The following is a 57,671-nucleotide window of genomic DNA, read 5'->3' as shown; positions in this document are numbered from 1 at the left end:
ATTCCAAGAAGACCAGCAGCAGTTGGCATAATATCCACTTCGCCACCGACTTGCTCTAAGGTCTGTGGTGCTGTGCTGTCTCCTGTATGGATGAGCAGAGGAATGTTTAACATATCCGCATAGGAATATTCATGACCATAAATTTCAGTCATTAATTGCTTATCATCATGATCGAGAGAATAAATAGGCAGTCCCATATGGTCTCCATAAATCATGATTACGCTGTTATCCCATACGCCATTCGCTTTAAGCTCTTCTACGAAATGTCCGAAGGCATCATCCGCATAGTTCTGGGAACGGATATAGTCACCCACAAAAGTACCTTCGTAACGCTCTGGAAGCTTCATACGGTATTTTTCCTCAGGGATTGTGAATGGATGATGCGCTGACATCGAAATGACCTGAGCGTAGAAAGGTTGACCCTCGTTGCTCATTTCTTTCAGCTTGTCGGCTGTTTTACTATAAAGCGTATCATCAGAAGCACCGAAGAAGAAGACATCATCTTCCCCAAAAAATTTACGATCATAATAATGATCAAAGCCCAGCGATTCGTACAGCTCACCGCGGTTCCAAAACTCTACGACATTGGTGTGGAAGGTTGCGGTCTGATAACCATTGTCTTTTAGCAAGCGTGGCAGACTTGGAAGCACCTTATCCACATAGGACATGGTTGCTGCTCCGCGTGGAGGGATGTAGGCTGAAGTGTTCACTACGAACTCTGCATCCGACGTATTCCCTTGACCGACCATTTGATAGAAATTAGGGAAGTAGAGACTATCCTTCATTACCTTGTTCAGGTTCGGTGTAATCTCTTGCCCGTCTAGCTGAAGACCCATCAAAAAGCTCTGGAAGGATTCCAATTGAATGATAATAAGATTTTTGCCTTTAGCCGTGCCATGAAGCGGAGAACTAACTGCAGTATTAATTACCTTCACTTTGTTGATGGCATCTTGTGTAATGTCACTTGATTGCACAAGTTCTGGTTCTTCTTTAGCAAAGATCGTATAGGCTTCATAATTAAGAATACCCATCTCCTGAGCTTTTTTAATTTCGTTCATACTGGCCTTATTAGGCAAAATATTGAACAAGCATAAGCCAAGTGAGACTGCGAATATTACGCTATACTTTATTTTTCCGTTACGACGGTTGATATTTTCCTTTTTATAGATCCGGCCTTTCTTATTAAAGAAGAAATAGCCTCCTAGGACAATGATATCTGTAAAGATTAGCAGGTAGTAAGGGTCCATGAGTGAGAATACGCTGTTGCTGACGGCTGTGACTTGATTCACCTGCTCAGCGGCATGGTAAGTTACAATGACACCATAATATTTAAAATACATAATGGCTGCGAAAAAGATGGCTGTCACTAATAAGTTGACTGTCATGTAATATCCAAGCTTTCGTTTGGAGGCGAACCGCTCAATAATACAGAAGAGCGCCCAGGCAAAAGGGATTTCTGTCAATAATGATTTCCAAGGCAGCACATCATCAAAAATGACGCCCCAAGCCAGAAATGCTTTTAGGATAAAAAGTATTGTGAAAAACACAAAAGGTTTAATGATCCAACGTTTAATATTAAAGGATGACACAGCTTCCCCCTCTTTCTACATGATAAAACGCCATTTCTCAAGCAGGACGAAACAGCACCAAGACAAATTGATTCCATAGTAATAAAATTTATTATGCAGGGCTAGCAGAAGAAAGTCAAAAACCGAAAGCGTAAGTATAAGCTTTGTGGAGTGCGTAAAGTTAAACACGCATGGGTGAAAGATGATGTTTATGCTATCCTATGGGGATATACAGCGATTAAAGGACCGAAATAGACATTGGGAACAAAAAGGATATATGGCTAATTAAGGGAGGTGAGAATAGTTGGATCGTACTGTAACCCTATCCGTTAGAACGCTCGTCGAGTATGTTTTTCGCAGCGGTAGTATTGAGCCTGGATTTCATGGTACTTCCTCCATGGTTGAAGGAACACGAATACATCAGAAAATCCAAAAGCAATATAAGGAGGGCGACCGCAAAGAGGTCTATCTGAAAACTGAGATCCCTTATGGTAGCTTACTCTATATAGTAGATGGACGCTGTGATGGACTGCTTGCTTCGGAGGATGGGAGCCTAACGGTCGAAGAAATCAAATCAACCTCCGGACTGCTGGATATGCTGGAAGAGGGACATGAGGTTCATTGGGCTCAGGCGCTGATGTACGCATATATGGTATCGCTGGAGCAGGAGCTTTCTTCTATTCAAGTAAAGCTTACCTATGTCCACCGGGCTACTGATGAGCAAAAAAGCTTGTACCGAACGTTGTCTTTAGATGAACTGATCTCATTTGCTAATGATACTGTAGCCAGATATGCTCCGTACGCTGAGATGATGGTTCGTCATGAGGCTAAGAAGGAGCAGAGCCTTCGAGAGTTACAATTCCCGTTTCCTTCTTATCGAAAGGGACAACGCCATTTTGCCGGAGCGGTATACAAATCCATCGTAGAAAAGGTCAGTCTGTTCGCTCAGGCGCCCACAGGTATTGGGAAAACAATGTCAACGCTGTTCCCGGTCCTTAAAGCAATGGGCGAAGGACAAGCTAAAGGATTGTTCTATTTAACGGCTAAGACGGTTACCCGTTTTGCCGCGCAGGAAGCCATTTCTCTACTGCTGACACAGGGACTTCAGCTGCATGTCATCACACTTACTGCTAAAGAAAAGAGCTGTTTTCATGATGAAGGGATTTGCGGTAAAGATTCCTGTCCCTATGCGGATGGCTATTATGATCGGATTAATGATGCAGTAATGGATCTGTTAGAGCATGAGACGCTGATGAGCAGAGACACCCTAGCACTGTATGCTCACAAACATAAAGTGTGCCCGTTTGAGTTCTCGCTGGATGCAGCCTATGCCTGTGATGCGGTGATCTGCGATTACAATTATATATATGATCCTCGGATCAGCCTGAAACGGCTAACGGAGGAGAGAAAGAGAGAAACGGTGCTTCTAGTAGATGAAGCGCATAATCTGGTAGACCGGGGACGAGAGATGTTCTCTGCCTCTTTGCTGAAGGCCCCCTTTCTAGAAATCCAGCGTCAGTACAAGGAAGTAAACCGTAATTTGAGTGCTGCAGGTAAATCGGTGAATGCTTTTTTCATCTCCCTTCGCAAAATTTGTAATGAAGAGGGGCAAGGGCAGTGGGCCTCATTCCCGGAGGAGCTGCCAGCCTTGCTTGAGATATTTTCTTTGGAGGCGGAACAGGAACTTATTCACCCTAGCGCCAGCATTGTTCCTCAGAATGGAGAAGGAGAAAATGTTCTCCTGGATACCTATTTTGCAGTTCAAGGGATGCTTCGCACCTTTAAGACCTATGATGAACGCTACATAACCTATGCTGAGGTCCGGCGCGGTGATGTGTATTTGAAGTTATTTAATTTGGATCCATCGCATTTGCTGGGGCAAATGTCTAAGAGCTTTCGAAGTCAGATTCTGTTCTCTGCTACGCTTTCTCCATTATCGTATTATCGGGATATGATTGGTGCGGTGGAGGAAGATTACAGTTTAACGGTCTCATCTCCTTTTCAGAAGGAGCAATGGGAGGTGACCGTGCTGCCTGTCTCCACACGTTATCATGACCGGGAAGCTTCTCTCATCCCGTTAACTCAGGCATTGCATCAAATGGTTTCAAAGAAGGGCAATTATCTGGTCTTTTTTCCTTCATATCTCTATTTACAAAACGTATATCAGGCCTTTACGGAGAATTACCCCGAAGTACGGACTTTGATGCAGGATACAGGCATGAGTGAGCAGGCTAGAGAGATTTTTTTAGCATCCTTTCGTCCAGATAATGACGAGACGTTGTTAGGCTTTGCTGTACTCGGAGGGATTTTTTCGGAAGGTGTAGATTTGCCAGGAGACCGTCTCAACGGGGTGATGGTTGTTGGTGTTGGCCTGCCACAGCTTGGTCTTGAGCGTAATCTACTGCGTCAGTATTTTAATGCCAGAGGTAAAAACGGCTTTGATTATGCTTATGTCTACCCGGGAATGTGCAAGGTATTGCAAGCTGGAGGCAGGCTGATTCGAAGTGAGACAGATACAGGCATTATTGTGCTTGCGGATGATCGCTTTTTGCAGCGTCCTTATATGCATTTGCTTCCCGAAGAATGGAGAGATTATCTTATCCGCTCATAAGAGGGTATAATCTATGAAAAGGTATTCATAATCAATCGGCAGGAGGAAAAAGTATGACATTAAAAGTGGGTATTGTGGGTACGGGTTGGTTCTCTAAGGTACATGCTGATTTACTGGCAGAGATGGATGATGTCCGTTTGCAGGCGGTCTGCGGAAGCAGTAAGGCTAAAGGCGAAGATATGGCACGACCATACGATGCTGCTGGATATGGTGATATTACAGAGATGCTGGATGCGGAGAAGCTCGATGCTGTTTATATTTGTGTGCCTCCACAATCTCATGGTGCGATCGAACGATCATTAATCAAGAGGGATATTCCCTTTTTTATAGAAAAACCGCTTAGTATGACTACTGAAATTCCCGCAAGCCTACTTCAGGATATTAAAGAACATCATTTGTTAACCTCGGTAGGATATCATTTACGCTATCAGGAGAACATTAAGCGTCTGAAAGAAACTTTGCGTGGTGACAAGGTTGGTATGATTATGGGGCAATGGATGGGCGGCATGCCAGGCGTAGCTTGGTGGCGTGATCAGAAGCAATCCGGAGGACAATTCACAGAGCAAACTACACATATCGTCGATTTGGTGCGCTATCTAGCCGGAGAAGTAAAGGAAGTCTACGGCATGTTCGGAAACCGGATTATGCATGAGCAGCATGAAGGTGTGAGCGTGGCAGATGTAGGTACGGTATCCCTGAAGCTTGAAAATGGAATTATTGCTAATATTTCAAATACATGCGTTTTACCTGATGAGGTGGGCAGTGTAGGTCTAAGCTTCTATAATGATCGGGGACTATTGGACTGGAACCCGGATCGTCTCTTGGAAGTGCGAAGCGGCAATAGTACCGAATTTGAGAATACAGGAAACCCATATTTAGTAGAAAGTGAAGCCTTCATACATGCTGTACGGACGGGGGATCGCTCGCGCATTTTATGCGACTATGAGGATGGATACAAAACCCTCAAAGTCACCTGTGCGGCCTACGATTCAGCGCAAAGCGGGTTGCCTGTTAAGTTCTAAGGTTCGATTCATAGAAAAAGGACATGCTACTTTAGATGTACTAAAGTGACATGCCCTTGGCCCAAGCTGGGTTAGCCTAGTGGAGGAATATCGCGAGCAAAGCTGGCGCCACACCTATAGATAACAGCGCGGACAGAATCATCGCAATACTGGAGATGGTTCCGGTCAGTGAACTAAGCTCGAAGGCTTTGGATGTTCCTGTACCATGTGCAGCGGTTCCCAGCGATACACCGCGCGCAATTTCATTCTCAATGCGGAAGATACGAAGTACAGTAGGGCCCATCATTGTACCCAGTATCCCGGTAATAATGACGAAGACTGCTGTGATACTCGGTACACCGCCGATACTTTGCGAGATGCTCATAGCGATCGGTGTGGTTACCGAACGCGGGACCAGACTTGCTGCCAGATCGCCGCTAACATGCAGCCATTTGGCGAGCAGAATGGAAGAGATCACCGCAACTATCGTCCCTGATAGCACGCCTGCCGCAATTTCGGCGGCGTGCTTTTTGAGTACCTTGAAGTTCTTATGCAAAGGGATGGCAAAGGCCATGGTTGCTGGTTGCAGCAAATCCGTCAGCCATTTTCCTCCCGCATTGTATGAGTCATAAGTAATGCCTGTTATAAGCAGAAAGATGATCATAATCACTGGTGTGATGATTAATGGAGAGGTGTAGACTTTACCAGTAGAAGCATAGATACGTTTCGCGAGTAAATACACCGCGACCGTGAGACCAAAGAATAGCAGAGCGTTTAACATGATTCTTTCCGCTCCTTCGCTTTATAAATTCTACTGGTAAGTAATCCGGAACTAGCCATCACAACAAATGTGCCTAAGACGACAACGGCAAGAATACGTAATCCATCCGTTTCCAGAATATTAGCGTATTTCATTACACCTATAGCAGATGGAATGAAGAACAGTAGGAGCTCGGCGAGTAGCCAAGAAGCACCCACTTCTACCCAATTTAGACGAATGACACCGAACTCAAGCAGGAGAAACAATATAATCATTCCGAGTATGCTTCCGGGAATAGGGATATGCAATAATGGGGTCAAAGCGTTGATAAGTAAAGAGAATAACATAAGTCCCGCTACCTGCAGCAAGCCTATAACAATCTTTTTCATAAGGCTTCGCTCCTTTCATGATAATGAAAGTTTACATCAATTGTTTTCATAGGTAAAATGAATAGATCGAATAAATGACATTCCTTTTGTCTATGGATTAGGGGGGCACATAAATGGATATCCGACAATTAGAATATTTCGTTCAAGCGGCACGAATGAAAAGCTTTACCAGAGCTGCTGAATCATTATATATAACACAGCCCACGATCAGTAAAATGATTCGGAATATGGAGGTCGAACTGGAGGCAGACTTGTTCTACCGTGAAGGGAAGAGTGTAAGGCTTACAGACGCAGGGGAAATTTTGTTCACCAAAGCGCAAAATATCGTGGAGTCTTTCGCCAGCTTGTCTTCTGAACTGGATAACTTACGGAATCTGGAGCAGGGTCACATCCGTATCGGTTTGCCTCCTATGGTAGGCGCGAGTTTTTTTCCTTCAGTAATTGGTCAATTTCATAAGCGATATCCACAGGTTACGATTCGTCTGCATGAGGATGGGGCCAAAAAAGTGGAGGAAGATGTAGAAACCGGACTGCTGGACATTGGAATGGTCGTATTGCCTGTAGATACAGCCAAACTTCATTGTTTTACCTTTGTTGAAGAGACGCTGAATCTTATTTTGCCTATGGGACATCGGCTGGCCGAGGCAGAGCTTGTTCCGCTAAGTGAACTGGCAGAAGAGGAGTTCGTGCTATTTCGAGAGGATTTTACGCTGCATGATCGGATCATTACGGAATGTGTAAAAGCTGGATTTCAGCCAAAGGTTATATATGAGAGTTCACAATGGGACTTAATCAGCAAGATGGTCGCCGCGGGAATGGGAATCGCATTATTGCCGGAAACCATTTGCCGCGACATGGACCGCTCACGATTGGTAGTTATTCCTTTGACAGATCCAGTAATCCCTTGGCAGCTCGCTATGGCGTGGCGTAGAGATCGTTATTTATCCTTTGCAGCACGGGAATGGATTTCTTTTGCAAAGGGTCTATTGAGAGAACAATACCCAAATGACTTCCCTACGAGTCTATAGAACATCCGAAATAATAACTATTTTATTTTTTGTGGATGTTCTGCAAATTTTTCTTTTTTTTTGAAAATATGTTTTTTGGTATCATGGATTATGATAGGAGGAGATGTTGATAGAGAGAAGGAGAGAGTTGTGACACTATATCAAGGTTCTTCCGAGAAAGCTTATAGAAGAGACTACAGAGAAGATGAGCTGTTTGTGACTATAGAGAGCCTTAGATGCGAATTGCTGGAAGTCGCGGAGAAACGGAGTCTTAGTGACCATGCTGTCCTAGAGCTAAGCGAGCGATTGGACGGTTATATTTTGCTGGCACAACATAAGATGATGGAGAACTTGCGCAGTCGCAAGGCGAGTGCAACAGCTTACTGCTGAAGCTCAAAAGCCGCTAATACCATAAATTAAACTTCGATACATCCATAGAATTACACTATTACGAAGATCCAACCGATAAAGAGGAGAGAAATACGCTCCTCTTTTTGTCGTACAATCTATTGGTTGTACAATCCATAACTTTCACCTATAATGTCAATTAATAGAATCTTTTCAAGTCAAACTTTGGGGGTGCCGAGTGGAGGGAAAGTTAACAACTATACGCTCAGAAATTGAGAAAAATCTGTCCCGCTCCGGCCATAATCTCGCCTCATTTTCAAAAATTTGTGGTCTGAATCGAGGAAGTCTCAGTGCAATCCTGCACGGGAATCCACCGAAGCCTATGTCCCTGGGACAAATAGATGCAATTATTAAAGCCTTTGGTTTTCCTGATGGATGGCTGTATCCATTGTATATTGATGAATGCTTCAATGAGGAGAAGGTCTCACGCCGCAGGGTGGAGCCTTTTTTAATACGCTGTGCTGAACTGGGCAAGCAACAATGCATTGATGATACCTTAAGCAAGTTATTGGACTATCCTAAATCGCTAGATATCGTTTATTCGATAGCCGAAAAATTGTTTAATAAAGGTAAAATAGATGAATCCATGTTTTTCTATAAGGTTGTAGCAGAAAACGAATCTGATAGTTACTCTGAACGCCTTGCAATCAGTCATTTTCGTATTTTTATGTCAGTTAAGGCAATTGTCGATACTGATGAGAAGTTACGCGGAGTAATTACCTTCGGGCCTTTTAGAGGCCGTCTGCCAGAAAACATGCAATTAGATGGACTGTTAAGGCTGACACAATTATGTTTCGATCTACGCAGATGGAAGCAAATGGAAGGATTTGCGGATGAGCTGAGAGCTTTGGCAAATGCTGTTTATCGTGTGCAAATTCGAACAAAGGAAGACAGACGTCGTGAAGAACTTAGTACTGAACGTCCCCTCGTTGTGTATTATGGTCATGGATATCTACTCAAAGCGATTTCACTAACCAAGCAAGGTCAATATGAAGAAGCTAAGAAGTATACAGCAGGTTATGCAGAACTTGGCTGGTTCGAAATGCTGGATGAGAAAGGTCTAGAAGCTGTAGAGCATTTTCGGTTATTTGCAAAAGCGAACAGCTTTACACTGGAGATGTTGGTGGGTAATGTAACTGTTTTGCCTTCATATACTGCTTTTTTAGCAGATAATCCGGGTGAGATACTTGCAGGACTTATCACTATTATGGATTCTGCCAATCGTTATGGCTTCTCTGCTGAAAGTGTGCTCACACGGTTCTCGCGGGAGATGCAGAGGTTTGAGCAATACCAGGAACCGAATAATGTAGATCGCTTGTATCGTTTGTACTATCAAGTAGCCATGTATCGTATAAACCTTAAACAATATAATATAGGTGTGGATTATATTATTCAGTGTTTGGAATTAGCCATAAGACAGAATAACGGAAAAGACTTTATTAATTGTGTTACTTTATTTGAGACGAACAGAGATTATGCTACTGTTACTCAGCAGGATAGGTATAGAGAATTAGTAAAGGGGGTGAGAAAAAATGAAAAAATCACTATTGATGATGGTCAGCGTGTTAGCATTGTTTAGCTTCATTATTGTTGGACCAGTTGGCTCTGGAAACAGCGGAGGTATCACCACTTACGAGCACGGAGCACTGTACTAGGATTCAATCAATCTATTCAGTATTCTTATAATACAGAGTAATACATATATGAAATTGGACTCCCTTGCCATTGTGCTGGGGAGTTTTCTTTTTCGTAATAATTGATACCGTATTCAAAATTTGACAAAGCGTTGTGCCGAAAATATAATTAGGTAGCCTAAATAATACATTGTTTAATAATTAGCTGACCTAACTAAATTTGAGGTGATAGAAATTGGGATAAACGGAGGAAATACAGAAAATACTGAAAATTCAGTCGCACACGGGCTTTTCGCGGCGATGAAACGGCTGCATAAAGGCCAATGGCAAAAGGGTGTTGAAGGCCATAAGCCGAGTGAGATGACTTTAATGATATGCATTGAAAAATGGAATCATTCTGATGATGAGGGTCTAAAGATATCTGAAATCAGCCGACTCCTCGGATTCACACCTCCAACTATTACGCAGTTGATTAATAGTCTTGAGGCGAAACAGATGGTGGAAAGACACGCAGATCCTTCGGACCGAAGAGTCGTACGCGTGAAATTGACGGAGAGTGGAAAAAACCTCACACGAAGAGCAGAGCAATATAGAGATGCAATGCTGGATGAGCTCGTACAGTACTTAGGTGAAAAAGAGACTAAGCAGCTCACAGAACTATTGCTGAAGGTACATGCTTTTGTTGAGGATAATCCACCACCTAATTGGGATAGGCTACAAATGAACGGAGATGAGAAGCTTGATTAAATTATTTAAACAACTGAAGCCATTTCGAGTAGCTATTGGTGCTGTATTAATTCTTGTGTTCTTACAGTCCATGGGCGACTTATACCTCCCAACGCTGATGTCCGACATCGTCGACAAAGGAATTGTTCAGGGAGATCGTAGTTTTATTTGGAAAATAGGTAGCTTCATGCTTTTAGTTGCAGGGGGCGGGGCTATATGTTCAGTCATTGCCAGCTATTTATCGGCAAAAGTGGCAGCAGGATTCGGTAAACTTACCCGTGCTCGTGTGTTTAACCATGTAGAGAATTTCACGCTGCATGAATTTGATAAACTCGGTACCGCATCTTTAATTACCCGTACAACGAATGATATTACGCAGGTACAGACGGTACTTACTATGATGCTGCGTATGATGATCGGTGCACCGATGATGATGATTGGTGGTATCATCATGGCGGTATCTGAAGATGCGAAATTATCATTGATCTTTGTAGTAGTTATTCCGGTACTCGTTGGCGCAATTTTCTTTATCGGAATGAAGGGATTACCACTGTTTAAAGCGATACAGATCAAGCTGGATAAATTAAATCTGGTGTTACGTGAACATTTGACGGGTATCCGTGTTATCCGTTCATTTAACCGGATTGATCATGAGAATAAACGCTTCTCCGAGGCTAACCGTGATCTGACAGACACAGCGATCAAAGTAAATAAAATCATGGCCGGTTTGATGCCGCTTATGATGATTGTTATGAACTTTTCCATGATCGCAATTCTTTACTTTGGTGGGATTCGAATTGGCGATGGCGATTTACAAGTCGGCTCACTGATGGCATTTATTCAATATGCGATGCAAATCATGTTCTCCCTGATTATGGTGTCGATGATGTTCGTGCTGATTCCTCGTGCTTCAGCTTCAGCCTTACGTATCAATGAAGTGCTCGATATGCGGCCGGAGTTCACAGATCCATCAGAGAGTGAATTGCAAACAACGGCTCAAGCTACTAAAAAAGACGGCCGCGATCATATGCGTGGTTTTGTTGAATTCGATAATGTTTCCTTTTCTTATCCTGGGGCGGAACAACCTGCACTTTCGAAAATTAGCTTTAGTGCTCGTCCAGGTGAAGTTACGGCGATTATCGGTGGTACAGGTTCAGGTAAATCTACCCTGCTCAGCTTGATTCCAAGGTTCTATGATGTTAACGAAGGTGCTGTACGTGTGAACGGAGTAGATGTACGTGAGATGACACAAGAAGAGCTACGGAGCAAAATTGGTTACATCCCTCAAAAAGCAGTATTGTTCACAGGTACGATTAACGAAAACATTCGCTACGGTAAAGAGGATGCTACCGATGAAGAAATCATTCATGCAGCCAAGGTAGCTCAGGCCTACGATTTCGTCTCAGCCATGAAAGATGGGTTTGATTCGGAAATTGCTCAAGGCGGTAGTAATGTCTCCGGCGGTCAGAAACAACGGTTGTCCATTGCACGTGCGCTTGTGAGAAAACCTCAAGTTTATCTGTTTGACGACAGCTTCTCAGCGCTTGATTTCAAAACAGATGCTAAGCTCCGCGCGGCACTCAAAGATGAAACCACGGAATCCACTGTTCTAATCGTAGCTCAACGGGTTAGTACCGTTATGGATGCCGACCGGATTATTGTTATTGATGAGGGTGAAATCGCCGGAATGGGCACTCACCGTGAACTGCTCGCGAGCAGTGATGTGTACCGCGAGATCGTATCCTCGCAGCTGTCAGAGGAGGAAATAGCATGAGTGAACAAAACAATAAGCCTGCAGCTCCACGCGCCCATAAAGGTCCTGGACCTGGTGGCGGCCCTGGCATGCGGATGCCTGCAGAAAAGGCTAAAGACTTTAAGGGTACACTTCGTCGTCTGATTAAATATTTAAGACCCCGTATGGTTCAATTAATCATCGTTCTAGTTATGGCTATTGCCAGTACGGTGTTCAGTATTTTCAGTCCTAAGGTTATGGGTAAAGCAACAACTAAACTGTTTGAAGGTGCTTATGGTAAATTAATGGGTGTTGAGGGAGCTTCCATTGATTTTGGATACATTAATGATATCCTGATCATCCTTGCGGGTCTGTATTTGCTTAGTGCTCTGTTTAGCTATATCCAGCAGTATGTAATGGCTGGCGTAGCTCAGAAGGTCGTCTACGACATGCGTGAGCAAATCAACAGCAAGCTGGAACGTTTGCCTTTGAAATATTTTGATTCCCGTACCCATGGGGAAATTCTAAGCCGTGCTACGAATGATGTGGATAACATCAGTACTACGCTGCAGCAGAGCTTAACTCAATTGATTACTTCTATTGTCACCATTATCGGTGTCATCGTAATGATGCTTACCATCAGCCCATGGCTGACTTTGATTACAATTGTTACATTGCCACTCAGCTTCGTTGTGATTATGGCTATCTCCAAGCGCTCGCAGACTTATTTTGTGGGCCAGCAAAAATCACTTGGTCAGTTGAATGGTCATGTAGAGGAAATGTATACCGGTCACCGGATTATTAAAGCATTTGGTCGTGAACCGCAGTCCCTTAAGGATTTCGATGAAATTAACGATAAGCTTTACGACTCTGGCTGGCGTGCCCAATTCATGTCCGGTATGATTATGCCGCTCATGATGTTTATTGGTAACTTGGGTTATGTAATGATTTGTGTAGTCGGCGGTATCTTTGTTACTAAAAAAATGATCGATGTCGGGGATATTCAAGCCTTTATTCAGTATTCCCGTCAGTTCACCCAGCCGATTGCACAAACGGCTAATATTGCTAATATTATTCAATCCACGATTGCTTCTGCAGAACGGGTATTCGAACTTCTGGATGAAGAAGAGGAAGTTAAGGAAGTTACTACTACAGTTGCGAAGCTTGATGATGGTACTCCGGAAGGCTCCGTTGAGTTCCGTCATGTGAAATTCGGATATAAAGAAGATGCGATTCTGATTGAGGACATGAACATTGAGGTTAGTCCAGGTCAGACTATAGCGATTGTCGGTCCTACCGGTGCTGGTAAAACCACTTTGATTAACCTGTTGATGCGCTTCTACGAGCTGAACGATGGGGAAATTATCATTGATGGCGTCAATATTACCAATATGAAACGGAGTGACCTGCGCAGCAAATTTGGTATGGTGCTTCAGGATACCTGGCTGTTCAATGGTACGATCCGCGATAACATTGCTTACGGACGTGAAGGTGCTTCAGAGGCTGATGTGGTGCGTGCGGCCAAGGCTGCCCATGCCGATCACTTTATCCGCACACTTCCGCTTGGCTATAATACGGTGTTAAATGAAGAAGCTTCTAATATTTCACAAGGACAAAAGCAGCTGATCACGATTGCCCGTGCGATTCTGGCTGATCCATCGATCCTCATTCTTGATGAAGCAACAAGCAGTGTCGATACACGGACCGAATTGTTGATTCAAAAAGCAATGAAGGCATTGATGCAAAACAGAACCAGCTTTGTAATTGCCCACCGTCTTTCGACGATTCGAGATGCCGACCTTATCCTTGTTATGAATCAAGGTAGTGTAATCGAGAAGGGCAACCATGAGGAGCTGCTGGCACAAGGCGGATTCTATGCTGATCTCTATAACAGTCAGTTCTCTGAAGGAGATTTGGACGCAGGCTAAATCTAAATTGAAGTAAAGAAAAAAGCAGAACATAAACCCCTCTTTTCACATGTTGCTGATTTTCAATGTGAAGAGAGGGGTATTTTATATGTGGTGAGGTGTTTTGATTTTTCGGAAAAATAAAAAAAGTTTGATTAAAAATTAAAGCATATATATGATAGAATTAAAAATGACCCGCGGCTCATTTTTAAGGCTGCAGGGTAAAGGAGAGGATGAAGGGAATGTCAGGCTACGGAAAATGGGTGGCAGGAAAAAAGACGAAGTGGATTACTCTTCTCGTGTGGATAGTGCTTGTAGGTGCACTTACCCTGTTATGGCCTGCAGTGAATTCTCAGGTTGCTAATAATGCGCCTAACCTCCCAGATGATGCACAGTCGGTACAGGCAGCAGCTATTGCAGAGCAGGAATTCCCTAGTGGAAGCGGAGTGCCTGCGCTGCTCGTATGGCATAGAGAAGGTGGGCTTTCACAAGATGATTTAGTACATATCACTGCTGTGTACAAGAAGTTGGAGCAGCAACCATTGCCCCATCAGAATTTTGTCCCTCCATTAGGACAGCTGCCGCCACAAGCACTACAGGCCTCGTTATCCGAGGATCTTAGTACGCTGGTAACCCCGGTGCTTTTTGATAAAACGGCAGATAGTGATCAGCTCGGCGAAGCTGTGACAGAAATGAAAAAGATCATAAACACGGAGACCGGTGGAGATCCGTCCACTGCTAAGGCGGATGGAAAAGACCTGAGTTTACGTGTTACGGGTCCAGTGGGTATATCTATCGATGCTACTGGACTGTTCCAGAACGCAGACGTTTCCTTGCTGATTGCTACGGTTGTGCTTGTACTGGTGTTCTTATTGGTGATTTATCGTTCGCCTATCTTGGCGTTTATTCCGCTTATTGCTGTTGGATTTGCTTATGGTATAACTAGTCCGATCCTTGGAAAAATGGCGCAAGAAGGCTGGATCACCGTGGATTCGCAGGCAGTCTCCATCATGACGGTTCTGTTGTTCGGTGCGGGTACGGACTATTGTTTGTTCCTGATTTCGCGATTCCGTCAGCTTCTGAAGATAGAGCAAAGCAAAACTCGTGCCCTGCTTCGTTCCATTACCGATTCTTCAGGGGCTATTGCAATGAGTGGTTTCACCGTTGTGCTTGCACTGTTCGCGCTATTACTGGCTAAGTATGGAGCATATCATCGCTTTGCAATACCGTTCAGTGTTTCGATTTTCATTATGGGAATTGCTAGCTTAACGCTTGTACCTGCACTTTTGGCGATCTTCGGACGGACCTCGTTCTTCCCATTCATTCCGCGCACGCCGCAAATGGAGGTTGAACGGGCTAAGGCTAAAGGGAAACCAGTTCCAGAACTTAAAGTCTCCCATAAAAAAGGGATTGGCGGATTTGTAGTTTCCAGGCCTTGGGCTATCGTAGGAGTGACCGTTATCGGACTGGGGATTCTGGCTTCATTCTCCAGTGGAATCAAGTTTACGTATGATATTCTCTCTTCTTTTCCTAAAAATATGGAGTCCCGCGAAGGGTTCGACCTCATCGGTAAGCAGTTTTCACCGGGCGAACTAGCTCCCGCTAAACTGATTATTAATACTAAGGGGCAAGCGAGTGGAGAGGACCTTAAAGTCATTCTCGGAGGGCTCACGTATGTGGATACGGTTTCTGATCCGCAGCAGGGCGCTGTGAACAAGGATATTCTGGGTTTTGATATCGAATTTAAGAACAATCCTTATTCACTTGAAGCGATGGGGCATATTCCAGCCCTTTTAGAAACGGCAGAGCAAGCGCTGATTGATGTAGGGGTAGAGAGTCCTTCAGATCATGTGTGGGTAAGTGGTCAGACAGCGACTCAGTATGATACCAAAAAAATCGGAGATCGCGACACCGATCTGATTATCCCTGTTGTTATCGGGTTGATCACTTTGCTGTTGTTGATATATCTGCGTTCGATAGTGGCAACTATTTATCTGGTCGGAACAGTTATTCTCTCCTTCTTCTCTGCACTTGGCTTAGGCTGGATTATCATTCACTATGTGATGGGTGCAGATGCTATTCAAGGAGCGATCCCGCTCTATTCCTTTGTATTCCTGGTGGCACTTGGAGAAGATTATAATATCTTTATGATCTCGAATATTTGGAAAAAGCGTAAGACCATGCCGCTTAAGCAGGCGATCGCGGAAGGCGTGAATGAGACCAGCTCAGTAATTACCTCGGCAGGCCTCATTCTGGCAGGTACTTTTGCTGTATTAGCTAGCTTACCGATTCAGGTGCTTGTGCAATTTGGTATCATCACCGCGCTAGGTATCCTACTTGATACCTTCGTAGTTCGTCCGTTCCTTGTGCCCGCTATTACGACACTTTTTGGCCGGTGGGCATTCTGGCCGGGGAAACATCAAGAGGTGGAGCAAGCTTTGCCTCATGTTAGTGAGCAATAAGCGACACACTTTAAAAAACAACAGGGATGTCTCAAAGCCATATCGGCTTAGGGCATCCCTGTTGTTTTTGTCGCGGCAGTCGTACTTTTGTTAATTGTAGACGTAAGTTATACGAATAGCTATTGGGACTAGTCGTCCAATCTCTACACTTAATTGCTGGTGCCAGGTGTTCGGCTGATCATCAGCTTATATTTGTCGATCGAAGCACCAAGAATGGCTTCATTCCCACCAGCACCGCGGTGTGATTGACGGAAGGAGTCACTGGAGGTCCAGCCTTTAAATGCCTCCTCATTCTCCCACATGGTACAGATTTTTAATTCCTCAACACCTTCTTTGGCACTTCCTTGCCAAACCTCCATGCGGACGAATCCTGGCATATCCTGTACACCATTATTTCCTCCAAAACGTTGAGCAATGGCTTCACCATGACCTTCTTTAACTTTAATAGTATTTGTGACTACCAGCATGTTAGGAAAACCTCCGTTCAGTAGTGTGATATCCATACATAAACATTAGGCTGAATATATAATTGCACTTTATACACTTAAAAGCTCTGATTCGTTAGAAAAGAAGCAATAAGTGTATTCTCTGCAACTAAATTAGATGAATCTGGCCAATGGTCGAGAATTTCCTACTTTTAGTTGCACAGAGTGCAATTAAAGTGTGACGGAGCCTCTTTTTACGCTGAATAGATGTACAAAGTGCAACTATCGGTTATTCGAACGTTATTCGAACGTCATTCGAACGTCAAATAGTATCCAGAGTTCGAGGTATAGAGGCATTCTATCGCACAAAGTGTAATCAGAGGATGGAGAAGAGCAGTCTTGAGGTTTTCTTCTCCACAAAGTACGGCTGGCGTAGAACCAGCCAGCTCTGTTTTATTGCGGATTCGTGGTCCAGAGTCCTGCTGTTTTTAGGAAGACACGATCCGGGAGCTTCAAGGCTGTTAAGGCCAATTCAGCTACATCCTCAGGCTGCATCATGCGGTCTTCGTCACCGATCTTAAGTCCAGCGTTGGAAGCTAGTCCAGTGTTTACAGTGCTTGGAGTCAAGGCTACGACGCGGATGTTGTGCTTACGCACCTCTTGTGCGAGGGCTTCGGTCATGCCCATCAGTGCAAACTTGGATGCGCAATAAGCCGAGCCTGTCGCGAAGCCACGCTCTCCCGCGGTAGAAGAGATATTGATGATATTTCCACCATTTTTCTCAATCATAGCTGGCAGTGCAGCGCGAGTTACATAATAGGTTCCGTAAAGATTGACTTGGATATGGCTTTCCCAATCGGCGGGGTCCATTTCTACTAATGTGCCGAATTTTGCAATTCCGGCATTGTTAATCAATGCGTCAAATGGTCCTAGCTCATTTTGCAGGTAAGCAACCGCACGTTCAGCCTCTTCGCGTACAGCGATATCCGCTACGGCAATGCTGACTTTCACGTCGTATACTTCCGTTAAAGCTGATTTTAACGCTTCGAGATCGCCTGAAGTTCTGGAGATCAGGCCCAAATTAGCACCTTCCTTAGCTAGTGCCATGGCTAAGGATTTGCCGATCCCTTTGCCCGCACCCGTAATCACAACACTCTTTCCTCTCAAATCCATCTCTAACGTCACGCTCCTTTAAACATTTTTGAAGCTAATGCTTCATTCATGTCCTATTATACCTGAATGCTATACGGCATTCACAACCGCCCCTGCCGAAGGACCTCAATTTATTCGTAAAGCTTCGTCAGTGGCACCGATGCAGGTCCTTCCAATACTTCTCCATCATAGGAGAAACGGGAGCCGTGGCAAGGGCAATCCCAAGAACGATCGCCGTCGTTCCATTCGCATTCACAGCCCATATGCGTACAAGTTCTGTCCACCAGATGAAGTTTACCTTCTGGATCTTTGTAGGCGCCAACCCGTTTGCCGTCATGGAAGACAACGGCTCCTTCGTCTGCCTCCAGGTCACTTGTCTTTTTGTGGACGATCTCAACTTTTCCCGCTACAAGCTCTTTTGCCACATTGGCATTTTGAACGAAGAAGCTCTTTAGGCTGGCGCCAACTTTGAAGCGGGATGGATCGTATAGCTCTGTATATGGATTATCTTTGCGCTGAATCTGATCCGAGATGATTTGAGCGGACAAGGTACCGCTTGTCATGCCCCATTTTCCGAATCCCGTAGCGATATAAATCTCTTCGTTGTCTGAAATCTTGCCGATGTAGGGAACCCTGTCCAGGGTAATTAAATCCTGTGCCGACCAGCGGTAAGGGATCGATTTGATGCCCAGCAAGTGACCTGCGAACAGTTCCAGATTCTCATAATGACCTATCGTGCAGATGCCTTGGCCTGTCTTATGATTCTCCCCACCTACGATAACCAGAGGATGTCCTTCCCACTCCACAGCACGCAGAGAACGGGTTGGTTCGCTGGCGCTTAAATACATTCCACCCTCAAAATCCGTTTCGGGCTGGATCGCCATACAATAGGAACGTTCAGCATGAAGTCGCGAGAAATATAACGCACCTCCATCGTAGAAGGGGAAATGAGAAGCCGACACAGCGTAACGGCAGGTGATGCGGTGGTCATTCTTTTCTGTAAAAAGCGTAAGCTTATCGTTCTTCTCCACCTTGTCCGTCATCATCGTATGCTCATAGATCACGCCACCTTTTTCCACGATAACCTTCAACAAGGCCTTCAGATATTGCAGGGGGTGAAAACGAGCTTGTCCTGGTAATTTAATCGCACCGCTCGCCATCAGAGGGATAGATACGTTATCCAGCCATTCACCGGGCAGACCCAATTGTTCATAGGCTTTATACTCTTCTTCCAACTCTTTAAGCGTTTTATGATCTTCAGCATCCGCGTATAGATAGGCTGCTTCACGTTTCATGCCGCAAGACACTTCAAGTTCTTCAGCTGTATTTATGATCCAATTCATAGCCCTATGATTTGATTGATAATAGAGAAGGGCGTTCTCTTTTCCGAAATGCTTCATCAAATGATTGTAGATTAATCCGTGCTGGGCAGAGATTTTGGCGCTTGTAAACCCCGTAGTACCGCTGAGAATTTCCCCTGCCTCCAATAGCGTGACCTTGTATCCAGCTTTGCTTAAGAGATAGGCTGTAGTAATGCCTGTAATCCCGCCGCCGATCACTGCGACATCTGTAGTAATATTTTCAGTCAGCTTTGGAAAAGTCGGTAAATCCGTAGTGTCTCTCCATAATGATTCAGGATATTGCGGGAGACCTTGCGTTATTTTACGATGTGGATCCATCTTATTATCCCTCCATCTATACAATACTCATTTCATTTATTACCACAGACCCGTTAAAAGAAACTCTGTGTTCATATGTGTAGTGCATGAATTCAGAGAAATAGTGCCAAAATAAGGTGACATCCGGGAAGCGCAGGATAATTAGGAGGGATGATCCATGTCAGTTCAACAGGATAAGCACGATGTTTTTCTGGAATGGATCAAGGGTGAATTGGACGGATTCGCCGATTTAATCGAAAGGACGCTCGTAGCGCCTTTTGGGCAGATCAACTTAATTTATATTAAAAGCGTTACAGATTCGCAGACACTCAGTCGCCATGTGATTACACCATTTTATGAGATGGGCGATACTAACGCTTACCTTGATTACATTACGACGTATCCGGGCACGGAAGAAGAGACTACGAAGGAAACAGCGATCAATCTTTTGCTTAGCGGATATGTTCTTCTTAGCATAAATGATGTGATTTGTTTTTATGACGCAATGAGTACGGAAAGTAGTGGTGTCAGTGAAACGTCTGCAGAAAGCATTTCTCAGGGACCTTCAGATGCGCTAACGGAGGATCTTGCGGTGAATCTGAACATGATTCGTCGGCGCTATCAATCCACTAATCTCAAAATGGAAACCATGGTCATCGGCGATGTCTCCAAAACAAAGGTGGCAATCCTATATGATACTAAGCGTGTTGATCATAATGTGTTAGAGGAATTAAGGGAGAAGATGAGTACCCTAAAGGTTGATATTTTGCAGGCAATGGGAGAACTTGAGAAATTTATAAGTAGTGACAGTCTGAGAATATTGCCCAAGTCCATTGTGACCGAAAGGCCTGATAGAGTCGTATTTAATTTGTCTGAAGGAAAAGTAGCGATACTCCTGGATACAACGGGATATGCGATAGTGCTGCCTTCCATATTTAACGATTTCTTTACATCCATGGATGATAAAATCCAATTTCCTATTGTGGGTCGGTTCTTAAAGCTACTCCGGATTATCGGTGTGTGCATGACGTTGTGGCTGCCTGCGATCTATGTAACACTTACCTCTTATAACCCCGAGATTATTCGTGTACAGGTTGCACTGCTCATTTCAGGTAGTCGTGCGACTGTGCCCTATCCATCTTTTGTAGAAGTGCTCTTAATGCTTATGATGATGGAATTTCTGACCGAGGCGAGTTTACGGCTTCCCAAGGCGATTGGTCCTACGGCCACGACGGTCGGAGGTCTAATCTTGGGTCAAGCAGCTACGGCTGCAGGGCTTGTAGGTAACATTATGATTATATTGGTCTCGGCCGTTGCAATATCCAATTTTCTGATTCCATTGAATATGATGAGCTTGTCGATACGCGTGCTGAAGTACATTTTTCTTATAGCTGCCGCTGTTCTAGGAATGGTTGGTGTAGTGATCTGTGTGGTGGGGTTCGCGATGTATTTATGCAATCAACGGAGTTTTGGACAACCCTATTTCAGGTTGTTTTTTCTTGATAACTTTGGTAAGAAGAAGGGCGGGAAATATTGATGGCCAAAAGCCGTTATTTCTACTGTCTTTTTCTGATGAACAGCTTGATTAATATCATTAATTTTGTTCCTAGGGAACTAATAGACAGACGTTTTTCAGGTGCTTTGATATCCATACTAATTGGAACGATTTTTGGCACTTTGTTTGTTTATATATTTACTGTATTGATTGCTAAGTTCCCCGGAGAGGGTTTTCCAGAAATATTTTACTCTTTGCTTCCTAAGAAGTTAGCCAGAACCTTGCTACTCCTTTTTGCTGGCTTATGGTGTATGGCTGGTGGGGTTACGCTACTTTCTTTTGTAGATATCACGCTGCGGTTTATCAGTCCGGATTCGAGTCCTTATACTGTTGTGATCAGTTTTTTAGTCCTGGTCTGCATCTGCTGTCGTTTCGATTCTCTATCCATCTTGTATGGGCTTGAAATCATTCTCAGCGTAACCTTACCGTTAATTATTTATGGCCTCGTAAAAGCATTGACCAATCCGGACTTCAATTGGGATTCTGTTCTGCAGGTCTTAACATACTTCTGGCATAAGCCGGACCTAATGAGCCTTTCGGCAGCTACCTTTTCTTTTAGTGGTTACTTAAACCTTGCTATATTTAATCGGGTATTTCATGGGCTGAAGCTAAAGCATGTTTGGATTTTAGGGGTGGAGGGACTGCTCGTACTTCTCTTAACCTTTTTGGTCCCCATCGGTTACTTTGGAACCATTGCAATTGATAGACATGTGTATACATGGTTCTCGACGGCCGACAGTATTCGGATGGAATCCTTTATTATTGAACGGATGCTGTTTATTTTTTATTTCGCCTATTTGAGTTTATCTCTGGTGAGTGTAATTGTTCATTGGCATGGAGGTCTAGAGCTTTTTAAAGGTGCCGTTTCATCTGTAAAAAAACAGTCCCCAAAAGCAGAGCAATGGAAAGAGTGGAGCATCCTAGTCTTGTTTAGCGCAATGGTTCTGTCCTTAATGGGGCTGAATCAATATCAACTTAACATGTTTGGTGCCTGGTTTCTGCAAATTCGCTGGTTTGGTGAGATGTTCATCATCGCTCTGTTATTTTATTGTTATCGCAAAGTTAGGAGGGGGAACCTGTGAGAAGATTCCTTGCCGGAATTGGGATTACCTTATTCCTTCTTCTTGCTGGTTGTGACTTCAAGGAGATTGATTTGCGGATTTTTGTGCTGGCGATCGGCGTTGATCAAGGTGCAGAAGAAGGCAATTTTAAGATTAGCTTGAAGCTTGCCATCCCTCAAGGGGATGTTACCAAGATTGATGAGAAGATGCAAATATTGACTGAGGAGTCTCCGAGCATTTCGGAAGCGCTTCGTAGAATGAAATCCAGAGTGGAAAAGGAGCTTGATTACTCCCATTGTAAATCGATTATTTTGGGGGAGGGGGTTGCGCGTAAAGACATTCTACATGTTATGGATTGGGCTGTGCGACGTAGAGATATGCAGCTTATTCTTAATTTCGCAATAGGGCGTCCGGAAGCACTTCAGGTTCTACAGGTAAGACCCCAATCGGAGCGGATCCCATCAAATTCTCTTATTCTGGCGATGAGTGGACAAGGCACGGAGTCTCCATTTATTTCTAGTGTATATTCCTTTCAGCTGATGAGAAATATTTATGAGAAGGGAATTGATCCGATTCTACCGATTATCGAGGCAAGAGGGGATAAGGAGTTTTTAATAAATAAAATTGCTCTGCTTAATAATGAGAAAATTAAAATGGTTCTTACTCCCAACGAAACACGGTTATATAATCTGCTGTCGCGCTCGAACTTACGAACTAATTTGCCGGCCCATTCAGAGGGAGTTATGTATCAGTACTACACAGAGAGATCGTCCTCAGACTACAAAATTCTGACGCCAGAGCACGGGAAAGCTACTATTCGATATCATATTAAGATTAGAGGGATTCTCGAAGAAAGTAGCAGTCCGGATCTGGTGACTAATGGTAAGTTGGAGGGGATTGCGGCAGCCGGGGGAAGAGAACTGGAACAAGATATATTATCGTTATTGACTAAAATTCAAGCTAGTGGTCTGGATCCATTTGGGTGGGGTCTGCACTATGGAGCCAGGCATTTTAATAATGATACCGAAATGGAAGTGTGGAAGGGGCTTTATGCGGGTCTCGATTTTCAGGTCAAAGCTGACGTTGACATCAAATATTCTGGATTGATTAAGTAGCTGAGAGAGTAAACAGTGGATAAAAGTGGGATTGACGTTCTTACGTTCGCGATTTATACTTGATCTAAAAATAAGTTAGAGGATGATAGCAATGAAAAGTCTAAATTTGACTTCCCAACGTCAAGCCGTTTACGATATCGTCCTTAATTCACATGACCATCCCACAGCCGCGGAAGTAATGAACCGGCTAGTAGAGCAAGGTCATAGCTTAGCATACGGTACTGTATATAACTCTCTTCGTTATCTTTCAGATAAACAAATGATTCGTGAGCTCAAGCTCGGTGAGGCTGCCAGCAGATATGATGCCCGCATGGATGATCACCAGCATATCATTTGTGAGGTTTGCGGTGCGGTTGATGAGGTAATGAACCAAGTTCCACGAGACTGGATGAACACAGTGGCCAAGGATACTGGTTACACGATTGGTCATGCTCATGTGGTATTCGGAGGCGTCTGCCCGAACTGCAAGAACAAGAACGTGAACTAGGGATGAAAGAACCGGAGCCTTTTGCTGCGGTAATGATAAGAAATAGGCTTATTTGAGTAGATCGCTCTCTTTGAGGCGGTCTTTTTGTTGCGTTTATATGACAATTCTTAAGAATGATGAGAAAAATGAAGAAAGATAGGAGGAAAATCGGTTCCAAAGAAGGATATATAATTATATAGTAAGTCTGGTAAATAAGTCCTTCTTTAAGACTCGAAGAGAGAGAGAGTGATGACAACTATGAACAAAAAAGCGGGTATGAGTATCCGAACCAAATTAATTCTTACATACCTACTAGTTCTGCTCTTACCCAGTATCATTATAGGTTGGCGTACCTATCAATCTGCCAGCCATGAAGTGGAAGATCATCTGGTGGGCAATGCTACTGAAAGTGTTGTGGCAGTAAATGAAATCATCAACTCGAATATTCAATCCAAAATAGATGCTATTTCTTATTTTGCCGCTGAGTTCACTGCTGAGAGTGCCAACAGGGAGGCAACTGGGCAGACGGCAGCTTCTATGGAATCCAGACTGAAGGAATATGCTGTGCTGCATCCTGATGTTCTAGACATCTATGTTAGTACAAGCAGAGGGGAATCTATCCATGCTTCGGAAGCCAAGCTACCTGAAGGCTACGATCCAAGGAAGGAAAGTGCTTATGTGAATTCTCTGAAGCACGGGAAGGGTGTGGTGATCTCTCCGGCCTTTCAAACCGTAAATCAGGAAACGGCAGTTGCCATATCAACGGTCCTGAAGAGCGGAGACGGGGTGGTTACCTTGAATCTCAATCTCTCCACTTTAGGAGCTTTGACCTCGGCTAAGGTTGGCAAGGAAGGATATATTATTATCCTTGATAACAGCAAGAAATATCTTGTTCATCCAACAGAGGTTATTGGGCAGGAATCATCGGCTGATTTTGTAAAAGAAATGTTCAAGGAAGAACAAGGTACCTTTGATTATGTTTACAAGGATACGCACAAAAAGATGACGTTTATGGTGAATGAGCTTACGGGCTGGAGAATCGGCGGTACGATAAGCATAGATGAAGTGACTTCGGCAACAAGCGGGATTCGCGATACAGCGCTGCTTGTTATCGTAGTTTCCGTTTTACTTGCACTGATCGTGGTTTATTTTAATATTCAATCTATTCTGAAGCCGCTTACCCGTCTGCGCAAAGCAACTGCAGTGATAGCTAAAGGGGATCTGTCCGAAGACATGGGGGCTTTCCGTAAAGATGAGATTGGTATGCTAGCAGAGAACTTTCAATTAATGGTGCTCAGTCTGCGCGAGATGATCATAGGTGTGCAGGAGATGACGAGTAATGTCTCCTCTTCAGCCGAAGAGCTAACTGCCAGTGCGGAGCAGAATGCTCAAACGATCGAACAAATGACGATAGCAATTCAGGAGGTAGCAGCAGGGACTGAACGGCAGGTAATTGGTGTACGAAAAGGAATGGAAAGTACAGCGGCGACGACCAGCGAAGTGGATCATATTTCTGTATATATGGAGCAGGTCTCTGCGATGATGGACAAGACTTCACTCTCTGCTTCGGAAGGAAATGATTCTGTCATCAGCGTGGTGGATAAGATCAATGGTATCGATAGAACGGTGGGTGAGCTTGGCAGTGTAATCGACAAGCTAAATGAAAGGACCGGTCAAATTGAGGGCATTGTCGGCGTCATCACAGGGATTGCCCGTCAGACCAATCTGTTAGCTCTCAATGCATCTATTGAGGCGGCCAGAGCTGGAGAGCATGGCCGTGGATTTGCCGTTGTTGCTGCTGAAGTGCGTAAGCTGGCAGAGGAATCAGAGAAATCAGCGCATTTGATTGCTGAGCAGATTACCGCCATTAATAGTGAGATGACACTGGTGACCCATACGATGGAAGACACAAAGCAGCGCGTAACCGAAGGGATTGAGGCCGTGGATACTTCCGGACGTTCTTTCTCCCGTATTCGTAGAGCGGTCAAGAGTGCCGCAGAGAAGATTGAGGCAATGGGTGGGGCTGTACAGACCTTATTGGTGGAATCAGATCACATGGAGAAGGCTATAGGAGAGATTCGTGGCATTTCTGAAGAAGCGGCTGTGAATACAGAGACCATCGCAACGGCAGCGCAAGAGCAGCTCGCTTCTGTTGAGGAGATGGCATCTTCATCTACCGATCTTAGCCATCTTGCAGAGGAACTGCAAAAGCTTGTGAGTAGCTTTAAAATACACTCCTCCAAGTAATGATATATATTTCATATAGGAAAACGATGCTTTTATCTTCCCTTTTGCAGCCCTTTGCAAGTATACTGATAAACAATAATGTTGGGTTAGGCAACGGAGAGAGGAGAGATAATAGTACATGGCAGAGCAACTGAAGGGGTTCACGGTCGCCTTGGCGGGTCCGCGCAAATCGGAAGAGATGGCCAAGCTGGTGCAAAATATGGGGGGGACGGCGTTATGCCGACCTGCTCAAGGTACTGTCTTTCTTGATGATGAGGCGTTGGAGGAAGGATTGAATTCATGGATTAGTGATCCGCCTTATTTGGTGATCCTTACCACAGGCATGGGACTGGATGCTCTCTTCCAAACGGCTGAACGCCTGAATATCGCTGAGCGTTTCTTAGAAGTCCTTTCTGGTTCTATTATTGCTGCACGGGGTTATAAGACAGTGAATGCTTTGAAAAAAAGAGGACTTACGCCGGAGGTTCGTGACGACGACGGAAGTACGATCGGATTGATTCGTGGGCTTCAATCTCTGGATTTGCAGGGCGAGGAGGTCGTACTGCAGCTGCACGGCGATCCAGCGCCTCGTATGCTCGAATGGCTGCAGGAGGCTGGGGCGAATACCCGCCAAGTGCTGCCGTATCGTCATACTCTACCAGAACCGGGTGAGCTTGAAAGATTGCTTACAGAAATCATAGAAGGTAAGATTGATGCCGTGGCTTTTACGAGTGCGCCACAATTTCGTTTCCTCTCTCAATTTGCTCGGGAACAGGGTAAGCTGGAGGAGATGCTGAAGTCTTTCGAGGATAAAGTGCTTGCTGTTTCTGTAGGGCGTATTACCTCTGAGGCACTTAAGGAAGAGGGCGTACAGCGTATCATCATGCCTGAGCATGAACGGATGGGGAGTATGATTGTAGAGCTGGGCAAATATGTGGGGGCGAATCGCTAGCCCACAATGTGCGGCAGCTTTACAAGATCGACGTTACCACACAGAAGCATTCCCGCCGGGTTCAATGGGTGGGGATGCTTTTTTACCCGGAAGAGAATGCCTTAAGAGTAGTAAACCTGCCATCTGCATGGACATTCGCAGCAGTTTTCCTTAGAATATAGGCAACATGTGATGAATAATAACAATGAATAAGGAGGAGGATCCCCATGGACAAAAGAAAATGTCTGTTACTTGGTGATTATACCCATCCCCGTTTCCATCCACTTCAAGGAGTGGACCAACAAATTAGCGAGATCTTAAATGATTTATTAACCGTTCAGTGTTCAGAAAATAAAAAAATGATGCGCATTGAGCATTTGGGAAGTTATGACTTATGCATTGCCTACAACGAATTATGGAATGAAACGGTATCTCCTCAGCAAACCGCTGGCCTACTCAGCTACGTGAGCGGTGGTGGAGGACTAATTGTTCTTCATACAGGTGCTTCATTGACGAAGCGTAACGAATTAGCTCAGCTGATCGGGGGCCGCTTTAATGGTCACACCGCTTACGAGCCAATGAATTTTAAGGTGCTGGAGCATGACATTACTGAGGGGGTTGAAGACTTCCAGCTGGATGAAGAGCCTTATCATTTCGAATTTGATCCGTTCACAGATCGGACTATTCTTCTTCAGTATGAATCGGAGGGGCAATGGCTTCCAGCTGCATGGTGCCACAGCTATGGTTTAGGACGAGTAGTATTCCTTATGCCTGGGCATCATGAGCCATCCTTCCGCCATCCAGCACTGCGTAAACTGATCTTGCAGGCAGCTACTTGGGCTGCACGCATTCCGGTAAGCAACTGAGTGATATCGCATTTTTTTGAAATACGCACACAGTGAGGTATACTTTAATCATCAACTCCGTTTGTAACGAAACGGAATCTTTGGGAGGAAGTACTATGAGTGATTTGTTTAAAAAAGCGATCTCTTTAGGAGTGGGCCTCACCATTGTTAGTAAGGAAAAAGTAGAAAAGGTTGTTGAGGAGCTAGTGAAGCGTGGGGAGCTTGCTCCTTCGGAGTCTAAGGCCCTAGTTGACCGTCTGATTGAACGCGGTGAAGAAGAGCGAGGTATGCTCAAGTCTGTTGTACAAGAACAAGTACAACGCGTGTTAAAGGAAATGAAGGTTCCTGCACAAAGTGATATTGATGAGCTGGAAGGCCGAATTGCTGTATTGGAGCGTCGATTGGCCGAGCTGGAGGGCATTTCCCATCTAGAAGGAACATCGGCGGAAACGCGTACGGACTAAATGGCAGTACGTATTAGACATGCCGGACGATACCGGTCCATTGCCATGGCGCTTATGCACCATGGTTTTGGCTATATGGTGGAGGAGCTGGGGCTCTATCATTTATTATCCCTTCCACGCCGTCTTGTAACGCAAGAAGCTCATACAAGTCTTACGCTCGGGGAGCGGATTCGGCTCGTATTGGAGGATTTGGGTCCAACCTTTATTAAGCTTGGACAACTCGCCAGTACCCGTTCGGATCTGCTGCCTGATTCTATTATTCAAGAATTGGTAAAACTACAGGATAATGTCCCCCCGTTCCCTGTGGAGCGCGTGCGCACGATTGTGGAGCATGAACTCGATCAACGGATGGATGAAATCTTTAATTCCTTTGAGGATACTCCCCTTGCGGCTGCGTCGATCGGTCAAGTGCATAGAGCTGTTCTTCATAGTGGGCAAGTGGTGGCTGTTAAAGTTCAGCGCCCTGGCATACTGCGAACGATGAGTAGAGATTTGGAAATTCTCAAAGATCTAAGTGCTCTTGCTGAGAAGCAGCTAGGCTGGGCAAGGCAATATCAGTTGTCCCGTATGGTAGAGGAATTCTCGAAATCTCTGCTTGGCGAGCTGGATTACGGCCAAGAAGGCCGCAATGCAGAGAAAATTGCTCAACAGATGGATTATGACGGAGTATACATCCCGGATATCTATTGGGACTACACGTCAGCACGGGTGCTGACGATGGAATATGTGGTAGGGATTACGCTGAGTCGTCGCGATGAGTTATTGAGTAACGGAGTTAAGCTTAAGGTTATCGCTCAGCAACTCGTGGAAATGATGCTAAGGCAAATCTTCATTCATGGCTTTTTTCATGCGGATCCGCATCCAGGGAATGTTATACGAATGGCTGATGGGAAGCTGGCTTTGATTGATTTTGGCATGATGGGTCGGCTGAACGAAGAGATGAAAGAGCAGCTGTCTGCGCTTGTCATCGCACTAATGCGCAAGAATACGGATGCGATGGTCCGGGCAATTTTGCGTCTCGGAGTCATCCCTGAGGATGCTGATCGAACGGCGTTGCATAATGATATGGATCGACTTCGCGAAGAGTATTATGATGTTCCGTTTAGTAAGATGAGCATAGGTAAAGCGCTAAATGATTTGTTTGGCATTGCTCGCAAGCATCAATTAGTCCTTCCGCCGGATCTAACGATGCTTGGTAAGACGATGCTGACGCTTGAGGGTGTCATTAGCAACTTGGATCCAACGATTAGCATTTTAGAGATGGCAGAGCCTTTTGGACGGGAACTTGTGAAGCAGCGATTTAGTGGTCCCCGATTGCAGCGCAAGCTCCTTGGAGGCGTAGCCGATTTAACGGAGAGTCTTCTAGAGCTTCCTGGGCAGGCAAGGCAGTTATCCGCGCTAATTAGTAAGGGGAAAATAAAGGTGGAGGTAGTGGCACCTGAGATAAAGAATTTAGAGCGAAAGCTGGACCGGGTTGGGAACCGCTTAGCGTTTAGTATTGTGATGCTTGCGTTCAGTATCATCATGGTTGGACTCATTATTGGCACTGCAATGCGCGGTCAGCCTTCAGTGTTATGGAATTTCCCTACAGTGGAGATTGGCGGCGTAGTAGCGCTTCTGATGTTCTTATGGTTGATCTTTGCGATTTTTAAATCAGGAAGGTTCTAACCTACAACTACAGGATAGAATAATTATTATTCTGCAGTTTCACACAAATGCCGTTCTATCAAGTACAATATAAAAGATAACTTTCTAAGCTTAACTTTACTTCTATTGTATAAAGTGGAATGGAACGCAAATGGAGTGCCGTCTAAACGTCCGGTGGATCGCTGCTGCCCAGAAACCGAACTTTGACCGCACTCTTTTAACGGGTCAAGGGATACATGGGACGGAAGAATGCCGGTGACGGGGTTCTTCCGCTTTTGTTTGAATATAGCTGAATCGGAAGCATACGCCCCCAAAAGGACAGTCGGGTAGGGGCTGCCTGAATAGGGCTTTGGAAGACGGAAGTTAAGTAAGAGATGTAATCAAATTTAACTGAGAAAATAGTGAGGTGGAGAATTTGCCGGGATTTAAAGAATTAGGTGTTTCAGAATTACTGTGTACATTGCTTCAAGGTCAAGGCATCGTTAAGCCTACACCAGTGCAACAGGAAGCAATACCGCCATTGGTGCAGGGTCTGGATGTAATTGCAAGAGCGAAGACAGGTACAGGGAAGACATTAGCTTTCTTGCTGCCAATTATGGACAAGATCCACACGGAGCGAGCTTATCCGCAGGCGCTAATTATGGCTCCAACTCGTGAGCTCGCTTTGCAGATTACAGAAGAGGCACGAAAGCTGGCGCGTCATACGGATATCAAAATCCTGGCCGTTTATGGTGGTCAGGATGTTGAGAAGCAGCTGCGTAAGCTCGAAGGCGGCAGACATCTTATTATCGGTACACCGGGTAGACTGCTAGATCATATGCGCCGGGAGACGCTCGATCTTAGTGGCGTTAAGATGCTCGTTCTGGACGAAGCGGATCAAATGCTGCATATGGGATTCTTGGAGGATGTAGAGACCATTATTACGGCTGTTCCTTATCGCCGTCAAACGATGTTGTTCTCTGCGACGATGCCAGATCCGATTAAACGTCTCGCAGCTAATTACATGAAAGAGCCTCTGGATATCATTATTAAGAGTGGTTCTCCGATTCCGCTGGATAATATCAAACAGCAAGTCGTGGAAGTCTCAGATCGTAATAAAGAAGAGGCACTCAAAGCATTGATTGAACGGGATCGTCCTTACTTGGCTATTATTTTCTGCCGGACTAAACGTCGGGTGTCCAAGCTGAACGAAGCACTCCAAGCAGCAGGTTATGATTGTGATGAGCTGCACGGCGATTTGTCTCAAGGTAAACGTGAAGGTGTAATGAAGAGATTCCGTGATGCGAAGCTGCAGCTTCTTGTAGCTACAGATGTAGCGGCTCGGGGGCTGGATGTCGAAGGTATCACCCATATCTTTAACTACGATATGCCACTTGATGTGGATAGCTATATTCACCGGATCGGCCGGACAGGCCGTGCCGGAGGTAAAGGGCTTGCAATCACGTTCACTTCTCCACGTGAGCAAGATGGACTAGATTTGATTGAGCACGGCATATCGCAGCGCCTGGATCGTCGCCGTTACGACAAGGATGAATTCGGCGTTGGCGAATTCGTTGCAGTACAAGGCGGCGGACGCCACGGCGGTCGTCAAAGCGGTGGTGCTGAGGCAGCGCGTACGGGCCGCGGACCAAAGACCGGCGGCTCTGGCCGCGGCGGAGCTCCGCGCGGCGAAGGCGGAGCGCGGCAAGGTGGCCGCGGCCGCGGTAAGGAAGCAGGCGGCTGGGGTGCGCCTGCAGAAGGTCGCCGCGGCGGCCGTTCTGATGCGGCGGCTGGCAAGCGTGGCGGCAGCGGTTATGACGCTGCCGCTCCAAAGGGCGGCGGCAAGGCTGCAGGCGTAGTGCGAGTAGGCGGCGGCTATGGCGCCTTCGCCTCCAGAGGCGAGGCGCCCGCCAGCGGCAACGCGGCAGCGCCTAGCACTGGTTCGCGCGTTGCGAACCGCAAGGGCGGACCAAGCACTGGCTACAGCGAGAACGTAGCCAGAGGTGCAGACGGTGGTGCCTACGTTGGAGGCACGCCACGAGGCGGCTTAGGCAGCGGCTACGGTGCAAGCCCGTCTAGAGGCGGCGGTAAAGGTGGAAAAGGTAGCAAAGGCGGTTACGGTGGTGCCAAGGGTGGCGCTGGTAAAGGTGGCCGCAACGGCGGAAACTCTGGCTCCTCACGCGGTGGACGTGGCAGCTCCGGCGGCTTTAAAAGCGGCGGCAGAGGCACATCCAGATAAAGTAAGTGGAATTTCATAGCTAAAACTTGTTACCATAGGGAAGTTAGCAGACAAGCTAATCACCTATGGTAACTTTATTTTGTGGGCAGATTTGAGCGATATTTGTCTAAAAAAGGATCTTAGTGTAACATTTTTGAAGGAAAGCCTGTCTAATAGATAAATATAGTGTTTCGACTTCGAGGAGGAAGAACTTGCAGATGTCTAAAAAATTAAAAATATTAGTCTTGTTAATTGTCGTTATTGCTGTTGGGTGGGGGATTGGGAAGTATACGACGCCTTCTCCTTCTGCTTCAGATAGTAGCGGTTCCAATATAAATGTGCAGGATGATCTTCAAGCTAAGCCTGGTGAAGATGGTAATAGCACTGAAGAGGGCATAACAGACCCAGTGGTAGCTAATCCATCTAATACAACGGATCCCTCTGATCCGTCCGAACCGGATAGTAACGGCAAGGGAAATAGCACTGATGATTCTTTTAAAGGGCCTGACAGCATAGCTGTGATGGTAAATAAGGAGTATGGACTGCCTGATAATTATAAACCAGCCGATCTTGTCTACCCGGATGTACGGTTTACATTTAAAGAGAAAATTGAAAAACGTATGATGCGCAGTGAAGCTGCCAAAGCTTTAGAGAAAATGTTCGCAGGTGCGGAGGACGACGGAATTTATTTGGCTGGTGTCTCAGCTTACCGTTCTCAGAAAACCCAGACGACACTGTATAATCGTTATGTAGAGAAAGACGGAGAAGAAATGGCCCGCACATACAGTGCCGTACCGGGCTACAGTGAGCATCAGACAGGACTTGCTATCGATGTCTCAGGAAGTGATGGAAAATGTGCTGCGGAGAGCTGTTTCGGTGGGACGAAGGAAGCGGAGTGGCTGGCACAGCATGTAGCGGAATATGGTTTTATCATCCGCTATCCAGAAGGTAAGCAGGACATTACAGGATATAAGTATGAGCCTTGGCATATTCGTTATGTAGGCAAGGATATAGCTACTTATATCGTGGATAAAGATATTACACTGGAAGAATATTATGATGTTGTACCGGTATCCAAATAACAGAATCATAGAGAGCAGTCCTAAGCAATATATAGGGCTGCTTTTTTCTTTCTTTGTGGTTAGAGAGTTTCGATAAGTTGCATTCTATTACAGTTCGGGTAAGATACGTAGTGTAGTCTAAGTACATGGAAGGAAGGGGAATAACGATGTCGATCTACAATTTTTCCGGTGTTACGCCTTCGGGTAAAGAAGTGTCATTCACGGAGTATGAAGGTAAGGTGCTGCTGATTGCCAATACGGCGAGCAAATGTGGGCTTACACCGCAGTATGGAGATCTCCAAAAGCTGTACGAGCAGTATGGGGATCAGGGACTTGTAGTATTAGGATTCCCCTGTAACCAATTTGCGGGTCAGGAGCCGGGTACAAGTGAAGAGGCAGAAGAATTCTGTCAGATTAATTATGGCGTTACCTTTCCTGTGTTTGCCAAAGTGGATGTGAATGGACCGGACGCCAGCCCTCTTTTTAATTATTTAAAAGAGCAGCAACCCGGTGCTGGAGACAGCAGCGACATTAGCTGGAATTTCACGAAGTTCCTTATAGATCGTAGCGGCCGTGTTGTCGCTCGGGTTGAGCCTAAGGAATCACCAGAAACGATGTCAGAACAGATTGAGTCCTTATTGTAGATTATTTAGGGACTGATGAATTGTTCTTTTACAAGTATCCCTTCGATCTCGGTCTTTGGCCGAGCTTCGACGGGATTTTCTTTTTTTACATAGGAATATAGAATAGGCGCCTTAAATTTTGTTGTGATAAATTATACTTGACGCTTTACAGAGACCATGTATCCTTTGAAGAGAATGTAATGCCCATGCAAAATATGCATAAAGCGTGGAATACAGCAGGATAATAACGGCAGGAGGGTTCAATACGAGCATGAAGTTAATTACAGAGGTAGCAGCACAAGCGGGAATTGACGAAGAGCATCTGGAACTATACGGCAAATATAAAAGTAAACTATCACCGTCCTTATGGGAAGACATGAAGAACAAACCAGATGGCAAGCTGGTATTGGTCACTGCGGTGAATCCAACCCCTGCTGGCGAAGGGAAGACCTTAACAACCATTGGGCTGGCACAGGCATTGAACGCAGCAGGAGTAAAAACAGTGGCTGCCTTGCGTGAACCATCCCTCGGACCATGCTTAGGCATGAAAGGTGGTGCCACGGGCGGCGGCAAGTCACAGATTATTCCGGCAGATGAGATTAATTTGCACTTTACGGGTGATATTCATGCGGTGACTTCTGCACATAATTTATTGTCTGCGATGATTGACAATCATATCTTCCAAGGTAATGAGCTGGGTCTTGATCCGCAGCGTATCGTTTGGAAACGCGTGATGGATATGAATGATCGTAGTCTGCGGAATATCGTGACAGGACTCGGAGATGGAAATGGAGCTGTGCGGGAAAGTGGATTTCAGATTACAACAGCTTCTGAGATTATGGCTGTATTATGCCTATGTGATAATCTGAGTGATCTCAAAAAGCGTCTGAACCGTATTTTGATTGGATATGACCAAGAAGGACAGCCTGTAACGGCCGAGCAAATAGGGGCAGTTGAAGCGATGACAGCGCTGCTGAAGGAAGCAGTTAAGCCTAATCTGGTGCAGACCCTGGAGGGCACTCCTGTTATTGTACACGGTGGTCCATTTGCGAATATCGCCCATGGCTGCAGTAGTGTTATCGGTACTCGATATGCACTCAAGCTGGGAGATGTTGTTGTTACGGAAGCAGGCTTCGGAGCGGATCTTGGTGCAGAGAAATTCATGGATATCAAATGCCGGCAAGCGGGTCTAACCCCTTCAGCGGCAGTGCTTGTCGTGACGGTGAAATCCTTGAAATATAACGGTGGTGTACCTAAGAATGAGCTCCAAACCGAGAACCGGACGGCGCTGCGCTCTGGATTGTCTAATTTGGAGCGCCATGTAGAGAATCTCGGCAAATTTGGAGTACCTGTTCTTGTTGCTATTAATCATTTTGAAGGGGATAGCCCAGAAGAGATTAATGACGTTGTGGAAGCTTGTCGACGATTGAACGTTCCTGCGGCAATATCCAAGGTGTGGGCAGAAGGTAGTGCGGGCGGACAAGAGTTGGCTTCGGAACTAAAGAAACTTCTGGACCAGAGAGATACTGAACGTTTTGCTCCTCTGTATGAGAATGAACTCGACATCTCTTCCAAAATCACCAAGATTGTTCGTGAAATTTACCGTGGTGCGGAGGTTAACTTTTCCCCTGCGGCTAAACGCAGTCTAGCGGTGATTGAGCGCCTTGGGTTAAATAATCTTCAAGTATGTATGGCGAAGACCCCTTATTCCTTCTCAGATCAGCCTAGACTTCTTGGCGCTCCAGAAGGTTTCACGGTAGGTATCCGTGATATTACCCTTTCGCTCGGTGCAGGGTTTGCTGTAGTGATTACGGGCAATATTGTTACGATGCCAGGTCTACCGGCTAAGCCTGCTGCTGAGGCACTATGGATGGATGAGGATGGCGTAATTCACGGTTTGGTGTAGATTTATTTTATGATCAGGCTTTTCCCTGTGGTTTAGGGGGAAGCCTTTTTTGCGCGTTATAAGAAAGTATATCCTGAGGGGGCAGAACATAATGTTCTACGCCCATGGCAAAGCTAACGAGGTCGCAATCGGCAGCAGTGACGGAAAATGCTTAAAATTGTGAACAATCTGAGAATATAGGCGAAAAGACTTGTAATGTGATAAATATCACAATATAATCAGTTTATAAAGTGAAATAAATCACAATTAACTCATCGGTGATCAGATATCTAATTTGGTCAGTCAAGCAATTCGAATATATAACCAGGTTGTCCATTTGAAGGAGGAAGAAAATAATGAAAGTAGCTGTCATTGGATGTACCCATGCCGGAACTGCCGCAATTGTAAATACTGCTAAGCTTCACCCGGAAGCCGAGATTACGGTGTATGAGCGTAATGATAATATTTCTTTCTTATCCTGTGGAATTGCTTTATATGTAGGTGGAGTGGTCAAGGACCCACACGGGCTATTCTATTCTTCCCCTGAGAAGCTTGCTGAGCTTGGTGTAAAGACCAACATGCGTCATGAAGTGACTGTTGTGGATACGAAGTCCAAAACATTGCGTGTTCGCAATTTGGCAACCGGACAGGAGTTTGACGATACCTACGATAAGCTGATAATGACTACGGGATCATGGCCTATTGTGCCGAAGCTCGAAGGGATTGAGCTGGAAGGCGTCTTACTTTGCAAGAACTATGATCATTCCAATACCATTATAGAAAAAGCTAAACAAGCAAATAAAATCACAGTTGTAGGTGCTGGATATATCGGCGTTGAGTTGGTGGAAGCCTTCCAAATGAACGGAAAGCAAGTTACGCTCATTGATGGTGAGGATCGTATTTTGAATAAATATTTAGACCCAGAGTTTACTGCGCCGATCGAACAATCCTTTAAGGACCATGGTATTAAATTAGCGCTGAATGAGAAGGTAAGTTCTTTTGCTGGTGAAGGTGGTAAAGTTACCAAGGTTATCACAAGTGAAGGGGAGCATGAGACGGATCTTGTAATTCTCTGCATCGGCTTCCGTCCAAATACTGAGCTGTTAAAAGGTCAAGTGGATATGCTGCCAAATGGCGCAATTCTGGTCAATGATTATATGCAAACCAGTTGCCCAGATGTGTATGCCGCTGGTGACAGCTGTGCGATTCATTACAACCCTACAGGTAAGCACGCTTATATTCCACTGGCAACCAATGCAGTACGGATGGGCACATTGGTCGCACATAACTTAGTGACAGAGACGATTCCTTATATGGGCACTCAAGGGACTTCGGGCATTAAAATTTATGAAGATAATATCGCTGCTACAGGTCTTACTGAAGAAGGGGCTAAGGCTGAAGGGATGGATGTAGAAACTACCATGATTATTGACAACTACCGTCCAGAATTTATGCCAACCTTCGAGCAGGTACAATTAAAAGTGGTATTTGATCGCGCCACACGCCGCATTCTCGGAGCGCAAATCTTGTCCAAGACGGATTTGACGCAATCAATCAACACAGTATCTGTATGTATTCAAAATAAAATGACAATCGATCAGCTTGCCTTTATCGATTTCTTCTTCCAACCTCATTACAACAAGCCTTGGAACTTCCTGAATACAGTTGGCCTCGAATCGCTACCAGCATCAGTACCAAGCAAAGAGGCAGTAACCGTATAATTTAATTGCCTGTGAACAATAAAGGTGGGTAAACCGGAGCCATATATGGCTCCGGTTTTTTGTGATTGAAGCTGGTACTATATACCTTTAAAATAATATGGAGCTTATCCTTACAAATGTAATTATGGATGCGCTTCGTTAAATTTGACATGTCAGTGAAAAGTTTCACTTAGTTTTTCATTAAGTGATAATTATCACGTTAATGTGTTTTATGACACGCTACAATGGTCGTAAAGGAACAAATTTTAAGTAAATAGATGAAGGGGATAGGAATCATGGCTTATAATAAACCGCAGCAGATTGCCGCAGTCACGGTCGAGAACGGCATAAAAAAGGCGCATAATCCTTTAAGCACCGTACTAATTCTGGGCTTTCTGGGAGGAGCGTTTATCGCGCTCGGATTTTTACTGGATATTCGCGTTATTGCTGGCGCACCACATGAATGGGGATCCATCGCTAACTTTATTGGAGCAGCTGTCTTCCCTGTTGGGTTGATTCTAGTACTGCTTGCAGGGGGAGAACTACTGACAGGCAATATGATGGCTGTGCCACTTGCTTTTATGGCTAAGAAGATATCCTTCTGGGAGGTTGTTAAGAATCTCGTATTGATTACCCTAAGCAATCTGGCGGGAGCTTTGTTTGTAGCTTACTTTTTCGGTCACGTGGTTGGTTTAACCTCTGACGGTGTGTATTTGGAAAAATTAGTGGAGATGGCAGGACATAAGCTTGAAGCAGACTTCTTTCCGGCATTTGTTTCCGGTATAGGTTGTAACTGGCTCGTAGCTTTGGCGGTATGGCTCTCCTATGGAGCAGATAACTTCAGTGGCAAAATCCTCGGCATCTGGTTCCCGACGATGGCTTTTGTAGCTATCGGCTTCCAGCACGTTGTAGCCAACATGTTCTTAATTCCCGCAGCTATTTTTGAAGGTTATTTTTCATGGGGAGAGTACTTTAACAATTTTGTTCCGGTATGGCTAGGCAACTTGACGGGTGGTGCAATCTTTGTTGCGGCAGCTTATTGGATGGCTTACCTGCGTAAAGAGCCTGCATCTATTCAGTCCGTGGACAGCATGTCCGGCAGCGGTGTAAAGAAACACGCCTAAACCTATCTTATAAAGCACTCCTTAGAATAGTCGAGGGGTGCTTTTTGCTGTATAGACAAATAAAATCCGCCGTGATGTATCCGAGCTCGGGGGAACGAAATCGGACGCACGGCGAATTTTAAAAGGGGGAGTGTTTCTAGGCTCTATTACCCCGGCTTTGTAATAATGAAACACTTCATTATCGTTCAGTCTACTTTACGGACGACAGCGGCAACTATAAAATATAAATAGATAATAAAAATAGGGCGGACAGTGGACGTGAACGGTGCCGCTTTTTTCTCAGCGACGTTAGAAGTTAGCCCTAAATAAGAAGTGAAGTATACTAATACTTTATCACGATAGCACGTCAATGCGTCTGCTTGCCCTGAACCCTGTTTTGGGATAATACTGGATGGAATAATGACACATATATTACAGGGGATGTACACTACTTATGAAGTTTTTACAGAATTATCCTAAAGAAGTTAAGATATTTTTAATTGCTAGCCTTATTAATGCAACGGGTAGTGCACTGATGTGGCCACTGGTTACGATGTATGTTTTTGATGAGCTTGGACGCAGCATGTCGGATGCTGGATTAGTGATTCTTATTCAATCGGTTGGAGGGATTGTGGGTCAACTACTCGGGGGCTCACTCTATCATAAGGTAGGCGTTAACCGGCTGATTGTTGGAGCGCTGGGCATGAATGCACTTGCACTGTTCACTTTGCCGGCAGCAAGTAACAACTGGACGTTATTTATGGTCGCGATGGGACTGGTAGGGCTCTTTAATTCACTGTCATTACCTGCGATTCAGGCATTTATCGGCTTTCGTTTTACGAAGCAGCGCGGAGAGCTGTTTAATGTTATTTATGTCGCCAATAATATTGGTGTAGCACTGGGTACGGCGTTAAGTGGTTTTTTGGCCGATATTTCTTATATGCTCAGCTTTGTGATGAACGGCGTAACTTCTGCGGTATTTGCGGTATTCTTTTTTGTATATCTCAAGAAAGTCGGAGGAGATTCTTCGCAGGAGGTCGCAGAACATCAGAAGGCTGGTCCTGACAAACAATCCACCTGGAAGCTAATGGGGCACACACGAATTTATTTTTATATGGGTATTGCCTCGATGTTCCTACTGCTAGGTAACTCTATCTGGAATACAGGAGTATCTCCTTTTATTATTTCTGAGGGCTGGCCTAAGAAGACTTATGGTTTTCTCTGGACGCTTAACGGAATTCTCATTCTTGCGGCTCAGCCGCTCGTAACAGTAATTAAACGTTGGTTCGCATCTACCTCAACGGCGCAAATGACAGTAAGTGCTCTATTTTATTTAGGAGGGTATGCTGTTCTTTTATGGATGCCGACTTATTCAGGTCTAGTGCTTGGGATGGTACTCGCTACGCTTGGGGAAATGCTGATATCTCCGGCCATGCCTTCCTTTATTTCAGATCATGCAGGTCGCAGTGCTCCTTTCTATCTAGGTCTAAGTGGAGGAATGGGGGCAGTCGGTAGGGTGATTGGGCCATACTTAATGGGTAGATTATACGACAGTGGAGGTCTAGCGCCTACCGCATGGTTGGCATGTGCGATGGCACTGCTGTCCGTAGGATTCTTTATCGTTCATGCGTATATCAACCGCCGAGGAAATTCATTGGAGCGGTCAATAGGATAGTTGAGCATAGTGGATTCAAATGATCTACTGTGAATTCTATAGAGGTGCAAGGCAAGGGGTGTACATCTTTATGAAACTTAGCAACAGGGACAGGTTTATAATAAGGTTCTCAGAAATTAAAGACGTGCGGGAACTGATTCATCTGGATCATATGATCTGGACGGAGGACACTAGCCCGGGGCCATTAATCTGGCGTTCCCAAGAGGATTACCTACTGAATGCTCCCCCGGGTTCGCAGCTAGTAGCGCTAAAGGATGACAAGCTATGCGGATATGTTGGGTTTGGCTGCCCTAGTCGAATGGAGAGTAACAGGCATGTGTGCGAGGTCAATATTGCTGTTCATCCGGATTATCAACGTTTAGGTATTGGCCGGCAGCTCATAGAGGCTATTAAGGAACATGCCGCAGATAATGCCATTCGTAAGTTGCGTCTACGCGTATTATCCTGTAATGAATCAGCGCTTTCTTTTTATCGTAAATGCGGGTTTGTGGAAGAGGGACGTCTGCGGGAGGAGTTTTATCTTGGCGGTCGATATGTGGATGAAATATTTATGTGCTGTATGCTGGCAGGAGGAGAAGGATATGGAGATCATCTCGCTTAATGTGGGGCGGCCGGTAACAGTGGATTATCGGGGGAAACCTTTGGAGACTGGAATTTATAAAATGCCTGTAGAAGGATCAGTTCAGCTACATGCCAATGGTTTTGTTGGAGATGGTCAGGCGGACCTGAAACATCACGGGGGCCCTGATAAGGCAGTTTGTGCCTATCCCATCGAGCATTATCCCTACTGGCAGCGGCAGCTTGGGAAGAAACTGGATTACTCTGCCTTTGGAGAAAATATAACAACGTCAGGCTTATTAGAGACAGACGTGTGCATTGGCGATGTGTACGAAATAGGTACCACTGTGCTACAGGTCAGTCAGCCGCGTTATCCTTGCTTCAAAATCTCACAAAAGCATGGCCCCGCAGATCTCCCGGCTCAAGTGCTGGACACTAGATATAGCGGATTTTACTTGCGTGTGCTTCGTGAAGGAAAGATTTCAACCGGAGATGCTATTGTCAAAAAAGAAAGTGGAGCTGGCGGTGCGTCCGTGGCGCATGTACTACATTTAATGCAAGTAGGGCTGCAAGAGGAAGCTGCACTGGCAGCTCTTGCGGAGCTAGGAACTCTCTCCGCCGTAGTTCGGAACAAGTTTCGAAAACAGCTGGGTCTGCCGGAGAGTTAGACACTATCTACAAATCAAAATAAGCCTGGAGGCGTATGCCTTCCAGGTTTATTTTGAATTATGAGCTTATGTGTATTGCATGGCTTAGCCTAACTTAGCCGAGCAGCTGCCATTCACTACGCAATAAACCGTATACGGCATGGTTGACGTAGCCATCAGGCAGTTTCTCTGCCTGTCTAATCACACCCTCAAGAACAAAACCAAGTCGTTCCGGGATCGCCCGGCTGGAAACATTTCCGGTCGCGCAGCGAATTTCTACACGTTGCAGCTCCATTTCCAATAGTGCATAGTCCACTAGAACGCGACAGGCGCTGGTCATATAACCTTTGCCTTCATAACCTTCACCTAGCCAATAACCAATCCCTACGGAGCGGTTATGCCAGTCAATTTGATGATACCCAATGATGCCAGCCAGCTCGCCGCGAATCCAAAGCCCGGCGGTGAAGCCGCCATTTTCGGTGCCTTGTTTTGTAGCATTTTTGATGAAATTAAGGCTGTGATCCTGTTCCGTAACGGCGTCCACCCAAGGAAGCCATTGCCTAAGCCGTTCCCGCGAGCGCTCCACTAACGCGAATATGTGCCTAGCATGCTCAGGCAGGAGCGGCTTTAACATCAGCTCTTCATCGATGACATAATTAAACAAGCGGTTGCCTCCTTTTCGGCACAAGGCCTTATGTATGATTATGGATTATTTCTTATGATTATCATGCTACTCTATCGCCCGCAGAGAAGTCAAAAGGTCTAAAGACGCTAAAAAATGATCCTGACCTTGTGCCCCCTTTTATTGAACAATCTAGAGTTAACGGGTATATTAGTAGGAAACATGTTTATACAAGAAGTAGTGTAACACTACAGAATGAAAGGTTGATAGCTGTGGAGAACCGTACTACCCCCTCCAATTTTATTAAAAATGTTATTACCGAAGACCTCCGTACAGGTAAAGTAAAGGAAGTTGTCACACGCTTTCCGCCGGAGCCGAACGGTTATTTACATATCGGACATGCCAAGGCGATCTGGATTAACTTTACACTGGCGGACGAATTCGGTGGTAAGACTAATCTAAGATTTGACGACACGAATCCGGCCAAAGAGGATATGGAGTATGTAAACTCCATTCAGGAAGATGTAAAGTGGCTCGGTTATGAATGGGAAGAGCTGCGTTTTGCATCTGATTATTTTGAGGAAATGTACAAACGTGCCGAATTATTAATTACAAAGGGCAAAGCCTATGTCGATGACCTCAGTGCGGATGAAATTCGTCAATTGCGTGGAACGCTGACGGAACCAGGAAAGAACAGTCCGCATCGCGATCGTAGCATCGAAGAGAATTTGGATCTGTTCCGGCGTATGCGTGCAGGCGAATTCAAGGACGGTGAGAAGGTTCTTCGCGCCAAGATCGATATGGCGTCACCGAATATTAACCTGCGTGATCCTGTCATTTATCGGATTACACATGCACATCACCATAACACAGGCGATAAATGGTGTATCTATCCAATGTATACCTTCGCTCATCCGTTAGAAGATGCTATTGAGGGGGTTACCCACTCCCTTTGCTCACTTGAATTCGAAGATCAACGTCCATTCTACGACTGGGTTGTAGCTGAATGTGAGATGCCAGCTGTCCCTCATCAATATGAATTTGGTCGTCTGAATCTGGCTCAAACGATGACTAGTAAGCGTAAGCTGAAGCTGCTTGTAGACGAAGGACATGTAGACGGTTGGGATGATCCACGGATGCCTACGATTTCTGGTCTACGCCGCAGAGGATATACACCGGAAGCGATTCGTAAATTCGTATATGAAGCAGGGATCTCCAAGAGTCAGGGTCTGGTGGACCTGCAAATGCTGGAGCACTTTATTCGTGAGGATCTTAAGCTAACTGTACCGCGTACTATGGCTGTGTTACGACCGCTTAAGGTTGTAATTACCAACTATCCAGAAGGTCAAACGGAATGGCTTGAAGCGGAGAATAATACAGAGAATGAAGAAATGGGTGTACGCCAAATTCCATTCTCGCGTGAAATTTATGTGGAACGTGATGACTTTATGGAGAATCCGCCGAACAAATATTTCCGGTTGTTCCCTGGCAATGAAGTACGTCTGAAGCATGCTTATTTCATTAAATGTAATGATGTTATTAAGGATGAGAATGGCGAGGTAGTGGAGCTGCATTGTACGTATGATCCAGAAACGAAGAGTGGAAGCGGGTTTACAGGCCGCAAGGTAAAGGGTACGTTGCACTGGGTTGAAGCTAGCCAAGCGGTTCCTGCGGAATTCCGTCTATATGAGCCTCTGATTTCTGCTGAAGAAGCGGATGAAGCTGTGGAGGTTGAAGGTTTGGATTCCTCGGTAGAGAAATCGGAGCCTAGTTTCTTAGATCAGCTAAATCCTAAGTCCATAGAAATCCTGCAAGGGTTTGTTGAACCTGCGCTTAAGGATAGCGTGGCTCAGGATAAATTCCAGTTCTTCCGTCATGGCTATTTTAATGTGGATAGCAAATATTCGGCGCCTGGACATCTTGTATTCAATCTTATCGTTTCACTGAAGAGTTCATTTCAGCCTCCTAAACAAGGCTAAACAGATAAATTAATTAAGGTAACAACAAAGCAGGCTCAAACGTCCCGAATAGGTACGTTTGAGCCTGCTTTTTGTTGAAAATATAAGAAAGTATAAGTTTTGCACCTATACTTCATGTCTTATATTTCTCGCTTAAACGCTTACCGTCCTTATAAGGACGCCGAAGGCGTTTATACTTGATTATAATGCTTCAATGTCGAAGATCTCTTCATCTTCCTCTGAAGGGGGACGATACCCGCCGCGGCTAACAAAGAGCCACATGAAACCAAAGCCAAGCGTTCCAATAAGCGTCAAGAATACACCTGTCTGATACATGCTTTGTGCACCCAGATACTGATACATCCAACCTCCGAGAATACCTCCAATGAAACCGGATATCCCACTCCAGCTTAGGGTGTAGAGTGCTTGTCCGGAAGAGCGATAAGGACGTGGAATCAGGAGCATCGTCAATTGGGTGCCTACATAGAAAAAGCCGCCGAACGTTATGCAGTGTAAAATTTGAATGAACACCACTTGAAGGGCAGTAGTCGCATCAGCCATAAACCACCAACGCAGAACGAACAAACCGCTGACCAATGCAAGCCAGCCGAGCAGAACAGAAATTTTACGTTTCAGGAACCGGTCACAGAGAACGAATACGCCTACCTCCAAAATGGAGGAGAGGAATACGGCAAGACCAATCATTTTTTTAGAACCGCCCAGATCCGTAATATACAAGGATATAAATGTAGTGTTCATAGTGTTTGGTATGGATACCAGAATACCAAACACTAAAAAACACAAGAAAAAAGGATTGAAAATCAACTTACCTAAGCCCTTATACGGCATCGGAGCTCTCATAATGGTATGGTTTATTTTAGGTAATACAAGAACGGATAGGATTGATGCACCTAGTAACGCTGTAAGAAGATAGGTCAAGATGGATACATCAGCCCAATCCAGGATAAAGCCGGCGACAATCGCAATCAGTGCCCACCCTATTGAACCCCAAAGCCGGAAAGAACGGAAGCGCTGATTAGTTCCATCAATATAGCTGAGAATCATCGTGTTGCTTTGAGCAAATAGTGGTCCTTGGAAGAAATAGAACAAAATAATGGCGTTGTAGATCGTTTCATATGTATTTGCTCGAAACATAAACTGTGAGCACACTAACGTTCCGAATAACATTAGCAAAACGATACGCCGTATATTCTGAGAACGGTCTGTTAAGAACGCCCAAAATGGATTTGCAAATATGGATACTAGCGCTCCCATAGAGAATAAGACACCAATCTCTAATTTGTTCATCCCTACATCCAGCAGGTATAGTTGAAAGAAGCTGGTGAAGAGGACCATGGTTCCATATACAAAAAAATTGAACCATTTTAAAGACGTGATAGAAGATGGAATAACGCCTTTTCGCAAATGGTTCACTCCTTTCTCACTAAATATCTTGCATGGAGTAGAGTGGCCAATAGTAGGCCCTTCTATCACTGTAACACGTGTTGAAAAGGGATACAAACACCCTTTTTTACTTTTTTTCATTATTTTGGGTTTTATTTATGTTTGAGACGATAAGCGACAAAAAATGCGTGAATGCGTGCGTAGAAGGTACAAACGCTAAGTGTAACGGGCGTTATTTTGGCCTGTGACTATTCCCGCAGAATGAGAACTGACAAGGCATTATTGTCTGATCGGCGCGTTTAACTTCAGTTTACAATCTGCAGATAGGATGGGTGTAAGGCGAGAAAGATATTACTATGCTTTTTTCGTAGAGCTATTAAGAAAAGGGGAGTCATTGTCATGAAGAAATCCGAATCCAAGCGAAAGATGGCGCTGAAGCCGTTCTTGACGCTATTAAGAGAAACCAAGCCTTCATACGGCTTATTGGCTATAGCCATTGCGTTAAGCATGATATCGACATTGGTCAGTCTGGTCATCCCGATGTTCACTAAGAACTTGGTGGATGGCTTTTCTCTGGCCTCCGTGAGCAAGCTGCAAATTGCGGGTATAGCAGCTGCATTTATTGCGCAGACCATTGCGGGAGGGATCTCTATCTATCTGCTCAATTATGCAGGTCAGAAGATGGTTGCAGGTCTGCGGGACCGACTGTGGCGTAAATTTCTAGTTCTGCCTGTGGCTTATTATAATGACAACCGAACGGGAGAAAGTGTCAGCCGCATGACGAATGATACAGGGATTATCAAAACGCTAATTTCTGAACATCTAGCCAGCTTATTTACCGGAGTGATTTCCATTGTAGGTTCGATCTCAGTTCTACTATTTTTAAATTGGAAAATGACACTTGTTCTATTCACTGTTCTTCCACTTTCTGCGCTGATACTAGTACCACTTGGGCGGCAGATGTACAAAATCTCGAAGGGTATGCAGGACGAGACAGCTTCTTTTACTGCTACACTTAGTGGTGTTTTATCTGAGATCCGTCTGGTCAAATCCTCAGGCGCAGAGAAAAAAGAGTACGAGGCAGGCAAGGCTGGAATTATGAACCTGCTTTCTTTTGGTATTCGTGAAGGCAAGATTAGCGCGATGATCAGTCCACTTGTCTCCTTTGTTTTTATGATGCTGCTTGTGGTCATTATCGGTTATGGTGGGATGCAGGTATCTTCCGGCGTCTTGACGGCTGGAGAACTAGTCGCCTTTATTCTTTATCTTATTCAGATTATTATGCCACTTACTCAACTGACTACGTTCTTCACACAGATTCAGAAAGCTAAGGGTGCCTCTGAGCGTATTATTGAGACCTTGGCAGCAGAAGAGGAAGTATATGAAGGACAGGAAGAGGCAAATGGCGAAGAAGGTCCGATCTCAGTAGAGGGATTAAGCTTTGGATATAAAAATGGTGAGAAGGTATTGAATGATGTAAGTTTCCAGATGCTTCCTGGTCAGGTGACGGCTATTGTCGGACCGAGTGGAGGCGGTAAGACCACGTTGTTCTCCTTGCTAGAACGTTTTTACGAGCCTCAGTCAGGCCTGATTAAGCTGGGTGACAAGCCAGTATCTACATTCTCACTGCGTTCGTGGCGGAAGCTTATAGGGTATGTCTCGCAGGAAAGTCCACTGCTTTCAGGTACGATTGCTGAGAATTTAACCTACGGATTGGATCGTGACGTTAGCAGGGAGGAGATGCACGCAGCAGCAGCAATGGCTTATGCAGATGGCTTTATTGATGCACTTCCTGAAGGCTATAATACGGATGTCGGCGAAAGAGGCGTGAAGCTGTCTGGTGGACAGCGGCAACGGATTGCTATTGCTAGAGCACTGCTGCGGAACCCGAAGATTCTTATGCTTGATGAAGCCACTTCCAGTCTGGATAGCCAATCGGAAGCCGTGGTGCAGAAGGCACTGTCCAATTTGATGGAGGGTCGGACTACGATTGTAATAGCGCACCGTTTGGCTACAGTTGTAAATGCAGAGCAGATTATTTTTATGGAAAAGGGTCAAATTACCGGAATGGGAAGTCATGAGGAGCTACTGGAAAACCATGAATTATATCGTGAATTTGCCACCCAGCAGCTACAGATGAATAACCCCGAGATTCAGGACATTAAAGAGGAGGCTCCAGTGCTGTATGACAAAAATACTAGTAGTGGACGACGATCCGCACATCCGCGAATTGGTAGAAGTATTTCTGAGAGCTGAAGGAATGGATGAGATCTATGGAGCATCCGATGGACTGGAGGCTCTTCAGATTCTGGAAGGTAATAACATAGATTTAGCTATTATTGATGTAATGATGCCCAACATGGACGGCTGGGAGCTATGCCGGCGGATGCGCCACAACTATGATTTCCCGATTTTAATGCTGACAGCCAAAGGGGAAACCTCACAAATTGTAAAAGGCTTTGAGCTGGGTAGTGATGATTATCTGGTCAAGCCATTTGAGCCGGTTGTACTTATTGCGAGAGTAAAGGCGCTGCTTAAACGATATCAGATTTCGGCCGCGCAAAGTGTGACCGTAGGCCGATTGCGTATGAATCGTAAAACCTACGAGGTCTCCTCAGAGTATGGGGAAATCACCTTGCCGCTTAAGGAATTTGAGCTGTTGTTTAAGCTGGGCAGCTATCCGGGGCAAACATTAACAAGAGACAGGCTGATCGAAGAAATTTGGGGTTATGATTTTGAAGGGAATGAGCGGACGCTCGATGTGCATATCAATCGTTTGCGTGAACGGTTCAATCAGGATAACTATGGTTTCGTTATTCGTACGATCCGCGGACTAGGGTATCGGCTGGAGGCTGAGTATGAATCAGTTTAAGGAGATTCTTAAGCGGATTGGGATGACTTTTGTGTATTTTGGTGGCGTTGGGATTAGCTGGAGTGCAGCTTATTTCCTGATGAACTGGATATATAGCAGGGTTGGGCGTCCCTCCTCGGAGTATGTTGTTCAATTAATCAGTGTGATGGTCGGTATTGTAATCTTGTTCCTGATGGCATTATTAACCTCAAAGTTTTTTCGGGGCTGGGAACGTGTTTTCTATAACTCGATCATCGAAGGTTTAGGGCGTATTGCTAAGGGTGATTTCGATGTGGTACTGGATAATAAAAAGGACTACAGGGAATTCGGTGAAATTGTAGAGAGTATCAACGTAATGGCCAGCGAGCTGAGCCAGATGGAGACTATGCGTCAGGATTTTATCTCCAATGTATCGCATGAAATCCAGTCTCCGCTAACCTCGATTCGGGGGTTTGCTCTTGCACTTCAGGATGAGACTGTAAGTGTGGAGAGTAGAAGGCATTATCTTAATATTATTGTGGCTGAGAGTACCCGTGTATCTGGGCTCAGTGATAATTTATTGAAGCTGTCCGCGCTTGAATCGGGCAATTTCCCGTTTGAAAATCAGGTTTACCGTCTGGATAAGCAGCTTCGTGATACCATTCTGGCTTCCGAGCCCCAATGGCTGGAGAAAAATATAGAGGTAGAGGCCGAATTGGAAGAAGTAAACATCAATGCGGTTAAAGATTTGATGAGGCAGGTTTGGACCAATCTCCTGCATAACAGCATCAAATTTACTCCACAGAGCGGTTGTATTCATATTAGGCTTCGTATGGTGGATGAACGGGTAGAGGTAGAGATTCAAGATAGCGGGATTGGTATCTCGGAGGAAGATTTGCCTCGGGTCTTCGAGCGTTTTTATAAGGCGGACAAAGCTAGAACTGCAAGCGGTGGCGGCAGCGGACTGGGTCTATCATTGGTTAAAAAAATCGTTGAGCTGCATGAAGGAAGGGTAACTGTAGCTAGTCGTCCTGGGGAAGGAACGGCGTTCACGGTAAGCCTGCCAGTTCGAATAAAATAAGGTTTACACAAACATGTAACAAATTCCGACATGTCTTTACAATCTTCTACTATTCTAAATAAAGAATAATAGAAAATTAAAAAGTCATCGGAGGGTTAAATCATTTTGAAAAAGAGAAAAGTTCGCGTATTTTTAACTAGTTCGCTTGCCGTATTATTGTTGAGCCCTAACCTAACGCAGGCAGCATACAGTGCTTCTGCTCAATCAACGCCTGAGTTCACGACAACAGCTTCTGAACATTCAGGCAAGTGGATGACAGGTGAATATCACGCACATACTTTTGAATCGAATGATGCTCAGGAGTCACTGAAGAGTATCCTCGATGCTGCATTTGAACAAAATGGTTTTGACTGGATGGCACTGGCTGACCACCTTCGGGTATCTGACCGGGATGACGAAGGGGTGAATCTGCCCGGCGGCTCCATTCCGATGTCTCAAGGCATTATAGATTATCAGAATGAGAAAATTAAGAAGTTACAAGCAGAAGGCAAATACGCTGGTAAAATCATTTTTTCTGGCTTTGAGTGGGATATGCCCCAATATGATCATGCTGCGGTTGGGATTGTTACAGATCATCCAGGGTCTGCAGAAGCTTTGAAGGCTATTAATCAATTTGAATATTTATTTACTAATCGGGATGTAAGTATGTTTGATCCGGCAGATGTGGCTAAGTGGAGTACGGCAGATAAGAGATCTTTTTCTACAAAAGAAGATACTCGCACAGCTATGAAATGGCTAAGTAGTCATTATCCAGATAGCTATGTACTGATCAATCACCCCTCCAGAAAAAATGGTACAAGCTCGGAGCTTAAAATAGAGGATATCCGTGATTTTAACAATATCGATCCGAATCTTGTCTTCGGCTTTGAAGGTATGCTGGGCAATCAGATGGCGAGTGATCGGGGAGAGACGCCTGAGACTTACGGAGGTACAGACGTCAAAGTTGCACAGCTTGGAGGAATGTGGGACGCACTGCTGGGTGAGGGACGCAGATTTTGGAATTTTGCTAACTCAGACTTTCATTTCAAAACAAAAAATGATCAATTTTCTAGCGGTTACTGGCCTGGTGAATATTCCAAGAACTATACCTGGGTGGATGGCTCCGATATTAACGCTGTCGTAGATGGCATGCGGTCAGGGAAATCCTTCTCTGTTTTTGGGGATCTCATCAACGCATTAGAGTTTAACGTGTCTGGAGATGGACAAGAGGAAGAAATGGGCGGCGAACTGGACGTAAAACAAGGGGACGACCTAGAGCTTACGATCCGTTTCAAAAGTCCACAGCAAAATAATAATGGCGACGCTGTTAAGGTAGATCATGTAGATTTAATCTCCGGTGAAGTCCATGGCAAGGTTGATCCAGGCACACCTGATTACACCAAAGCGACTAACGATTCAACACAAGTGTTGAAACGTTTCACAAGCGAGGACTGGACTACCGATTCCGAAGGCTACAATGTTATTAAGTATAAGGTAGAGGCAGTGGACAAGGATCGTTACTTCCGGTTAAGAGGAACTAACCTGGGAACTGATGTTGCAGGAGAAACGGTTAACGGCGAACCGCAGATTGATCCAAAAAATAATACTTTCGATAACCTGACTCGTTTCGAAGAAATCAATGCCCGTAATTATAGTGATATGTGGTTTTATTCCAATCCGATTTTTGTGGATGTGGAGTCGTACACCGATCAGCAGGCAGTTAATGATACTATGACTGAATTAGATCTAGGAGATACAAGCGCAGTAACTTCTGATCTAACGTTGCCTACAGAAGGCAAACACGGGACAAGTATTGTGTGGAAAAGCTCCAATCCGGTCCTGATGACGAATGCAGGTAAAATCACCTTCCAACCTAAGAAGGATACGAAGCTGACCTTAACAGCTACAATCCAGCGGGGATTAGCTACGGAAACGAAGGCTTTTGAAGTAACGCTGAGCGGAGATGATCGTATCACCCCATTGGCCCTTCATAGCACATTAAAGACTGAGAACGGACAATCTTATTTAAGTGGTGACTGGACGAATCAGAGTGTTTCTGTAAGCGTGTATGCTAGCGTATATATTCCTGGTGCGGATGTATCCATTCAATTGGCGAACGATGTAAACGGCAATTTCCTACCCTATGAAAGTGGGAAAGTGGTTGAGATTTCGGAAGAAGGCCAACATCAACTGCAATTTAAAGCAACGGATTCTTTAGAAAATACGACTACACTGCCCATTGCTGTGAATATCGATCGTACAGCACCTGTGATTACCCTGAAGGGGGATAGTCATCTGAATCTGACCCAAGGGAATGGCTTCAAGGACCCGGGCGCAGAGGTTGCGGACAAGGTTGGGATTGCGGGGGCTATCCTGGTGACAGGAACAGTGGATGTGCAGACTCCAGGAACCTATAAACTGAAATACAATGCCACAGATTTGGCTGGTAATGCGGCTACTGAGGTTGTACGCACAGTAGTTGTAACCGCGGGCACTGGCAGTGGAGGGGGAAATAATAACGGAGGAGGCAGCGGACCAGTTCCAACTCCAGCTCCTACCGCGACGCCATCTCCTACAGGGCAGCCCGCTACAACTCCGCGTGTGGAATTGGAGGTAAAAGCACAGCAGGGAGGAACGGGCACACTTAAAGACGTGGGCAGCTTTACGATTCCGGCTGGAGCGTTGTCTGGTAACAGCGAAATTTCCTTTTCGGTTGTTGCTACTGGTGAGACACCAGCTAAAGGCGATCTTCAGGCTGTGAGTGTAGCCGTTGAGCTTACTAGCGGCAAGACGGGCATGCTCAATAAACCTGTAGAATTGTCTCTGAATTACGATGCTGCTCAGATTACATCAGGTCATAAAGCGGCAATCTACTATTATAACGAACAGCTTAAAAAATGGATTTACGTGGGTGGTCAAAGCCAAACGGCTGGGATTATAACTGCAAATGTGAATCAGTTCGCTAAATATGCTGTATTTAATTATCAGGCTCCATCGATTACTGATTTGAATAATCATTGGTCTTCTACATTTACAGACCGTCTAATCGGAATGGGTGTTATGAAAGGGTATGAGGATCATACCTTCCGTCCGAATGAGGAGGTTACCCGCACACAGTTTGCGTCTATGATTGTACGGGCGCTAGGTTTGCAATCTATGGGTAGCACGATGAAATTCGCGGATCAAAGTGCGATTCCATCTTGGGCTGCAAATGATGTAGCAGCGGCGGTAAATGCCGGAATCCTTCGTGGATATGAGGTAAATGGCAAAATGTTCTTCGAGCCTTTGGAGAAAATTACCCGTGCTGAAATGTCAGTTATGCTCGCCAATGCTTTGAACGCTAATGCCCATAAGCAAACGGATAAAGAGGGGAACTTCGCGGATCTTACCTCCATTCCACAATGGGCACAGGTATCTGTAAAAGCGGGTGTTGAAGCTGGTATTTTGGGTGGATTCGCGGATCATACGTTCCGACCTGAGAACCATGCTACAAGAGCGGAAGCAGCAGCGACCATTTACAAGCTGCTCGAGGCCCTGTATCTATAAAATATGGATGGCGAGGCCATCCTTTAATCTCTAATTGAAACGCCGCTTTTCCCAATTGTTTTGGGGAGAGCGGCGTTTTTAATAAGACAGACTAACCTCCGATTTGAGACATACGCCGAGTCGTCGGCGTGTGGCTTTGTGCTTTTTTCTCCAAGGCTAATGCCATTTCGTGGTTATGCGGCTTGTTACCCAGAGCTTTGCGGAATAAGGCCTGCACTGCTGCAGGATCGCTTATTAGGGGACGGACATTGTACTCGTCTTCCCAATACAGACAAGCTTTGATATGGCCATCTGCAGTTAGTCTTAGACGATTGCAGTTATCGCAAAAGTGATCGCTTACGGGATGAATTAATCCGAACGTTCCTTGCGCTCCAATAACCCGCCGATTCTGGGAGGGACCATTGCCAGAGGGCATCTCTGCCTCCACGGTTTCCCATCCAGCTTCAGTACAGGCATCAATAACGGTCTCCAGCGGCAAATAGGATTGGCGCCAAGAATCAGTAGCACTTCCGATAGGCATATATTCAATAAAGCGTACATTTAGTGGACTGTTCAGCGTAAGGGAGATGAAATCCTTGATCTCGTCATCATTAATCCCTTTCATTAGTACAACGTTAAGCTTGATCGGCGCCAGCCCAGCAGCTTGTGCTGCCTCAATCCCCTTTAGTACCTTGGAGACCTCACCGCCGCGTGTAATCATAGCGAAGCGATCTTGCCGTAATGAGTCTAGGCTGATGTTCACACGTGTTAGTCCGGCTTGTTTTAACAACTTTGCTTTAGCTGGTAGCATTAATCCATTTGTAGTCAGTGAAATATCGTCGATCCCCGGAATGGCAGATATCATAGCCACTAGCTTTTCGAGATCTTTGCGTACAAGAGGTTCTCCACCGGTTAACCTTACTTTACGTAACCCGAGAGGGGCTAGCGAATCCACCACTGCGGTGATTTCCTCATAACTCAGAATCTCGTCCTGTGGCTGGAATTCCATCCCTTCCGCTGGCATACAATAAATGCAACGCAGGTTGCAGCGGTCGGTAACCGAAATGCGGATGTAATCGTGTAAACGCCCAAAAGGGTCCGTCAGCGGCTCCATAGCGTTGCTCCCTTCAATTGTCGGTATAGTGAATGCTTCTCTCCTTAAGAGGTGATGAGGGCTGTTATACTTGTTTAGAATTTTAAAGATCACTTGAGGGTACGTCAATGAGCAAAGTAGTGGACGTGTTAAGCACCCCCTAATTAAATAAGGAAGGTTATGATTTTATTGCATAATTATGGACAAACTAAATAGAATGATGAAGCCGAAATAGTCTTGCGAAAATGTGACAAAAGTACGACAAATGATGTGATTAGTCATAGAATGCTCACGGAAAGCGTTTTAAATATCCGATATAATCTAGGTGCGGATTACTTTATTCTTTCACTTTTGCGAAAACAGAAAGGATACCGGGAACTTCACATCGTAATGTGACGGTGTGTGACCGGGAAACCCAATGAGGAGGATTTGCAAAATGACTATGCAAACTGTTCCATCGCTCGCCGTGCCGGAGGCATTTAGCCATTGGTTGGAAAGTCGGGGATTAATATATCAGCTTTTAGTGGATTTTTTGGGTAGAAAACCATCACTCTCCCTTGTGGCTCAGTGGAGCCGCAATCGCAAGATGAGTGTTGCTGCAGAAATGACGGAAGGCGGGCGGGAACTGAAGCGTTATCTGAGTCAGGAACCGAACCAGCTCCTGAAGATATGCGAGAAAGAGTGCCTGGAGTATAAACGGCTTATGCACGAACAGACAGTAAGCTCTTTTAAATTACGTGAAGCTGCTATTCTGGGTCGTTCTGAAGATTTCTGCAACGTGCTTGCTGATGTGTATACTTCCGCAGGAATTGTTTTTAACAAATGTAATGGTGAAGCTGATGATCATATTGCTATTGAGCTGGAATTTATGGCAGTAATGCATGAGCGTATGTTGTATAATAGCTTTTCCATTAGAAGTGCTATGGAACTGCTTGATATTCAGGAAGCCTTTTTGGAAGAACATTTACTGCAATGGACCCCACAGTTCTGCGACAAATTGAATGCAGCAACAGATAGTCCGTTGTATCTGGGGCTTTCCCATATGCTCGCAGAATTTCTGCCCCTTGATCTACAAATGCTGCGTTCCTGGAGAGCTTCACTAGAGAGCAGTGCAACAGCAATGCTATAAGAACACTATAATACAGAGCCCGGCCTATAAATTAGGTCGGGTTTTCCTTGCTGTGGAAGTGTAAATAGCGATTTAAATGAAGGTCCAAGTAAAAAAGAAGCTGTCCCCTAAGTAGTATTCACTACTTTGGAGACAGCTTCTTCATTTAGCATGTTTACTTGATATGCATCAAGTGTTCTAGTCAATTACCTTTTTACTGCGGAATTTCATCAGGAACTCATACACGACTGGTACTACTACAAGTGTCAGTAGCGTGGAACTGATCAAACCGCCGATAACAGTAACGCCTAGTCCTTTGGAGATGATCCCTGCACTGTTTTCAAGTCCTGTAACCAGTGGCAGCAATGCGCCAATCGTTGCAAGTGCAGTCATCAGGATTGGACGTAAACGTGTGCCGCCTGCTTCAAGCAAGGCTTGACGTGTGGTCATTCCTTCTTTTTCCTTATGAATAACGCGGTCGATGAGGACAATGGCATTCGTGACTACGATACCAATCAACATCAGCGCACCCATGAGGGAGGAGACGTTTAAGGTTTCTCCAGCGATTAGAAGAGCCACTAGTACCCCGATAATGGTGAAAGGAAGTGAGAACAGGATAGCAAATGGAGCTAATCCACCGCCAAATGTAACCACAAGCACGAAGTAAACGATGGCAATAGCAGCCGCCATAGCGATACCTAATTGACCAAATGTGTCATTGATCTGCTCGGTTACACCACCGAAGCTAACTGTTACACCGTCAGGTAAGTCCATAGCATCTACTTTTTCCTTCACGAGGTTAGAAGCACTGTTGACGTCACTTGAAATAATCTCGGCAGTGACATCCACCTTCATTTTACCGTCCATCCGAGTAATCGAGTCTGGGGAAGACCCATTTTCAATTTTAGCGACTTGCCCGATTGGCACGGAGATGCCTAGTGGGGAAGTCAATGTAGCTTCTTCCATTTCTTTAATGCTCTTATACGTTTCTTTATCAGTTTCGATATAGACTTTGTAGTTCTTGCCGTCCATTTCTACTTCTGTGAGTACTGGACGTGTACCTGCAGGAGCAAGCTTCATCGCAATTTGTCCCGCTGTAAGTCCAAGGGAGCTAAGCTTTTCTTGGTCCGCTACAATCGTATATTGATCGTAAGCTTCTTTGAGACTTGTTTCTCCATCTTTGAAATTAGTGGTATCAGCCTGCACGATTTTGGCGATCTCATCTGCGACTGGCTTGATTTGATCTAAATCATCTCCGAATACATTCACGGTTAGTGAGCTTCCACCCATACCTCCGCTCATCATCGCAGACATATCGCCCCACACACCATCTGGGACTTCTGCGGTTAAGCCCTCGATCAACTTCTCTTTCACGGATTCGAAATCAGGAGTTTTGCTATCATAAACGATGAAGAAAAGTCCCGAATTGCTCGATCCGCCCATACCCATAGGGCCGCCGCCGCCGATGGAATATTGCATTTTATCTACATGCTGTTGCGCTAAAATATATTTCTCTGCTTTCAGACCTTGCTCTTGGACTTCTTCAGTTCTTTGCCCAGCCTTCGGTGAGTAGGTTAGCATAACCGTTTTATCCTCTTGGGAAGGCATAAAGCTAACGCCGATAGGCTTGATCAGGAACAAGCTACCCGCAAGGAGCAGAACGGCTACTCCGAACGTAACGAGTTTATGGGAAAGACACCAGTTCAGAATCTTTTGGTAACCGGCAGACATTCTGTCTGGTTTCTCACTATGCGTCTTCTTACCTTTCAATCCGTTCCGGAACAGGGAGTGCGCCATTGCAGGAACTAGGGTAATCGCAACTACCAATGAAGCGAGCAGGGCGAAGACCATGGTTAAGGCGAAAGGCAAGAACAGCTCTCCAACCATGCCACTTACTAAAGCAAGCGGTAAGAACACTGCGATGGTTACAATTGTAGAGGACATGATTGGTACGAACATTTCACGTGTGGCTGCACTGATTAATTCCCGGCCTTTTAGCTTCTCCCCAGATAAGGAGAGTCGCCGGTATATGTTCTCTATGACTACAATCGAGTCATCGACTACCCGTCCGATGGCAACGGTCATCGCACCAAGGGTCATCATATTAAGCGTAATGTCCATTTGACGCAGACATAACACTGCGATCAGCAATGATAAAGGAATAGAGATGATAGAAATGATCGTCGAACGAATATTCCGCAGGAAGACCAAAATGATAATGACTGCGAAAAGGGCGCCAAATACCGCTTTGGACAACATTGTATTTACGGAGTCCTCAATCGGCTTACCTTGGTCAAGCAGAACTGTAAGGTCAATGCCTTTATATTGTGCTTTTAATTCTTCAGTTTTGTCCTTAACACCATTTACGACATCAACAGTGTTGGCATCGTTGGCTTTGACAATCTGGATACCGATCGATTCTTTACCATTCGTACGGGAGATCGATTCAGAATTCCCAACAACCTCAATTGTAGCAAGCTCTCCCAGCTTCACGGTCGGCAAGCCCATATTTGCAGCTCCGCCAGCAGCGCCTGCACCGGCAGCGCCAGCTCCAGGAGCTCCAGCACCAGCAGCACTCGCAGCACCAGTTGGCATTACTGGAATAGTCACATTTTTAAGATCCTCAACGGTGGTGATGTTGCCATCCACGACAACTGCCTTTTGAGCTTTGTCCATCTCGAACAGTCCTAGTGGAACGCGGAGGGAAGAGCCTTGAATAATCCCTTTAACCGTATCTTCTGTCAGTCCGTATTCCTTGAGCTTCTCTTGATTGAACTTAAGCGAAACTTCTTTGACGTATTGTCCAGAAATTTGAATAGAAGCAACACCCTCAACATCTTCAAGGGCGGGGCGAATATCGTTCTCGGCAATA

43 protein-coding genes (2 of these 43 only partly in view) are annotated in these 57,671 nt (G+C 45.2%); 33 read left to right on the top strand and 10 right to left on the bottom strand.

Features of this window, described 5'->3' with window-relative positions:
* On the bottom strand, window positions 1–1,589 hold the 5' portion of the coding sequence (locus MHB64_RS29030; RefSeq protein WP_341135915.1) for an LTA synthase family protein. Its footprint begins 274 nt before the window's first position; only the first 1,589 of its 1,863 coding nucleotides appear in the window; its start codon is at window positions 1,587–1,589; its stop codon lies off the left edge, out of view.
* Between the two features lie 283 nt (window positions 1,590–1,872).
* Between MHB64_RS29030 and MHB64_RS29025 the strand changes: the two genes are divergently transcribed.
* Together MHB64_RS29025 and MHB64_RS29020 are read left to right on the top strand one after the other, a co-directional pair.
* A complete protein-coding gene (locus MHB64_RS29025; protein WP_341135914.1) occupies window positions 1,873–4,179 on the top strand; it encodes a helicase C-terminal domain-containing protein in 2,307 nt (768 codons plus the stop codon).
* Between the two features lie 53 nt (window positions 4,180–4,232).
* Window positions 4,233–5,201 carry a Gfo/Idh/MocA family protein gene (locus MHB64_RS29020; protein ID WP_094872062.1) on the top strand — a complete coding sequence of 323 codons (969 nt, stop codon included), beginning with the start codon at window positions 4,233–4,235 and terminating at the stop codon, window positions 5,199–5,201.
* A gap of 76 nt (window positions 5,202–5,277) precedes the next feature.
* Here the strand turns inward: MHB64_RS29020 and MHB64_RS29015 are convergent, their stop codons facing one another.
* Together MHB64_RS29015 and MHB64_RS29010 are read right to left on the bottom strand one after the other, a co-directional pair.
* Window positions 5,278–5,961, bottom strand: a complete 684-nt coding sequence (locus MHB64_RS29015; protein WP_042192587.1) for a CidB/LrgB family autolysis modulator — start codon at window positions 5,959–5,961, stop codon at window positions 5,278–5,280.
* A complete protein-coding gene (locus tag MHB64_RS29010; RefSeq protein WP_094872063.1) occupies window positions 5,955–6,329 on the bottom strand; it encodes a CidA/LrgA family protein in 375 nt (124 codons plus the stop codon). Before MHB64_RS29010 ends, MHB64_RS29015 begins: the two co-directional genes overlap by 7 nt.
* A gap of 113 nt (window positions 6,330–6,442) precedes the next feature.
* On the opposite strand from MHB64_RS29010, the gene cidR reads away from it, so the two are divergent.
* From cidR to MHB64_RS28975, 7 genes are all read left to right on the top strand, one after another.
* A complete protein-coding gene (gene cidR / locus MHB64_RS29005; protein WP_094872065.1) occupies window positions 6,443–7,357 on the top strand; it encodes a cidABC operon transcriptional activator CidR in 915 nt (304 codons plus the stop codon).
* A gap of 129 nt (window positions 7,358–7,486) precedes the next feature.
* Window positions 7,487–7,726 (top strand): aspartyl-phosphate phosphatase Spo0E family protein, encoded by a 240-nt coding sequence (locus tag MHB64_RS29000; protein WP_256989909.1) that lies wholly within the window; start codon window positions 7,487–7,489, stop codon window positions 7,724–7,726.
* Between the two features lie 196 nt (window positions 7,727–7,922).
* Window positions 7,923–9,323, top strand: coding sequence for a DNA-binding protein (locus MHB64_RS28995; protein WP_341135913.1), 1,401 nt, complete (start codon window positions 7,923–7,925; stop codon window positions 9,321–9,323).
* 355 nt (window positions 9,324–9,678) lie between these two features.
* Complete coding sequence (locus tag MHB64_RS28990; RefSeq protein WP_341135912.1) at window positions 9,679–10,125, top strand: MarR family winged helix-turn-helix transcriptional regulator; 447 nt, start codon at window positions 9,679–9,681, stop codon at window positions 10,123–10,125.
* Complete coding sequence (locus tag MHB64_RS28985; protein WP_094872072.1) at window positions 10,118–11,878, top strand: ABC transporter ATP-binding protein; 1,761 nt, start codon at window positions 10,118–10,120, stop codon at window positions 11,876–11,878. The genes MHB64_RS28990 and MHB64_RS28985 overlap by 8 nt, the downstream gene beginning before the upstream one ends.
* The gene (locus MHB64_RS28980; RefSeq protein WP_094872073.1) at window positions 11,875–13,764 is read left to right on the top strand and encodes an ABC transporter ATP-binding protein; all 1,890 of its coding nucleotides are present in this window, start codon (window positions 11,875–11,877) and stop codon (window positions 13,762–13,764) included. The genes MHB64_RS28985 and MHB64_RS28980 overlap by 4 nt, the downstream gene beginning before the upstream one ends.
* A 212-nt stretch (window positions 13,765–13,976) precedes the next feature.
* Window positions 13,977–16,205: an MMPL family transporter gene (locus tag MHB64_RS28975; protein ID WP_094872074.1), complete on the top strand. Its 2,229-nt coding sequence runs from the start codon at window positions 13,977–13,979 to the stop codon at window positions 16,203–16,205.
* A gap of 149 nt (window positions 16,206–16,354) precedes the next feature.
* On the opposite strand, the gene MHB64_RS28970 is transcribed toward MHB64_RS28975, so the two are convergent.
* The 3 genes from MHB64_RS28970 to MHB64_RS28960 form a co-directional block, all read right to left on the bottom strand.
* Window positions 16,355–16,672 (bottom strand): antibiotic biosynthesis monooxygenase, encoded by a 318-nt coding sequence (locus MHB64_RS28970; protein ID WP_042131428.1) that lies wholly within the window; start codon window positions 16,670–16,672, stop codon window positions 16,355–16,357.
* 411 nt (window positions 16,673–17,083) lie between these two features.
* Window positions 17,084–17,803: a 3-ketoacyl-ACP reductase gene (locus MHB64_RS28965; protein WP_094872075.1), complete on the bottom strand. Its 720-nt coding sequence runs from the start codon at window positions 17,801–17,803 to the stop codon at window positions 17,084–17,086.
* 110 nt (window positions 17,804–17,913) lie between these two features.
* Window positions 17,914–19,461 (bottom strand): FAD-dependent oxidoreductase, encoded by a 1,548-nt coding sequence (locus MHB64_RS28960; RefSeq protein WP_094877340.1) that lies wholly within the window; start codon window positions 19,459–19,461, stop codon window positions 17,914–17,916.
* A gap of 157 nt (window positions 19,462–19,618) precedes the next feature.
* Between MHB64_RS28960 and MHB64_RS28955 the strand changes: the two genes are divergently transcribed.
* From MHB64_RS28955 to MHB64_RS28870, 18 genes are all read left to right on the top strand, one after another.
* The gene (locus MHB64_RS28955) at window positions 19,619–20,977 is read left to right on the top strand and encodes a spore germination protein (RefSeq protein ID WP_280787307.1); all 1,359 of its coding nucleotides are present in this window, start codon (window positions 19,619–19,621) and stop codon (window positions 20,975–20,977) included.
* Window positions 20,977–22,077 (top strand): GerAB/ArcD/ProY family transporter, encoded by a 1,101-nt coding sequence (locus MHB64_RS28950; RefSeq protein WP_341135911.1) that lies wholly within the window; start codon window positions 20,977–20,979, stop codon window positions 22,075–22,077. The genes MHB64_RS28955 and MHB64_RS28950 overlap by 1 nt, the downstream gene beginning before the upstream one ends.
* The gene (locus tag MHB64_RS28945) at window positions 22,074–23,171 is read left to right on the top strand and encodes a Ger(x)C family spore germination protein (protein ID WP_341135910.1); all 1,098 of its coding nucleotides are present in this window, start codon (window positions 22,074–22,076) and stop codon (window positions 23,169–23,171) included. Before MHB64_RS28950 ends, MHB64_RS28945 begins: the two co-directional genes overlap by 4 nt.
* 91 nt (window positions 23,172–23,262) lie before the next feature.
* Window positions 23,263–23,658 (top strand): Fur family transcriptional regulator, encoded by a 396-nt coding sequence (locus MHB64_RS28940; protein WP_042131422.1) that lies wholly within the window; start codon window positions 23,263–23,265, stop codon window positions 23,656–23,658.
* 228 nt (window positions 23,659–23,886) lie between these two features.
* Entirely contained in the window at window positions 23,887–25,884 is a 1,998-nt protein-coding gene (locus tag MHB64_RS28935) for a methyl-accepting chemotaxis protein (protein ID WP_341135909.1), read from the top strand.
* 118 nt (window positions 25,885–26,002) lie between these two features.
* Window positions 26,003–26,815 carry a uroporphyrinogen-III synthase gene (locus MHB64_RS28930; protein WP_341135908.1) on the top strand — a complete coding sequence of 271 codons (813 nt, stop codon included), beginning with the start codon at window positions 26,003–26,005 and terminating at the stop codon, window positions 26,813–26,815.
* Window positions 26,816–27,021: 206 nt separating this feature from the next.
* Window positions 27,022–27,660: a ThuA domain-containing protein gene (locus MHB64_RS28925; RefSeq protein WP_042192549.1), complete on the top strand. Its 639-nt coding sequence runs from the start codon at window positions 27,022–27,024 to the stop codon at window positions 27,658–27,660.
* 95 nt (window positions 27,661–27,755) lie between these two features.
* Window positions 27,756–28,103 carry a phasin family protein gene (locus MHB64_RS28920; protein WP_094872086.1) on the top strand — a complete coding sequence of 116 codons (348 nt, stop codon included), beginning with the start codon at window positions 27,756–27,758 and terminating at the stop codon, window positions 28,101–28,103.
* A complete protein-coding gene (locus MHB64_RS28915) occupies window positions 28,104–29,771 on the top strand; it encodes an ABC1 kinase family protein (protein ID WP_341135907.1) in 1,668 nt (555 codons plus the stop codon).
* A 394-nt stretch (window positions 29,772–30,165) separates the two neighbouring features.
* A complete protein-coding gene (locus MHB64_RS28910) occupies window positions 30,166–31,968 on the top strand; it encodes a DEAD/DEAH box helicase (RefSeq protein ID WP_094877334.1) in 1,803 nt (600 codons plus the stop codon).
* A 197-nt stretch (window positions 31,969–32,165) separates the two neighbouring features.
* Complete coding sequence (locus tag MHB64_RS28905) at window positions 32,166–33,029, top strand: M15 family metallopeptidase (protein WP_094872091.1); 864 nt, start codon at window positions 32,166–32,168, stop codon at window positions 33,027–33,029.
* 146 nt (window positions 33,030–33,175) lie between these two features.
* On the top strand, window positions 33,176–33,652 hold the full coding sequence (locus MHB64_RS28900) for a glutathione peroxidase (RefSeq protein WP_094872092.1): 477 nt from the start codon (window positions 33,176–33,178) through the stop codon (window positions 33,650–33,652).
* Between the two features lie 250 nt (window positions 33,653–33,902).
* A complete protein-coding gene (locus tag MHB64_RS28895; protein WP_341135906.1) occupies window positions 33,903–35,537 on the top strand; it encodes a formate--tetrahydrofolate ligase in 1,635 nt (544 codons plus the stop codon).
* A gap of 335 nt (window positions 35,538–35,872) precedes the next feature.
* Window positions 35,873–37,237 (top strand): FAD-dependent oxidoreductase, encoded by a 1,365-nt coding sequence (locus tag MHB64_RS28890; RefSeq protein ID WP_341135905.1) that lies wholly within the window; start codon window positions 35,873–35,875, stop codon window positions 37,235–37,237.
* 275 nt (window positions 37,238–37,512) lie between these two features.
* A complete protein-coding gene (locus MHB64_RS28885; RefSeq protein WP_094877329.1) occupies window positions 37,513–38,340 on the top strand; it encodes a formate/nitrite transporter family protein in 828 nt (275 codons plus the stop codon).
* A 433-nt stretch (window positions 38,341–38,773) separates the two neighbouring features.
* Window positions 38,774–39,994, top strand: a complete 1,221-nt coding sequence (locus MHB64_RS28880) for an MFS transporter (RefSeq protein WP_341135904.1) — start codon at window positions 38,774–38,776, stop codon at window positions 39,992–39,994.
* Between the two features lie 70 nt (window positions 39,995–40,064).
* Window positions 40,065–40,595, top strand: coding sequence for a GNAT family N-acetyltransferase (locus tag MHB64_RS28875; protein ID WP_094872100.1), 531 nt, complete (start codon window positions 40,065–40,067; stop codon window positions 40,593–40,595).
* The gene (locus tag MHB64_RS28870) at window positions 40,576–41,220 is read left to right on the top strand and encodes an MOSC domain-containing protein (RefSeq protein WP_341135903.1); all 645 of its coding nucleotides are present in this window, start codon (window positions 40,576–40,578) and stop codon (window positions 41,218–41,220) included. Before MHB64_RS28875 ends, MHB64_RS28870 begins: the two co-directional genes overlap by 20 nt.
* A 94-nt stretch (window positions 41,221–41,314) precedes the next feature.
* Here the strand turns inward: MHB64_RS28870 and MHB64_RS28865 are convergent, their stop codons facing one another.
* Complete coding sequence (locus tag MHB64_RS28865) at window positions 41,315–41,863, bottom strand: GNAT family N-acetyltransferase (protein ID WP_094872103.1); 549 nt, start codon at window positions 41,861–41,863, stop codon at window positions 41,315–41,317.
* A 230-nt stretch (window positions 41,864–42,093) separates the two neighbouring features.
* Between MHB64_RS28865 and MHB64_RS28860 the strand changes: the two genes are divergently transcribed.
* A complete protein-coding gene (locus MHB64_RS28860) occupies window positions 42,094–43,800 on the top strand; it encodes a glutamine--tRNA ligase/YqeY domain fusion protein (protein WP_094872105.1) in 1,707 nt (568 codons plus the stop codon).
* A 180-nt stretch (window positions 43,801–43,980) separates the two neighbouring features.
* Here MHB64_RS28860 and MHB64_RS28855 read toward each other — a convergent pair whose 3' ends face one another.
* Window positions 43,981–45,213 carry an MFS transporter gene (locus MHB64_RS28855; RefSeq protein ID WP_373455852.1) on the bottom strand — a complete coding sequence of 411 codons (1,233 nt, stop codon included), beginning with the start codon at window positions 45,211–45,213 and terminating at the stop codon, window positions 43,981–43,983.
* 369 nt (window positions 45,214–45,582) lie between these two features.
* On the opposite strand from MHB64_RS28855, the gene MHB64_RS28850 reads away from it, so the two are divergent.
* The 4 genes from MHB64_RS28850 (at window position 45,583) to MHB64_RS28835 (ending at window position 52,619) form a co-directional block, all read left to right on the top strand.
* On the top strand, window positions 45,583–47,439 hold the full coding sequence (locus tag MHB64_RS28850; protein ID WP_094874784.1) for an ABC transporter ATP-binding protein: 1,857 nt from the start codon (window positions 45,583–45,585) through the stop codon (window positions 47,437–47,439).
* Window positions 47,369–48,055: a response regulator transcription factor gene (locus MHB64_RS28845; protein WP_094874785.1), complete on the top strand. Its 687-nt coding sequence runs from the start codon at window positions 47,369–47,371 to the stop codon at window positions 48,053–48,055. Before MHB64_RS28850 ends, MHB64_RS28845 begins: the two co-directional genes overlap by 71 nt.
* Window positions 48,042–49,094: a HAMP domain-containing sensor histidine kinase gene (locus MHB64_RS28840; protein ID WP_341135902.1), complete on the top strand. Its 1,053-nt coding sequence runs from the start codon at window positions 48,042–48,044 to the stop codon at window positions 49,092–49,094. Before MHB64_RS28845 ends, MHB64_RS28840 begins: the two co-directional genes overlap by 14 nt.
* A gap of 105 nt (window positions 49,095–49,199) precedes the next feature.
* Window positions 49,200–52,619, top strand: coding sequence for an S-layer homology domain-containing protein (locus MHB64_RS28835; protein WP_341135901.1), 3,420 nt, complete (start codon window positions 49,200–49,202; stop codon window positions 52,617–52,619).
* Window positions 52,620–52,710: 91 nt separating this feature from the next.
* On the opposite strand, the gene moaA is transcribed toward MHB64_RS28835, so the two are convergent.
* Window positions 52,711–53,712 carry a GTP 3',8-cyclase MoaA gene (gene moaA / locus MHB64_RS28830; RefSeq protein ID WP_094871097.1) on the bottom strand — a complete coding sequence of 334 codons (1,002 nt, stop codon included), beginning with the start codon at window positions 53,710–53,712 and terminating at the stop codon, window positions 52,711–52,713.
* A 415-nt stretch (window positions 53,713–54,127) separates the two neighbouring features.
* Between moaA and MHB64_RS28825 the strand changes: the two genes are divergently transcribed.
* Window positions 54,128–54,820: a TorD/DmsD family molecular chaperone gene (locus MHB64_RS28825; protein ID WP_094871099.1), complete on the top strand. Its 693-nt coding sequence runs from the start codon at window positions 54,128–54,130 to the stop codon at window positions 54,818–54,820.
* A 177-nt stretch (window positions 54,821–54,997) separates the two neighbouring features.
* Here MHB64_RS28825 and MHB64_RS28820 read toward each other — a convergent pair whose 3' ends face one another.
* Window positions 54,998–57,671, bottom strand: partial view of an efflux RND transporter permease subunit gene (locus tag MHB64_RS28820; protein ID WP_094871101.1) — the 3' portion only. 464 nt of this gene lie beyond the right edge of the window; only the last 2,674 of its 3,138 coding nucleotides appear in the window; its start codon lies beyond the right edge, outside the window; it ends in the stop codon at window positions 54,998–55,000.

This window comes from Paenibacillus sp. FSL K6-2859 (assembly GCF_038008265.1).
Lineage (GTDB): Bacteria > Bacillota > Bacilli > Paenibacillales > Paenibacillaceae > Paenibacillus_AQ > Paenibacillus_AQ nitricinens.
The sequence above is the reverse complement of the archived record's forward strand: the minus strand, read 5'-3'. Positions and strand labels throughout refer to the sequence as shown.

What these genes read in the sequence shown, in the direction of transcription:
- MHB64_RS29020 (WP_094872062.1), top strand. Translation starts at nt 4,233, where the DNA reads ATGACATTAAAAGTGGGTATTGTGGGTACGGGTTGGTTCTCTAAGGTA.
- MHB64_RS29015 (WP_042192587.1), bottom strand. Translation starts at nt 5,961, where the DNA reads ATGTTAAACGCTCTGCTATTCTTTGGTCTCACGGTCGCGGTGTATTTA.
- MHB64_RS29010 (WP_094872063.1), bottom strand. Translation starts at nt 6,329, where the DNA reads ATGAAAAAGATTGTTATAGGCTTGCTGCAGGTAGCGGGACTTATGTTA.
- cidR (WP_094872065.1), top strand. Translation starts at nt 6,443, where the DNA reads ATGGATATCCGACAATTAGAATATTTCGTTCAAGCGGCACGAATGAAA.
- MHB64_RS28990 (WP_341135912.1), top strand. Translation starts at nt 9,679, where the DNA reads ATGAAACGGCTGCATAAAGGCCAATGGCAAAAGGGTGTTGAAGGCCAT.
- MHB64_RS28980 (WP_094872073.1), top strand. Translation starts at nt 11,875, where the DNA reads ATGAGTGAACAAAACAATAAGCCTGCAGCTCCACGCGCCCATAAAGGT.
- MHB64_RS28975 (WP_094872074.1), top strand. Translation starts at nt 13,977, where the DNA reads ATGAAGGGAATGTCAGGCTACGGAAAATGGGTGGCAGGAAAAAAGACG.
- MHB64_RS28970 (WP_042131428.1), bottom strand. Translation starts at nt 16,672, where the DNA reads ATGCTGGTAGTCACAAATACTATTAAAGTTAAAGAAGGTCATGGTGAA.
- MHB64_RS28965 (WP_094872075.1), bottom strand. Translation starts at nt 17,803, where the DNA reads ATGGATTTGAGAGGAAAGAGTGTTGTGATTACGGGTGCGGGCAAAGGG.
- MHB64_RS28960 (WP_094877340.1), bottom strand. Translation starts at nt 19,461, where the DNA reads ATGGATCCACATCGTAAAATAACGCAAGGTCTCCCGCAATATCCTGAA.
- MHB64_RS28955 (WP_280787307.1), top strand. Translation starts at nt 19,619, where the DNA reads ATGTCAGTTCAACAGGATAAGCACGATGTTTTTCTGGAATGGATCAAG.
- MHB64_RS28950 (WP_341135911.1), top strand. Translation starts at nt 20,977, where the DNA reads ATGGCCAAAAGCCGTTATTTCTACTGTCTTTTTCTGATGAACAGCTTG.
- MHB64_RS28940 (WP_042131422.1), top strand. Translation starts at nt 23,263, where the DNA reads ATGAAAAGTCTAAATTTGACTTCCCAACGTCAAGCCGTTTACGATATC.
- MHB64_RS28935 (WP_341135909.1), top strand. Translation starts at nt 23,887, where the DNA reads ATGACAACTATGAACAAAAAAGCGGGTATGAGTATCCGAACCAAATTA.
- MHB64_RS28930 (WP_341135908.1), top strand. Translation starts at nt 26,003, where the DNA reads ATGGCAGAGCAACTGAAGGGGTTCACGGTCGCCTTGGCGGGTCCGCGC.
- MHB64_RS28925 (WP_042192549.1), top strand. Translation starts at nt 27,022, where the DNA reads ATGGACAAAAGAAAATGTCTGTTACTTGGTGATTATACCCATCCCCGT.
- MHB64_RS28920 (WP_094872086.1), top strand. Translation starts at nt 27,756, where the DNA reads ATGAGTGATTTGTTTAAAAAAGCGATCTCTTTAGGAGTGGGCCTCACC.
- MHB64_RS28915 (WP_341135907.1), top strand. Translation starts at nt 28,104, where the DNA reads ATGGCAGTACGTATTAGACATGCCGGACGATACCGGTCCATTGCCATG.
- MHB64_RS28905 (WP_094872091.1), top strand. Translation starts at nt 32,166, where the DNA reads ATGTCTAAAAAATTAAAAATATTAGTCTTGTTAATTGTCGTTATTGCT.
- MHB64_RS28900 (WP_094872092.1), top strand. Translation starts at nt 33,176, where the DNA reads ATGTCGATCTACAATTTTTCCGGTGTTACGCCTTCGGGTAAAGAAGTG.
- MHB64_RS28895 (WP_341135906.1), top strand. Translation starts at nt 33,903, where the DNA reads ATGAAGTTAATTACAGAGGTAGCAGCACAAGCGGGAATTGACGAAGAG.
- MHB64_RS28890 (WP_341135905.1), top strand. Translation starts at nt 35,873, where the DNA reads ATGAAAGTAGCTGTCATTGGATGTACCCATGCCGGAACTGCCGCAATT.
- MHB64_RS28885 (WP_094877329.1), top strand. Translation starts at nt 37,513, where the DNA reads ATGGCTTATAATAAACCGCAGCAGATTGCCGCAGTCACGGTCGAGAAC.
- MHB64_RS28880 (WP_341135904.1), top strand. Translation starts at nt 38,774, where the DNA reads ATGAAGTTTTTACAGAATTATCCTAAAGAAGTTAAGATATTTTTAATT.
- MHB64_RS28875 (WP_094872100.1), top strand. Translation starts at nt 40,065, where the DNA reads ATGAAACTTAGCAACAGGGACAGGTTTATAATAAGGTTCTCAGAAATT.
- MHB64_RS28870 (WP_341135903.1), top strand. Translation starts at nt 40,576, where the DNA reads ATGGAGATCATCTCGCTTAATGTGGGGCGGCCGGTAACAGTGGATTAT.
- MHB64_RS28850 (WP_094874784.1), top strand. Translation starts at nt 45,583, where the DNA reads ATGAAGAAATCCGAATCCAAGCGAAAGATGGCGCTGAAGCCGTTCTTG.
- MHB64_RS28845 (WP_094874785.1), top strand. Translation starts at nt 47,369, where the DNA reads ATGACAAAAATACTAGTAGTGGACGACGATCCGCACATCCGCGAATTG.
- MHB64_RS28840 (WP_341135902.1), top strand. Translation starts at nt 48,042, where the DNA reads ATGAATCAGTTTAAGGAGATTCTTAAGCGGATTGGGATGACTTTTGTG.
- moaA (WP_094871097.1), bottom strand. Translation starts at nt 53,712, where the DNA reads ATGGAGCCGCTGACGGACCCTTTTGGGCGTTTACACGATTACATCCGC.
- MHB64_RS28825 (WP_094871099.1), top strand. Translation starts at nt 54,128, where the DNA reads ATGACTATGCAAACTGTTCCATCGCTCGCCGTGCCGGAGGCATTTAGC.